Source organism: Nocardiopsis sp. CNR-923 (assembly GCF_001942255.1).
In the GTDB taxonomy this organism is placed as follows: domain Bacteria; phylum Actinomycetota; class Actinomycetes; order Streptosporangiales; family Streptosporangiaceae; genus Nocardiopsis.
In genome coordinates this window covers 1-57287 of sequence record NZ_MKKC01000074.1, presented here as the reverse complement: position 1 = coordinate 57287, position 57287 = coordinate 1, and the positions used below count along the sequence as shown (strand labels likewise).

Here is a 57287-nt window from a genome sequence, read left to right as displayed (position 1 = left end):
GGACGGCCGTGCTCAGCTCAGGGGCCTCGGTGTCCAGGTGTTCGGGCAGGCGGAAGCCCGTGTGCGGGGCGCGCCACCAGCGTTCCCGTGGGGTGCCGAGCTCGGGCGCCTCCTCGATGAAGCCGTGGGCGTGCAACTGGCGCAGGTGGTAGCTCGCCGAAGCGGACGCGATGCCGAAGTGTTCGGAGACGGCCTTGCCGGTCGCGGGGCCGTGGACCTGGAGCAGCGTGAGTATGCGCAGGCGCAGGGGGTGGGCGAGCCCGCGCAGGGAGTGGGCGTCCAGGACCGCGGCGTTCTCGAAGGGGTCGGGGACGGGGGTGTCGTGGGGGGTGTCCATGGTGTGAGGGTAGATGCCCAAGAGTTCTTGGCCAAGAGGTGTTGGCCAAGAGTTCTTGGCCAACACGGGCCCGCACCGGGTGGCCTGGTCGGGCGGCCGACTCGCCGGAGGGGCCGCGGTTCCGTAGGGTGAACACCGCCGTTCCGGCGTTCCTCCAGGTCACAGTGGCATGTGCGCGATCTGCGTGGATATTCCCGGCATTAGGCATATGGCGCCCACATCTCGTATGGTCTGCGGAGTACCCCTCGCCCCACAGGCGCCATTCCGTGAGCGACGTGCGCGGAGGGCCCCCGAACCCCCACCCGCGCGCGGGTTCGCCAGCGGTACCACTCATGGAGCTGACATGACTCGCATCCCCGGATCGCCCTCCGTCCGCACACGGCGCGGCGCGCGCCTCGCCGCGGCCGTCCTGTGCGCGGCGGCGGTCGTGGTCCCCCAGACCGCCCACGCGGACCCCGAGGACCCGGACATCGACGAGCTCAACGCCCGCGCCGAGGACCTGGCGGAGACCTACGACGGCGAACTCCTCCAGTTCGAGGAGATCGAGGAGCGCGCCGAGCGCGCCCAGGAGGACCTGGCCGAGGTCGAGGAGGAGCTGGAGCGGTCCCGGTCCGAAGTGGCGCGCATCGCCGCCGGGCAGTACATGGGCACCGGCTTCGACCCCGCGCTCGACGTCGTGTTCAGCAGCGATCCCGAGGACTTCTTCACGGACGCGGCCATGGTCGAGCAGCTCAGCCGGAGCCAGGCCGGCCAGATCTCCCACCTGGTCGCCCTCCAGGAGGAGCGTGCGGAGATCGCGAGCGAGGCCGGGGAGGAGCTGGCCGAGGCCCAGGAGCTCATCGACGACCTGGAGGGGCAGCGCGAGGAGGTCGAGGCGCTCATCGAGGAGTACGAGGCACAGCAGGTCCCCGAGGCGCCCGCGACACCGGCCACCGGAAGCATCCCCGACAGCGTGCGCGGTTGGGGCTTCGACGGGGCGACCCCGCGCATGGCGGCCATCCGCGACGAGGTGATCCTCAACGTGGGCGTCCCCTACGAGGTCGGATGTGCCCGCGACAGCAGCGACGACCACGGATCGGGGCAGGCCTGCGACTTCATGGTCGCCGTCATCGGCACCCACCCCTCCGGCGGGAACCGGGGCGTGGGCAACCAGATCGCCCAGTACGCGATCGACAACGCCGACCGGCTCGGCGTCAAGTACGTCATCTGGGAACAGCGGATCTGGCACTCGCAGAACCGCCAGTGGGTCGCGATGAACGACCGGGGCAGCGTCACCGAGAACCACTACGACCACGTGCACATCTCGTCGTACTGATAAGCGTGCGTATTGCATCAGATGCACTATTCGCACACCCCGTGAAGCTGTCCATGCAGGTCAAACAGGGGCACCGCCTCCTCCTCTCCTATCGCGTCGCGCCGCATCGACAACGTCCGCTGACCTGCGTTTTCTGCGTTCCACCCCACGCTCCTCACATCAGATGCGAGGAGGTCTTTCGGGTGAAACGGGTGGCTATCGAAGGTGCCGCGCACCTGGTCCTGACCGAGGGCGTGGTGCCGCTACATCCGTCCGAAGCGGTCTACGACGCGATGCTGACCGGGTGGCAGCGCCAGCAGCTCAGCCGTCAGTTGGCCACGACGACGATCACGACCCGACGAGGACTGGTCCGCCGGTCCGCCGGTTCGCCGAGTTCACCGGGACCTTCCCCTGGGAGTGAGGGGCCATCAAAACTCCGGACAGCTTCTCTTGTGAACTGTCAGACGGCGAGACGATAACTCAGATGCTCGTCCTCAACCTCTTGGGGACGCTGTCCGGAAGCTTCGAGGCACCCCACCCGGACGGCCACTGCATCCGGCCACACTCGCCCGCCGACTCCGCGCCCTGGGCATCGACCCCCGTGTCAACCGCAACGGGGCCCTGACGCACCACGCCCGCCAGCTTCCTCCGCCGGTCTTTGGTCGCCTTCTCGGGCTCGCCCCCGGCACAGCGCAGCGTGGGTACAGATCGCCGGCGGCAAACGGGCTCGCTGCCGTCCGCGTTCCGGGTAACCGCCCCTCTGAGCGGTGGGGCCGATCGTCATGACCGGTTGCCTTCATTGATCCAGATCAGGAAGCTTTCGCTCAGGTTGAAGAAGACTCTCCGCCGCTACCCCCGCGGCCGGGTGTGGTCTGGCCGAGCGCCGGGTAGCGGTCTCTACAGGAGCCGTTAGACGAACGCGGTCGCGTCCGGCCGGACGCGCGGCGTCGCGGGAGGGGGAACCCGCCATGGCCGAGCAGGAGGTGGCCGTGGAGACGGCCGGGGTGTCGCTCGGCGGGAACCTGGCCACGCCCGACGCGCCCGCCGGCGCGGTGGTCTTCGCCCACGGAACCGGTAGCTCGCGGCACAGCCCCCGCAACCGCATGGTGGCCTCCGTCCTCCAGGAGAGCGGGTTCGCGACGCTGCTGTTCGACCTGCTGACCGAGGACGAGGAGCGGATCGACCGGATCACCGCCAGGCAGCGCTTCGACATCGACCTGCTGACGGGGCGGCTGTCGGGTGCGGTGACCTGGCTCGGCGGACGCGAGGAGACACGGGAGCTGCCGGTCGGGCTGTTCGGTGCGAGCACGGGGGCCGCCGCCGCGCTGAGGACCGCGGCGGACCACCCTGACCTGGTCGGTTCGGTCGTGTCCCGAGGGGGCCGCCCCGACCTCGCGGGAGCGGCGCTCACCCGCGTGCGCGCGCCGGTCCTGCTGGTGGTCGGGGGCGCTGACCGCCAGGTGCTCGCGCTCAACGAGATCGCCGCCCAGCGGCTCGGCGGCCCGCACGAGGTGTACGTCGTCCCCTACGCCACGCACCTGTTCGAGGAACCCGGGACGCTCGACCAGGTGGCCGTCGCGGCCGCGGACTGGTTCGCGCGCACCTGGTCGCGGACGTCGACGGCGCGCGGGATCGCACGGAGTGAGCCCCGCCCCACGCGCCCGCACGGGAAGCTGAGCGGTCCGAGCGCGCTCGGGGATGCGATAGGGTTTCACCTGTTGGCGGTGCCGGGAACGGCTTCCGGCCAGCGGTACGGGACGTAGCGCAGTTTGGCAGCGCACTTGACTGGGGGTCAAGGGGTCGTGGGTTCAAATCCCGCCGTCCCGACAGATGAGGGGCGTTCACGCAGGTGGGCGCCCCTTTCGCGTTGCCTGTGACGACAGTGTCCGTGGTCTCGCCCGGAGCCATCGGCTGCTACTCTGTGTAATCGCACGTGTTCGATGCGACGATGAGATGACCACATGAACAAAGCACTGGTGACCGCTCTGCTCGCCCTGGGCGCCTTGGGACTTGCCGCGCCCGCCCACGCCGACACCGACTCGAACTTCGGCGAGGGGGTGAACGCGGCCGACGGCTGGGGCTTCGTCCCCGCGGCCGTGTGCCTGCAGGAGGTGGCTCAGGTCCCGGCCCTGGGCGATGGGGTGGGCGGCCATGCGAACCACTGCTCCAACGGCAACGTGGTCGGCCACAGCGGATAGTCGGTGGATCTGTCACCGTCCGCGACGCCGCGGGTCGGGGTCGATGAATCGCCGATGACCTGTCGCGCACCGAAGCCACGCGCAGTCGGCGTCCTTCTGATCCTCCAGACTTTGTACCGGATCGGCGCCTGTGCCCCCACCGCGTTGAGGTGAGGGCGGTGACCGTTCCGCTGTTCCGGTACGTGACCCCGCACCAAGGGCGTGCCCGGCGGGTACGCGCGCTGACCCCCGGGGCGGTCCCGAGCGGCCGCCCCGGACGTCCGGTCGCGCGGACTTGACAATGCGCCGTTGTGAGTGTGTACTCACATACATGAGTGCGACCGAAGCGCCCAGATCCACCGCGGACGCCCGCCGGGCAGCCATCCTCAGGGCGGCGCTGCCCGCGTTCGCCCGTGCCGGCTACCACGCCACGCCCGTGGCGGAGGTCGCCGACGCCGCCGGCATCTCCCAGGCCTACGTGTTCCGACTGTTCCGCAGCAAGCTCGGTCTGTTCACTGCGGCCCTCGAACGCTGCTTCGAGCTCATCGACCGGGCGCTGCGCGAGGGCGCGCAGACGGCCGCCGGTGCGCCGCGCCCCAGGTGCTGGAGGCCATGGGCGACTCCTACGCCGACCTCATCGCCGACCGCGACCTGCTCATGCTCCAGGTCCACGCCCAGAGCGCGAGCGAGGTCCCCGAGATCCGGGAGGCGATGCGCGGCGGGTACGCCCGGATCGTGACCCTCGCCCACGAGCTGTCCGGGGGCACGCGCGACCAGGTGCAGTACTTCATGGCGATGGGCCTGCTGTGCCACCTGATCACCGCTCTGGACCTGGACTCCCTCGACACACCCTGGGCGCGCACCCTGACCACGGGCATGCGCCACGTTCCCAGCACGCCGAGGAGGTGAGAAACGTGAACGAGACCATGATGCGCTGGATCGCGCTGGTTCCCCTGGCCGGCCTGGCCGTCGCCATGTTCGTCGCCTGGAGCTGACCGCGTCCACGACGTGGCTTGCCTTCGGGCGTCCTTTTGGCTCCATCAAGTGAGTGACCGCTCACAAACTATCGAGAAGGAGATCCCTCATGACCGCGACCCGACGCTCGGCCGAGAAGGCCGCCTGGTGGTCCGTCCTCAGCGTCCTGACCCTGTCCGTCGTCGTGATGCTCGGCCTCTGGAACTGACCGCGACACCGGTGCGCGGCACGTCCTGGGGACGGGACCGGACCGCGCCCCGGGCGAGGCGGTGTTCGTGCCCGCCGAGGGCGCGACCGCGGAGGACGACGGCTACCTGCTGACCATCGTGAGCGACCTGCGCAGGCGGCTCTCCGAACTGGTCGTGCTGGACGCCCGGGACCCGACCGGGGAGCCCGTGGCGACCGTGGAGCTGCCGCACCACGTGCCCCTGGGCGTCCACGGGTCGTGGATCCCCGACCAGGACCTGGCGGAGTGAACACCGTGACCGCCCACCACCCGCTCACCGCACACGAGGAGACGACCGCCATGACCGAGAACACCCGCCGCGACGCACTGGAGGTGGTCCTGCCCGGACCCGTGCGCCCGAGGAGCTCACCGTCCGACGCCGTGCGCTGGACCCGCTCCGCCCGGGTGAGGCGCTGGTCCGGATGGAGGCCACCGGGGTGTCCTTCGCCGAACAGCAGATGCGGCGCGGCAAGTACTTCGACCAACCGCCGTTCCCGTTCGTGCCCGGCTACGACCTCGTGGGCACTGTGGAGGCGACCGGCCCGGGCACGGACACGACCCTGGTCGGACGGCGTGTCGCCGCGCTCACCAAGACCGGGGCCTGGGCGGAGCGGGTGGCGCTTCCCGCCGCCGACCTCGTCCCGGTACCCGACGGGGTCGACCCGGCCACGGCCGAGGCGGCGCTGGTCAACGGGCTCACCGCCCACCGCATGCTGCACCGGGTCGCCCGGGTGCGGCGGGGCGACACGATCGTGGTGCTCGGCGCCAACGGCGGGGTCGGTTCCCTGCTCGCCCAGATGGCCCGGCACGCGGGGATCACCGTCATCGGCACGGCCTCGGCCCGCCACATGGACGCGGTCCGCGCGCTGGGGGCGATCCCCGTCGACCGCCGGGCGCCCGACATGTACGCCACGATCCGCGGGCTGGCCCCGAACGGGGCGGCGGCGGTCTTCGACCACGTGGGCGGACCCGGCATCGCCGACTCCTTCCGGCTCCTGGCCCCGGGCGGGAGGCTGGTGTCGTACGGCACCGCGGCCACCCGCGACCTGCCGGGGAACCCGCGCACGCCCGTGCTGGTCCTGGCCGCCCGGCTCCTGCTGTGGAACGCGCTGCCCAACCGCAGACGGGCCCACTTCTTCAACCTGTGGCAGGGGTACCGGTCCCGCGACCGGTACCGGCGCGGCCTGGCCGAGGACCTGGGCACGGTGTTCGACCTCCTGCGCACGGGGGTGATCGCGCCGCCGATCGCCGCGCGGGTCGCGCTGAGCGAGTCGGGCCGGGCACTGGCCCTGGCCGAGTCCGGGACCGTGGTCGGCAAGGTGGTCATCGTGCCCGACGCCGACTGACGGCGGGGGCGCGTCCGGGCGCGGTCACAGCGCCTGGGCGCGCTCCCTCAGGAGCCGGACCGTCTCGGCGGCGGCTCCGTGCGGGAGTGCGTGCGGGCCGGATCGGTCGCCGGGGCCTTCGCCTGTGCCAGCGCCGGCACGCACACCGGGTTCCTCGACGCGACCGCCCTCGAACGCCTGTCCCGGGCGGACACCGGTTCGACCGTGCCCTAGGGTGGGCCGCTGGGAGGGCATTGAACGACATGAGACTCGAACACCGCGGGGGGACGCGCGTCCCGGGAGAGGCGGCCGACGCGTGCTGAGACTGCGGGGTCGGGAGTACGGTCCGGACTCGACGCTGGTCATGGCGATCGTGAACCGGACCCGGGACTCCTTCTACGACAACGGCGCCACCTGGGACGACGCGCCCGCGTTCGAGCGCGTGCGCGCGGCCGTGGCCGAGGGCGCCGACATCGTCGACATCGGCGGGGTCAAGGCCGGGCCCGGCGACGAGGTCGACGCCGGGGAGGAGAGGCGCCGCACGGTGGACTTCGTGGCCGCCGTCCGCGCCGAGTTCCCCGACCTGGTCATCAGCGTCGACACCTGGCGCGCCTCGGTGGGCCGCGCCGTCTGCGAGGCCGGGGCCGACCTGCTCAACGACGCCTGGGGCGGCTACGACCCGGAGCTGGCTGAGGTCGCCGCCGAGTTCGGCGTGGGCCTGGTGTGCACCCACACCGGCGGACTCACCCCCCGGACCGGCCCCCTGCGCCCCGCCTACGACGACGTCGTGCGCGCCGCGGTCGAGGAGACCGTGGCGCTCGCCGAGCGCGCCGTGTCGCTGGGCGTGGACCCGCGGTCGGTGCTGATCGACCCGGCGCACGACTTCAACAAGAACACCTGGCACTCGTTGGAGCTCACGCGCAGGCTCGACGAGATGACCGCCACGGGGTGGCCGGTGCTGGTCGCGCTCTCCAACAAGGACTTCGTCGGCGAGACCCTCGACCTTCCGGTGGGGGAGCGGCTGGTCGGCACCCTCGCCGCCACCGCCGTGTGCGCCTGGCACGGGGCCCGGGTCTACCGGGTCCACGAGGTCGCCCCGACCCGGCAGGTGCTCGACATGGTCTGCGCTGTCCGGGGCGTGCGGCCTCCGGCCCGGACGGTGCGGGGGCTGGCGTGAGGAGGAGCGCGTGATCGTCGTGACCGCGGTGTGCCCGCACCCGCCGCTGCTGCTGAGGGAACTCACGGGCGCCCAGGACCCCGCGGCCGAGCTGCGCGGGGTGTGCGAGTCGGCGGTGGCCGCACTGCTGGCCACCCCGCGGCTGGACGCCGTCGTCGTCGTGGGCGGCGCCGACGCCTCCCGCGACCGGGTGACGGGTCGGGTCCCGGTCCGCGTCTACGGCGGCGGCCGGGCGTTCGCCGAGGGGGGCGCCGAGTCCGCCGAGGACATCGAGGACACCGAACTCCTGCCGCTGAGCCTGGGCGTCGCACGGCGCCTGCTCGACGCGGTCGCGCCCGCGTCCCCGTCGAGACGGCCACCGTCGCCTGGGACGCCGCGCCGGAGGAGGTCGACCGCGTCGCCCGCGCGGTCGCCGGGCGGGCCGAGCGCGTCGGCCTGCTGGTCATGGGCGACGGTGGCGCCCGCTGGGGGGTGTACGCCCCCGGGCACCTGGACACCGCCCCGGTCGACGTCGACGAGGTCGTGCGCCGGGCCCTGGCCGACGGCGACACCGGCGCGCTCACGGACCTGGACGTGGACCAGGCCGCCGCGCAGCGGGTCTCCGGGCGCGCCGCGCTCCAGGTGATGGCCTCGGCCGCGGCGCTCAACGGCGCAGGCGTCGGGTCGGAGCTGCTGTACGCCGACGCCCCCTTCGGCGTCACCTACTTCGTGGCGGTGTGGTCGTGCGCCTCCTTCTGAACGACGTCGCCCCCGGCGTGGCCGAACCCGGCGACACACTGGGCCCCGACGAACTGGACCGGCTCTACGCCTACCCCGACGTGACCGGCGCCCGTGGGTGCGGGCGAACATGGTGGCGACCCTCGACGGCGCCGCCGCGGGCAACGACGGCCGCACCGGCTCCATCAACACCGACGCGACCTCGTCGTCTACACGCTCCTGCGCGACCTGGCCGACGTGATCCTGGTCGGGGCGGGGACCGCCCGGTCCGAGGGATACCGGCGCACCCCCGCCCGTTCGGCGGGTTTCCGGGAGCGGGCCGCCGCCGAGGGACGGCCGGTCTGCCCGGTGACGGCCGTGGTCAGCGGAGCGGCGCAGGTGCCGCCGCTGCTCGCCGCCGACGAACCGGACCACGGTGACGCCCTCCTGGTCACGTGCGCGGGAGCGGGGACGGACGCGCTCGACCGGGCGCGCCGCGTTCTGGGCCCCGACCGGGTGGTCGTGGTCGGCGGCGACACCGTGGACCTGCCCGCCGCCGTCGACGCGCTGCACGCCCGCGGCCTGTCGCGGATCCTGTGCGAGGGCGGCCCCCGCCTGCTCAGGGACGTGGCCGCGGCCGACACGCTCGACGAACTGTGCCTGACCGTGGTCCCGCTCCTGTCGGCGGGCGTGCAACAGCGCGTGACCTCGGGGGCCGGTGTGGACCGGACGCTGGTGCCCCGGCTGGTGGTCGAGCGCGACGGCACCCTGCTGCACCGGTGGATGCGCCCCTAGGACGTGTGCCGTGGATGCCGCCCGTCGCGCTGCGCGGTACGCGTCCGCGGCGCACGCCCCACAGCGGGCTCTCACCCCTCGTGGCGCGCGGCCCGAGCCTCGGCGAGCGCCAAAATCCGCTCCTGGCGGTCCACCACGGCGGGACGTTCGGGGAGCGCGACGGCCTGGGCGGCCCGCCGCCGCCCCTGGCGCGTGGCCAGGGCGACGGCCGCCGAGGGCCGCATGCCCACGGCCGCTCCCTCGTCGGCGAGCGCGCGCCGTACCCGGCGTCGGTAGGAGTGCCGCACCACGGCGTACACGGCCATGGTGCAGCCGAAGATGAGCGCGACCCTCACCAGCACGGCGGCCAGTCCGTGGCCGAACAGCGGTGCGTCGAGCAGCCAGTGCTGGGCGATGGCGAGCAGCACGAGCAGCGCCGCCCCGACCGCGCGCCGCCGGTCGGGGCGCCAACCGGCGACGGCCAGTAGCCCTACGGCGGTACCGGCCACGGCCGACATCGCCCAGTGCGACCCCAGACCCGTGAGGCCGACGCGCACCACGGCCGATGTCGCGACCGACAGGGCCGGGGCGGTGGCGCCGGTCTGGGTGATGGCCTGGAACCCGTAGACGACGTTCTCCGTGACCTCGAACCCGAGCCCGACGAGGGCGCCGAGCACGAAGCCGTCCACGGGGCCGCGCAGCGCGTGCGGGAGGATGACCGCGACCAGGACGATCCCCGCGAGCTTGAGCAGCTCCTCGTTGACCGGCGCGGTCAGCGCCGCACCCCAGACGCCCGTCGCCTCCAGGCCCAGGACGTTGTTCCAGATGCCGCTGAGACCTCCGTTGGCGACGATGCCCGTTCCCGTGGCGGCGGTCAGCCCCCACACGGTGGCGACCGCGCTGGCGGTCGTGTCGGGCGGGCGCACCGGGCGGATCCGGCGCAGGATCCAGAACCCGAACGCGCACGTGGCCACCGCGAAGGCCAGGGCGAGCGCCGACGCCCACGGGAAGACCAGGACGCGCACCCAGAGCTGGAGCACCAGGACGGCGAGGCCCGCCAGGCAGGCCAGCGCGAACACGGCGGCGCCCACCAGCGCGGGCAGCCGGGCTCCGGGCGGGCGCCGACCGGGGAACGCGTGGGTGTGGGCCGTGTGCCCGGCGGGGCGCGGTCGGCCGAGCCCGGCCGCCGCCTCGCGGTGGTCGCGCGGCGCGCGGTTCATGCGGACCCCTTCTCCGTGAACGTTACCGAGCGCAGGACGTCCGCGACCGCGGCCAGGTCCGAAGAGGTGGCGTCCGGCCCGGCCAGAACCATCTCCACGGCGAACACTCCGTCGGGCGAGGGGTAGACGGCGGCCGCCCCCTCCTCGGCGCCGTGCAGGGAACCCGTCAGCCCCGGTGTCCCGTCGTCGGCGGCCACGGGTTCGGGGTCGCCCAGGTGGGCGGCGGGGTCGTCGGTGCGCACGATCCGGCCCAGCCCGTGCCAGAGATCGGCGGCGCTGGGCCGCGTCTCCTCCAAGGGGACGACGGAGCGGACGGTCAGTTCGACCGGGCCCCGGGTGAACAGGTACGTCCGGTCGGCCGCGCTGGCGTCGGGGTGCAGCGCCCACCCGCCCCGGTCGAAGGTCAGCGCCGCCTCGTACCCGCCTTCGGCGCTGATCCGCCTCGTCTGACCTGCGCGGACGTCCTCGGTACCGGGAAGGATCGCGTTCAGCAGCGGCCAGACGGTGACCAGCAGGACGATCACCGCCGTGGCCGCGCCCAACGGGACCCAGGCTCCGCGCGCAGGCCGTGACGGCGCCGCGCCGGGTTTCCGCTCGTCCGTGTCCGCCATGGCGCCCCCTCCGCGTCCGCCGTCCCGTGCCACTCCAGCGAAACATTCGGGTGTGCGCGAGAAGCGGAGGAAATGGGGACTTGTTGCACGTTTGCCCGGATTTCACCTGTCCGGGGGCGGGTCAGACGGTCGGGATCTGTCCACCGTCGACGCGGACTGTCGACCCGGTGACGTAGGCGGCCCGCTCGCTGGCCAGGAAGGCGGCCACCGCGCCGTACTCCTGCGGGTCGCCGTAGCGCCCGACCGGGATCGCGGAGCGAGCGTCCGCCTCGACCCGCGCGACGGTCAGCCCCTCGCGCTCGGCCCGGGCCCGGTCGAGGGCCTCGGTGCGCGCGGTGGACACCCTCCCCGGCACGATGACGTTGGCCGTCACCCCGAACGGCGCGACCTCGCGCGCCACGGTCTTGGACCAGGCGTGCAACGACGAGCGCAGGGTGTTGGAGACGCCGAGGCCCGGGATCGGCGCGATCGCCCCCGACGACGTGCTCGTGATGATTCGGCCCCAGCGGCGTTCGCGCATGCCGCCCACCACGCGTCGGTCAGCTCGATGACCGGCAGGACCATCGCCGCGTACTGGTCCCGCCACAGTCGCGCGTCCTGTCCGAGGGCGGGGGTGGGCGGGGGACCGCCGGTGTTGTTGACCAGGATGTCGACCGGGCCCAGCTCCTCGGCGGCCCGCGCGGCGATCTCACCGGCCCGGCCGTGCTCGGACAGGTCCCAGATCAGCCCGGTGGCCCGGACGCCGTGTGCGGCGCAGGCCGCGACCGTGCCGTCCAGCCGCTCCCGGTCGCGGCCGGTGACGGCCACGTCGACGCCCTCGGCGGCCAGGGCGACGGCCATGGCGCGGCCCAGCCCGGAACTGGCGGCGGTCACCAGCGCGACCTTGCCCGCGATCCCCAGATCCATCTCGTCCTCCCGACGCCCGATCGTGTTCACCGCATCCTGTCAGGCACGGCGACGCGGCCCGCGCGCCGGGTCCCCGCCTGGCGCCCAGCGGGAGCGGGCGACGGCGACCGGCGGGTTGGCGCGGGAGCACTCGGGCTCCACGGCGGAGCGCGGCCCCGCGCGCGGTGGCGACGACCTCCTCCACCGCGAACTCGACCGACCGCTGGGCCCCGTGCGAGTCGTCCGCCTCGGGCAGACCGCCGCGGCGCTGGACCGCCCGCTCTCCCCGGTGGTAGGTGGGCATCGCGACGTCCCTGCGCGGCGGGCGCGGCGCCGGGCGCCGCGCGTGCGCGAACTGTCGAGCGTCGAGAAGAATCCGCAGGTCGGAGCTGCGGGCATCGGGGCCTCGGCGTCCTCGACCCCGGTGGGGGCGGAGATCTCCAGGCGGATGCCGTCGGGGTCGTGGAAGAACGCGCCGCCGGAGGAGACGCCCTCGCCGTGCGGGACCACGCCGTCGTGGGCGAACTCCACGGCCGCGTCCAGGAGCCGCGCCTCGTTGGCACGGACGTCGTCGACCGACTCCACCTGGAAGCCGGAGGAAGTGACTTCGAGGGTTATCAGCGGAGGATGCAAACCCCCCAAAAAGATTCTCACTGGTTATACAGCTTCCTGGTACGATCCGGGCGGTCCCGCGCACGCGGACCGACGACCCACGGAGCGGAGGGACGATGGCCCCGACGGCCAGCAGGCGAAGGCCGCTCGTCGGCGAACCGGTCGCCATGGACCTGCTCAACACGCGCTGGGTGGAGGGCGCGACCCTCCACGACCTGCTCGACGGTGTGCGGGGACTGCGCCAGTGGCTCGGCGAGGCTGGCCTGGACGCGCGGTTCGACGCCGCCCCGGCCACGCTGGAGCGGGCGCTGCTCGCCCGCGACGCGCTGGGCGTCCTGGTGGACGCGCCCGCCGACGCCGGGGCCACCGCGCGGCTCAACGAGGTCCTCGACCACGGCGCCGTGCGCAGGGCGCTGCGCGGGGGCACGCCGACGGTCACCGTTCGGTTCGACGATCCGTCCTGGGGCCCCGCCTGGATCGCGGCCACCGACTACCTCGACCTGCTCGCCTCGCCGGACCGCGTCCGCGGATGCGCCAACCCCGCCTGCGTCCTGCACTTCTTCGACACGTCCAGGAACGGAACGCGCCGTTGGTGCTCCATGGCCGGGTGCGGCAACCGGGCCAAGGCCGCGCGGCACCACGCCCGTACCCGGGCAGCGGAGAGCTCCTGACCCGCCCTCAGACTCGGGGCGGGCCGCGGTCGGCCGGAGGGGGATCGTCGTCCTCGCGCCCGGTCCACCGGTCCGGTTCCGCGGGCTCCTCCCATCCGGTCGGGTGTCGCCGACCGTCCGGTCCCTCGTCCCAGTGGTCCGGAGAGCGCACGTCGCGCCACGCGCGTGCCTCTTCGAGGCTCGGGGCCGCGACCACGGGAAGGATCAGCGCGATCGGGCGGCCAGCGCCACCAGCACGCCGGTCAGCCATCCGAGTGCCGGACACTCCAGGGTCCCGCCCCCCGCTCGGGAGACGGACCCCTCGTGCGCCCGGTCTCCTCCGGGGCGGACTCCGATCGTGTTTCCGGGCCGTGCGCCGCGGGTAGACGGCCTACGTCCCCGGCATGACGTCCAGGGAGGAGGGCGGACCATGGACACACGCCCCCGGGACACGGCCCCGCGCTATCCCGACCCGATGCCGCCGGATCCGTTCCCACCGACGCCCGTGCCGACGCCCCCGCCCGCCCCGGAACCGCCGAGGCCGCCCGGCCCGGTCCCCGACCCGCCGGAGCCCGAGCCCGAGCCGGAACCGGCCTGAGCCCCCGGCTCTTGCCAGGAGCGGCGCGCGCCGAGGGCTCCCCGTACGCCCCGTCTCGGACCGGAGCACGTCCACCCGTGGACGTGGCGTCGTCCACGGAGTCCTCGCACGCGCGGATCAGGCGGAGGCCCGCGTCAGCCGCGCCGACTCCTCCTCGGTCAGCTCCAGACCCACGACCGGGAGCAGGTCCTCCATTTGGGCCAGGTCGCGGGCGCTCGCGATCGCGGACGTCACGCCCGGACGGTCGGCCAGCCACGCCAGGGCGACGGCCGCCGGGGCCACGCCGCGCTCGGCCGCGACCGCGTCCAGGACCGCCAGCACGCGCTCGCCGCGCGGGCCGTCGAGGTAGGCGCGGGCGCGGTCCGCGCGCGGGCTGTCCACGTCGGGACCTCCCTGGCGGTACTTGCCGGTGAGGAAGCCCTTGGCCAGGCCGAAGTACGGCAGCAGGGCCAGGCCGTGCTCGCGCGCGAGGGGGACCAGGTCCGCCTCGATGCCGCGTTCCACGAGGTTGTAGTGCGGCTGCACGCACACCGGGGCGTGCAGGCCGTGGTCCGCGCAGACCTCCAGCCACTCCCGGATCCGTCGGGGCTGTGGTTGGACAGTCCGATGTGCCGGATGACTCCCTCGTCGACCAGGGACGAGAAGGCCTCCGCGCTCTCGGCCAGCGGGGTGGCGGGGTCGTCGAAGTGCGCGTAGTACAGGTCGATGGTCTCCACGCCCAGCCGCTTGAGGGAGGTGTGGGCCGCCGCGCGGACGTTGGCGCCGGACAGGCCGCGGAACTCGGGGTGCTGGCTGACCTTGGTCGCGATGACCAGGTCGTCGCGGCGTCCGCGCGCGTCCAGCCAAGCGCCGATGACGGTCTCCGATTCGCCGCCCCGGTGTCCCTCGGCCCAGGCGGAGTAGGAGTCAGCGGTGTCGACGATGTTCCCTCCGGCCGCCGTGTAGGCGTCCAGGACGCGGAACGAGTCCGTCTCGTCGGAGGTCCACCCGAAGACGTTGCCGCCCAGGCAGAGCCGGGAGACCCGCAGGTCGGAGCGGCCGAGCGGCCGAAGTCTGGTGTCGTGCATGCTCACTGTTCTCGCTGGGGGGTGTGAAGACGTCATCGGTCGAATGTACAGAAGCGTGCATGCTCCGCCTCTCACCGGATGGTGCCCCGCCGAGTGGTGTGACTCTTGCGTCCCCGCCCCAACGGATGCGCGTCGACGGCGTCCTCCAGTCCGACGCGTCGCCGCCTCCAGCGGTGCGTTACCCCGGCCAGCGGGGCCGAGGCCGCGCGGGCCGGAAGTCGCGGTCGGTGCCGCGGTGGCCGCAGGGGTGGGCCCCTCATCGGGTCGTCCTCGTGTGGGACATCCCACCTTCCGTGTCGGGTGGAACGTAATTTCCTACCAAAACGGTGGGATAGCCTCGTTCCAGGCACGCCCACAGGTGTCCGGGCAGCACGGGCGGCCGGACTCCCGCCGACCCCGGATCCCTCCCCGATCCGCCACCCCATGATCACGAAGGAGCGCACCATGCGCATGACCCCGACCGTCATCGCCACCGCCGTCACCCTGGCGCTCTCCGCCTGCGGCGCCCCCAGCGAGCAGGCCGCCAGCGAGGCCGCCGAGGACGGGGCGCTCCGGATCGGTGTCAGCCCCGTGCCGCACGGCGACATCCTCTCCTTCGTCGACGAGAACCTGGCCGAGGAGGCCGGTCTGGACCTGCGGATCGAGGAGATCTCCGACTACAACACCCCCAACGCCGCCCTGGCCGAGGGCGAGCTGGACGCCAACTACTTCCAGCACCGCGCCTTCCTCGCCGAGTGGCGGGAGAACGGCCCCGACGCGGAGTTCGCCTACGTCACCGACGTGCACATCGAGCGGCTCGGTCTGTACTCGCAGGACGTCGAGTCCGTCGACGACCTGCCCGAGGGCGCCGAGATCGCGGTCCCCAACGATCCGGCCAACCTCAACCGCGCCCTGCGCATCCTCCAAGCCGAGGGGCTGGTGACCGTCGACCCGGAGGCCGGCGAGACGGCCACCGAGAACGACATCGCCGACAACCCCCGGGACCTCGTCGTCACCCCGCTGGAGGCCGCCCAGCTCCCGCGTTCGATCGCCGACGTGGACGCCGCGGTCGTCAACGGCAACTACGCGATCGGGGCCGGGCTGACCGAGGACGCCAACATCCTGGCCTGGGAGCCCGAGGGTGGGGACTACGTCGAGACCTACGCCAACGGACTGGTGACCCTGGCGGAGAACGCCGAGGACGAGCGGATCCTCCAGCTGGTCGAGCTCCTGCACGACGAGCGCGTCCTGGCGTACGTGCAGAGCACCTGGGAGGGCGTCGTCCTCCCGGTCGACGCCGACGGCGCGGTCGTGGAGGCCGCGGCCCCGGCCGCCGAGTAACGACCACGGGCGCCCCGCGCCCCACCGTGCCCCCGCGAGGGCGGCGGAGCTCCCCGGCTCCGCCGCCCTCGTCCCGTGTTCTGGGACCATCTCTGGTGTGATGCAGATCACTGTGAGGCGGTCGGTGGGCTCGGCGCGCGGGCGAGGTCGCGCGGCGCGTGGCCCACACTCGGGGTGTCGTCCTCGCCAACCTGCCTGACCTGCGATTTTCTTCGGGGGTGGGGTTGTGCGTGCGAGCTGTCCCGTGCCGTTCGGGCTGGTTGTGACCATCGCGGCCTCTCGGGGCCGGGTTCCACAAAACCTACTTATTAAGTAGAGTTTTATGAGACCTCGACAGCGGCCGGAAAGGGGCCCACATGCGACCGCCCTCGCGCCTGACGGGAGCGCTCGCCGCCTGCGTGGCCATGGCCGCCACCGGCTGCGGCGCGCTCGCGGAGGACGACGGGCCCTCCCTGACACTGGGCTACTTCCCCAACATCACCCACGCCCCGGCCCTGGTCGGGGTGGAGCGGGGAACCCTCGGCGACGCCCTCGGCGAGGGCGTCGCCTTCGACACGCGGGTCTTCAACGCGGGCCCGGACGCGATCAACGCCGTGTTCTCCGGGGAGGTCGACGCCGCCTTCGTCGGCCCCAACCCCGCCGTGAACGGCTGGGCCCAGTCCGAGGGGCAGGCGCTGCACGTCATCGCCGGAGCGGCCTCCGGCGGCGCGGGCCTGGTCACCCGAGAGGACATCGAGGACGTCGACGATCTGCGCGGCGCCACCGTCGCCAGCCCGCAACTCGGCAACACCCAGGACGTGGCGCTGCGTTCGTTCGCGGCCGACCAGGGCTGGGACGTGGACACCGCCGGAGGCGGCGACCTGTCCATCCTCCCTCAGGCGCCCGCGGAGATCGTGGACGCCTTCGACCTCGGCGAGATCGACGGCGCCTGGCTGCCCGAGCCCCACCTGAGCCGCCTGCTCACCCGCGACGACGCCCACCTGCTCGTCGACGAGGCCGACACCTGGACCGAGACCGGCGGCGCCTTCGTCACCGCCCACCTGGTGGTCAGCGCCGAGTTCCTCGACCGCGAACCGGACCTGGTCGAGGACCTCCTGCGCGGCCACCTGGCGACCGTCGACTGGATCAACGCCCACCCCGACGAGGCCCGGCGGTCGGCCAACGACCACCTGGAGGCGATCACCGGCTCCCGGCTGCCGGACGAGATCGCCTCCGCGGCCTTCGACCGGATCACCTTCACCGTCGACCCCGTCGCCCCGTCGCTGTTCACCGGAGCCGAGCGCGCCGAGGCCGCCGGCCTGCTCGAACCCGTCGACCTGACCGGAATCTACGCCCTGGACCCGCTCGACGCCATCCTCGCCGAGGACGGACGCGACCCGGTCTCCGGGCTGGAAGGCTGATGAGGCCCATGACCACCATCACCGACACCCCGACGCGCGTCAGCGCCGTGGAGGTCGACACGATCTCCAAGGTCTTCGGGACGGGCACGGGCGCCGTGACCGCCATCGACGGCATGTCCGTCTCCGTCGGCCAGCACGAGTTCCTGTCCATCGTGGGCGCCTCCGGATGCGGCAAGAGCACCCTGCTCTCCCTGGTGGCCGGGCTGGACCGCCCGACCACCGGGAGCGTGGTCACGGCGGGCCACCGGGTGGCGATGATGTTCCAGGAGGCCGCGCTGTTCCCGTGGCTGACCGTGGGCGCCAACATCGAGGTCCCCATGAAGGTCAACGGAGTGCCCCGCGCCGAGCGCCGCGCGCGCGTCGCCGAACTCCTGGAGCTGGTCCGGCTCACCGGCTTCGCGCGCAGGCGCCCCCACGAACTCTCGGGCGGCATGCGCCAGCGCGTGGCCATGGCCCGCGCTCTGGCCCAGGACGCGACGTCCTGCTCATGGACGAACCGTTCGGCGCCCTGGACGCCATGACCCGGGACATCCTCCACGACGAACTGGAGCGGATCTGGCAGGAGCGGCGGCTCACCGTCCTGTTCGTCACGCACACGTCCGGGAGGCGGTGCGCCTGGGCGACCGGGTCGTCCTGCTCTCCAGCCGCCCCGGCCGGGTGATCGACGAGTTCCCGGTGGAGGGCGAGCGGCCCCGCAGGATCGACTCGGCGCTGATCGCCGGGCAGGCCGCGGTCATCACCGACCGACTCCGCCAGGAGGTCTCGCGCCATGCCTGACAGCGACACCCGGGACCGCCAGGTCCAGGGCCTCGACGCGCTCGAACTCCAGCCGGAGCGCGGCGCGCGCGGCGCGGGCGAGGCGGCCCGGCGGATCTGGTCGTCCGCCTGGCCCAAGCTCGCCGCCGTGGCCGTGGTGCTCGTCGCCTGGCAGGCGGTCGTGTGGTCGGGATGGCGGTCGGAGTGGGTCTTCCCCGGCCCGGACCGGGTGCTGCCCGTGCTGTTCGCGGAGGTCGCCACCGCGGAGTTCTGGGAGGCCGTGGCCGTCACCATGCGGCGCGCCCTGACGGGCTTCGCCCTGGCGCTGATGGTCGGCGTCGTCGTCGGCCTGGCGGTGGCACAGGTACGCGCGCTGCGGGTGGCGATCGGGTCGCTGATCACCGGCCTCCAGACGATGCCGTCCATCGTGTGGTTCCCGTTCGCGATGCTGCTGTACGGCATCAGCGAGTCGGCGATCATGTTCGTGATCGTCCTCGGCGCCGCACCGTCCATCGCGGGCGGACTGGTCTCGGGGATCGACTACGTGTCGCCGTCGCTGCTGCGGGCCGGACAGGCCATGGGGCTGCACGGGGTCCAGCGGTACCGGCTGCTCATCGTGCCCGCGGCGCTGCCGATGTTCGTGGGCGGACTCAAGCAGGGCTGGGCGTTCGCCTGGCGCTCGCTCATGGCCGGTGAGCTGCTCGTCATCATCAACCAGCAGAACTCCATCGGCTGGGCTCTGAGTCAGGCCCGCCAGCTCAACGACGCCGAGCGTCTGCTGAGCTACGTCGTCATCGTGCTGGTCGTCGGCATCCTCATCGATGTGTTCTTCACCTGGGCGGACCGTTCGCTGCGGGGCCGCTGGGGACTGGCCTCGGCCTGAGCGGGCCGCCCGCGCCACCGCACACGGTCGCCGCCGCGAGCCGTGGGCGCGGCGGCGACCGTCGCCGGTGTCCCGTTGTCCGGGCTTGCGGTCACCGGGTGTCCTCGGGCCCCGTCAGGCGGCCTCGGCGCCGGTCTCGGCGCGCAGGCCGATGGACGCGACCCCCGCCAGCAGGGCGCTCTCGTCGTTGAGCGAGGTGTCCCCGGTGGCCCCCGCGGCGCCCAGCAGGGCGCCCCGGGCGTCGCGGACGAACACGCCGCCGGGGACGCTGAGCAGCCGTCCTCGGGCCAGGGACGCGACCGAGGTGAAGAACTCGGGGGAGGACTCCGCACGGGCGGCGATCGCCCGGTTGTTCATTCCGAGCCCGAGCACGCCCCAGCCTTGGCCACGGCGAGATCCGGTCGGAGCAGACCCGAGCCGTCCTGACGGGCCAGGGCGACGAGGACGCCGCCCGGGTCGAGGACGGCGACGGTCAGTGGCTGGAGGCCGTTGTCGGCCGCGTAACGCACGGCTCCGTCGATCAGTCCCTGAGCCTGCTCCAGAGTGATGGCCACCAGGCGCGTTCCCTTCGTTCGGGTCTCCGGGGGAGACGTCGGCGTCGTGCCATCCGGGGAGGGTCGATCTCCGTGCGCTCCCCGGACGCCGGTGCTCGGCCCGCCGCCGCGAGGAGTGTGATGGCCACCACATGAGGCTAGTGTGCGCCCAACCGGTGGTGAATATGCGGAAGCGCCTGATCGACCCCTCGGAAGGCGGGTCGTCTTCGTGGGAAGCTCCAGCGCCGGTGGCCCAGAGCTTTCCACCAGCACCAACAGTCACACCACTGCCACGCTCACGCAGGGGTGGGCGCGTCGACTGCGCCAGGGCCGTCCGCGACGTCGACGCGGTCGTCGACGGCATCGGAGGCGACGACCTGGAGCGCTCGCTGGGCACGCTGCGTCCGGGCGGGACCCGAGTCGGGCTGCCCAACCCTCTCGGCCTGGACCGGATCGCCTCGGCCGCCGCCGTCGGCGTGCGCGGCGCCACGGTCAACGTCGAGCCCGACCACGCCGCTCTGGAGGAGATCGCCGCGCGGGCGGACGCTGGGAGGCCCCGCCCGGCCGTGAGCCGGACCTTCCCCGGGAGGGCGTCGCCAGGGCGCACGAGCAGGGCGAGGACGCACGCACCACCGTCACGACGGTGCTCACCCTCGTCTGACGCCCGTGGGAGGCGAACGCTCCGCGCCCCGCCGCCGGCGCGCGGGGCGGTCGCTCCCCGGGCGCGCTCAGGAGTGCACGAGCGGCGTGTCCACCAGGTGTTCGGCGAGGAACCAGGCCTGGAGTTCGTTGGTGCGGATGACCTCGGAGACCAGCACGTCGTTGGTGCCGTCGTCCCCGTTCTCCTGACACCGGGCGGCCGCGTCGTGGCAGTCCTCCAGGATGGCCTCGTGCGCCTCCAACAGGCGGGACAGCATCGCCGGGACCTCCTCCGCGCCGTCGGGCGGGCGCGGGACGTTGGTGATCTCGGCGACGTGCCTCGGGTCGCCGATGGCCACGCCGCCGAGCGTCTGGACGCGCTCGGCCATGGTGTCCACGAGCGCGGTCTGCTCGCCGGCGTGCTTGTCCATCAGCAGGTGCAGCTGGTAGAAGGTGAGACCGCGCATCAGCCAGTGGTGCTTCTTGTAGAGCGCGTGCAGGATCTGCGTGTCCGCGAGCACCTGGTTGAGCCGCTGGCACGAGTACATGCGCGTGTTGTAGGACATGCCCACCGGGAGCTGGCGGACGGTGCCGTACTCCTGGATCTCGGCCCCCTTCTGGTGCAGCCACGGCTGGCTGCTCCGGGGTTTGGGCGTCGCGCTCTCGCGCTCTCGGGTGGTCACGGCTGGATTCCCCCTCCGGATCGGGTCACGGGGAGCGCACGCGGACGCGCTCCGCCTGCCAGTCTCGGACACGGACCGTCGCCGGAGGAGAAAACACACACCATCCCGAGGCAAGGCTTTCGCGTCGCCGGGACCGGTCAGGGGGCGTCGAACCGGACCGGCAGCGCGAACAGGCCGTGCATGATCGGGCTCGGCCACCAGCGCAGCTCCTCCTCCGGCACGGCCAGCCGCAGTCCGGGCAGCCGGTCCAGGACCGCCTCGACCGCCACGCGCGCCTCCATCCGCGCGAGCCGCGCGCCGACGCAGAAGTGCGCCCCGTGCCCGAAACCCAGGTGCGACTCGCCGCGCTCGGGGTCGAAGCGTCCGGGTCGTCGTAGCGCCCGGGGTCGCGGCCCGCCGACAGCAGCGACACCAGCACGGGTTCGCCCGCCTCCAGTTCGACCCCGGCGATGGCCGTGGCCGCCCGGGGGAAGCGCCAGGTCGCGTTCTGGAGCGGGCTCTCCAGACGCAGCGCCTCCTCCACAGCCGGAGCGATCAGGTCGCGGTCCTCCCGCAGCCGCTCCCACCGCTCCGGGTTCCGCAGCAGGGACAGGAACAGGTTGCCGATCAGCGCGACGGTGGTCTCGTGCCCCGCGACCAGCAGCAGGAAGGCGGTGGAGGTGACCTCGTCACGGGTGAGCCGGCCCTGGCGGTGCGCCTCCACCAGGTCCCCGAGCAGGTCGTCCGCGGGGGTGGCCAGGCGGGCGTCGACCAGACGGCCGAGGTAGGCGTCGAACCAGTCCGTGGTGGCGCCGATCGCCGCGATCTCCTCCGGGGCGGAGGCGTCGATCACCGCGGCGCGGCGGTGGAACTCGGCCCGGTCCTCGGGCGCGACCCCGAGGATGTCGCAGATGATCGCGATCGGCAGCGGGTAGGCCAGGTCCCGCACCAGGTCGGGATCGGGGACGGCGGTGATCCGGTCCACCAGGTCGGCCGCGACGCGCTCGGCGCTGTCCACCAGGGTCCGTACCCGGCGCGGGGTGAAGGCGCCCACGACCGCCCCGCGCAGGCGCGCGTGGTCGTCGCCGTCCGCGTTGACCATGCTGCGCACCAGGCTGGGCCGGTGGTCGAAGGGCAGGCCCATCCCGGACCTGCGCCACACCTCGTCGGCCCGGGCCGGGTCCTTGAGCATGTCGGGGTCGGCCAGGACCGCGCGGGCGTCCTCGTAGCGGGTGACCAGCCACGCCCAGGCCCCGCCGGGCAGCTCGATCCGGTGCACGGGGGAGTGCTCGCGCAACCACCGGTAGGCGGGGTGCGGGTCAGCGTCGAAGGCCGGACCGTGCAGGAGGGGGAATGAGGAGGCGGACATGCCCTGCCTTTCGTGCCGAAGGGGGTCCCAGCGGTCCTACCCGGAGTCCGCGGTCGGCGAACCGTCCTCAACGCGCGATGGCGCAGGCGGTCTCCAGGACGAACCCGGGCCAGGGCCGGTGGGGGTCGTGACCGGTCAGCTCCCGTACCCGGCGCAGCCGGTACCGCAGCGTCTGGGGGTGCACGTGCAGGGCGTCGGCCGCGGTGGTGGCCGCACCGCCGCCGAAGTACGCGCGCAGCGTCTCCAGCAGGTGCGCGTGGCCGTCCGACAGCAGCGGTCCCAGCACCGTGCGCCGGACCGTCTCCGGGGTGGTGGGCCCGCCGTTGAGCAGGGCCAGGACGCACGCGTCCGCCTCTCCGAGCGGCCCGCCGCCGAACGCGTGCGGGGGAGCGGTCTCGACGGCGCCGTCGGCCAGGCGGTAGGCGGCCGACATGTCGGTGAGCGCGCGGGGTCGCAGGACGCAGGCGCGCCAGGGGCGGTCCCCCAGCACCCCGGCCACCCGCGCGGCGGCCCCGGACGGGAGCAGCAGCACCACCCGTCCCGACCGCGTGGTCGCCAGCGCGTCGGGCCGGCCGACCGCCTCGACGAGGTCCATCGCCGCCGACGCCGCGCCGCCCCGGGGCGGATGGTCCTCACCCGCACCGGGGTCGGCCACCACGAGGACACCGGGGTCGGGAGGGGTGAGGCCGAGGGTGCGGGCCCGGTCGCGGATCGCGCCGAGCGAGGCCTGGCGGCCGATCAGCAGGTCGTCGAGGAACGCCCGGCGGGCCCGCTCGACGTCGGCGTCCAGTCGGCGGGCCGCCTCGGTGTGCCCCGCAGCCAGGTGTTCGGAGATCTGGTCGAGGGAGGTCAGCCACAGTTCGCTCAGAGCGAACACGTCCGTCGCCGTCACGCGGTCCCCGGCCCTGTCGGACATGAGGCGGACCGCGGCGGCGGCTCCCACCCGGTGCGCCCGGACCACGGCCCCGATCGAGCGTCCGTCCGCCGCCCGCGCACGGCCGATGGCCCGCAGCCGCTCCAGGTCCTCGGGTGGCAGGCGCACGCGGCCGTCCGCCCACAGTTCCAGCGAGCGCGTCACCAGCCATCCGGCGATCGCCCGGACCTCGGTGAGCTGGGACCCGTGCAGCCCCCGGTAGGCGGGCACCTCCGCGTACACCTCGGCGACGATCCGGTCGACCAGGGCCGTGCGGTCCTTGGACAGCTCCGCGGCCACGCGTGCGCGGTCCTCGCGGCCCATGGGTCCACCTCCCCTCCGGGAGCGACCAGCGTAGCGGCCGGCGGCGGGCCCCGTCGGTAAAAAGCCCGTGCGCGGGCGGGGCGGCTTCGGGCGGTGATCCGCGCGACGTGGCAGTATGCGACTAGGGCGTGTCCGCCGCGCACGTCCCACGGCACGGGGGTGCCGGTGGTGCAGACGAGGACGGGTCGGCCCGACGGGGGGATGAGGCGAGATGACGGTTCCCGACGTTACCCTAGGTAACGGCGTGCGCATGCCGCAGCTGGGCTTCGGTGTGTGGCAGGTGTCCGACGACGCGGTCGTCGACGCCGTGTCGACCGCTCTGGAGGCGGGCTACCGCAGCATCGACACGGCCGCCGCCTACGGCAACGAACGGGGGGTGGGCGAGGCGCTGAGCCGGTCGGAGCTCGACCGCCAGGACGTGTTCGTCACCTCCAAGCTGGCCAACCCCGACCAGGGCTACGACCACACCCTGCGGGCGTTCGACGCGACCCTGGAACGGATGCGCCTGGAGACGCTGGACCTCTACCTCATCCACTGGCCGCTGCCCAGACGGGACATGTACGTGTCGACGTGGAAGGCGCTGGAGCGGCTCTACGCCGACGGCCGGGTCCGCGCCATCGGCGTGTGCAACTTCCAGGCCCCGCACCTGGAACGCGTCGTGGAGGAGGGCGGCATCACGCCCATGGTCAACCAGATCGAACTGCACCCGCTGCTCGTCCAGCGGGCGATGCGCGAGTTCGACGCCAAGCACAACATCGTCACCGAGGCGTGGAGCCCCCTCGGCCAGGGCAAGCTCCTCGACCACCCGACCGTGACGGCGATCGCCGAACAGCTCCATCGCACCCCGGCCCAGGTGCTCCTACGCTGGCACATCCAGCTCGGCAACGTGGTCATCCCCAAGTCGGTGACCCGTGAGCGGATCCGCTCCAACTTCCGGATCTTCGACTTCGAGCTCTCCGAGGCGGACATGGACCGCATCACCGGGCTCGACGCCGGCAGCAGGTTCGGCCCCGACCCCGATGAGTTCGACGGCGAGTAGGGACCCCGCCCCGGACGCGGTCGCCCGGGGGCGTGTTCCGCTGATGCCGCCCGTCGCGCAGCGGGGTACGCGTCCGCGGAACGCGCGCTAGGACCCGCGCAGCTCGCGGCGCCTGCGCGCTCCGGTCAGCACGGCCTCGGGGCCCCTGCGGCGGATGCGGGCCACGTAGACGGCGCCCGCGACGAAGATCGCGGCGAACAGGGCCAGCGCGGCGACGAGGGCGACGGCGGACAGCAGGAAAGTGATCGACATGCGCTCATCGTAGCCGTACGTCCGGCGGTGTCCCCCAGGGGAGCGCCCGTGCCGGACCGGCCGCGGCGGGCGGTACGTGAACGATGGGGGAAAGCCGATGGACCAGACACCGCACCAACTCGTCAATCCGCTGTCCCTGGCCGAGCCCGTGGGGTTCTCCCACGCTCTCGTGGTCGCCCCCGGCCGCACCGTCCACGTGGGCGGGCAGACGGCCCGGCGCCCAGACGGGGGGATCGTCGGCGACACGGTGGTGCAGCAGTTCGACCACGCGCTCGCCAACATGGTCGAGGCCCTGCGCGCGGCCGGGGCCCATCCCGTGCACGTGGTCACCATGTGCGTGTACACCACGGCGGTGTCCGCCTACCGGGTCAACCTGGCGACCCTGGGGTCGGTCTACCGCCGCCACATGGGCCGCTACTACCCGCCGATGGCGGTGGTGGGAGTGACCGAGCTGTTGGAGGCCGAGGCGCTCGTGGAGCTGGTCTGCACCGCCGTGATCCCCGACGCGGGCCGCACCGAGCTCCTGGAGGCGGCCGAGGCGCGCGAACTGGTCGAGGAGGTCGAGGACAGTCTGGTGGCGACCCCCTTCGTCTCAGGGGTGCCCGATCGGGCGTAGGGAGCGTGCCGCGTGTGCCGCGGACGGACAGCCGGCTGCGCGAGGCCCCGGCACGATCCCGCCGCGTTCCGATCAGTCGCGGGGACCCGCCCTCACTCCTTCCTCGGCCTCGCGACAGCAGCACCGGACGCGCCGCTCGCCACGGGCGGCATCCACGGCACGCGCCCCAGGACCGTCGGGGACTACTGGTAGCCCAGGCGCGACAGTTCGACGGCGGCGACCGCGTTCACGTCCCCGTACTCCTCGCGGGAGAGCCGGTCGCGCCACCGACCCGCGCGCCAGTCCCGCCCGTCCATCAGCTCCGTGGCGGACACCCGCGCGCCGGTGAACTCGCGCAGGCGGCGCGCGGTCGCGATCTCCCCGCCCCGGACGTCCTCGTAGCGCACGGTCAGGAGCCGGCCGGCGCCGATCCCTTGGCGCAGCCGCGCGTGCATGCGCACGGCGCCCCGCCACCGCATGGCGCACTTGGCGGCGTCGGAGCCGTTCTGGAAGGTCTCCAGGTCCGACTCCTTCTCCAGCCCGAAGAAGTGGTTGGGGAACTCCTGGTCGATCGACATGAGTCCGGGCTTGAGCCAGGAAAGGGCGCGTTCGTCGTCGAGCATGCCCGCGACCACGTCCCGGCCGTCCCTGATGACCTGGACGAACAGGGCGTCGGGAAAGGCCGCGTACAGAGCCTCCGCGCAGAACAGCAGGTCGGGGCTGGCGTCGCCGTAGCGCTGGGCGTCGGCGCTGTGCTCGCACGGTTCGGCGGAGGCGTTGGCCGGGACGCGCGCGTACGGGCCGGGGCAGCGGGGGCACGTCAGGGGGGTGAGCTGCCAGGCCTCGGCGTAGGCCTCGCGCAGCAGGCTCGCCGTCCCCGAGACCTTCTCCTGGGCCAGGGAGGGGCGTCGGGCGACGGCGTAGACGGCGTTGAGGACGCCGGAGGCTCCGGCGACGACGTGGAACCCCGGGGCGCGGGAGAGGGCGCGGGCGATGCCGGGGACCCCGGAGTGGGGGGCGCCCAGAACGAAGACGGGGCGCCGCACCGTGGTCCGGTTGACCACGAGGATGTAGGACGACTGCTTCATGACTGTGTCGATTTTCGCACCTTTCGCCCGTCTCGTGTGCATCGGCGGGGTATTTAGCCTCCACGTCCCACAGGTTCCCCGAGGCTACGGGGTTCACGCGACCCAAGCGCGCTCCGAGGGCAACTCCGGAGGAAAGAAGCGTCACGTCCGCTGTAACAATGGGGCATGGCCTCTACCACCACGGATCCCGCACCGCTCGCCGACCCCGAGGCTTCGAACGGGTCGCCGACCTGCTCGCCTCGGCGGGGCGCGTCACCGTGCTCACGGGCGCGGGCGTGTCCACCGACTCCGGCATCCCCGACTACCGGGGCCCGAACGGGCTGTGGACCAAGGACCCCGCCGCGGAGGCCATGGCCGACTTCGACACCTACATGGGCGACGCCGACGTGCGCCGACGGGTGTGGCTGCTGCGCCGGGACCACCGCGTCTGGACCGCTGAGCCCAACGCCGCGCACCGGGCCTTCGCCGATCTCGACGCCACCGGACGGCTTCGCGCGCTCGTCACCCAGAACGTCGACGGGCTGCACCAGCGCGCGGGGCTGCCCGCCGACCGGGTGATCGAGGTGCACGGGACCATGCTGTGGGTGGTGTGCGTGTCCTGCGGGCTGCGCACCCCGAGTCCGCGGGTCCTGGCGCGGCTGGCCGAGGAGTCCGACCCCCGGTGCCCGGAGTGCGGCGGCATCCAGAAGTCGGACACGATCTCCTTCGGGCAGCGGCTGAACGCCGACGTCGTCGAGGAGGCGGCCCGGGCCGCCCGGGAGTGCGAGGTGTTCCTGGCGGTGGGCACGTCGCTGACCGTGCACCCCGCCGCCGGTCTGTGCGACGTGGCGATGATGGCACGGGCGAGCCTGGTCGTGGTCAACGCCGAACCGACCCCCTACGACGACTTCGCCAGCGCGGTCCTGCGCGACCCCATCGGCACGGTCATCCCCGCTCTCGTGCGCCGGGTGACGGAGGCCGCCCGGAGTTGACGCCGCTCTCGGGCGCGGGGACCGGCCGGTGGACGTTCCGGTCCGGGCCGTCGCCGCCGCCGCCGCCGGAGGGCGTCTGCCCGACGGCCCGGTTACGCCCGGCGCCCCCGCGCCCGGACTGGTCGTCGGCGAGCCGGGTGCCCCGCTTCGGCTCGCGCCCGCGCCCGGCGGCCTTCTTCCCGGACTTCCCGCCCGCCCGCGGCGCCGCCGCCCGAGACCGTCCGCCGGTCGTCTCCGTCGTGTCGCGGTCCTTCTCGTCGGCGTCCACCGAGGTGCCCCGAATGCCCTCGCGTCCGCCTCCGTGCGCCGGGCCCGCTCGACGAGGCCCAGGACGTCGTCCACCCAGCTCCGGGAGACGTGCCCGCCGAGGGCCTCCAGGACGGCGCTGACCCCGTCCGTGCGCAGGGCGCCGCCGTGCACGACGGACTCCACGTTCGCCAGGTATCCCCGCAGGACGCCGAGCAGGTCCTCCCGGAACTCGGTGTCCGGGGCGAGGAACGCCAGGTCCTCGGTCGCCTGGCGCAGCACCAGGAGTTCGATCCGTCCGAGCGACCGGGTCGACAGAAGACGCTGGTAGGCCTCCAGACGTTCCCGTGGGCCGTAGGTGACCGGTTCCGTCCGCAGCCGCAGGACCTCGTGGAGATGGCTCCACGCCCTGTCGCCCCCCTCATCCAGGAACCAGGTGCCCAGGTCGGTCGAGACGTGGCGCAGGTAGGGCAGCAGCCCGAGCGTGAACCGCGCCGCCGTCCCGTTGACGCGCAACGCCACTGATCGGAGCAGCCGCGACGTGACCGAGTCGAAGGGCGCGGTGATGCCGTAGGGGTCGGTCATGCTGGGCACGAACTCGGGGCGGGCCCTGGCCCGGAGTTCGAAGCCGATGCACTCGCCCACGTCGACGGGCGAGCCGTCCTCCAGGCCGATCACGGTGGTCTCGCCCTCGCCGCGCCACTCCCGAAGGTGACGCACCCGCAGGGTCGACAGGATGCTGAACCACTCCGAGCCGGGCAGGGTCCGCCACGGGGTGGCCCTGCCCTGAAGGGCCTGGTCGGGTTTGGCGGCGTCGGGGAACAGCTCGCGGACGTCCACGGGGTCCTCGCGCACGAGGCACAGCAGGATGACCAGGTTGCTGGTGTAGTTGGCCTCGCGAAGGGCCAGGGGCAGCCGCACCGGCTCGTATCCGGGGTAGGACCGGTTGGGGGCCGGGAACCGGGCCTCCTGGAACAGTTCGACGAGGAGTCTCCCGTACTCCTCGCGCAGCCCCGGATCCTCGGACAGGCGGCGTTCGAGCAGGTCCCCCAGGAAGTCCACGACCCGGTCGCGCCCCCCGTAGCTGGCGAAGGACGACAGGGCGTACAGTTCGCCGTCGTCGGTGCGCACGGCCCGGCCCCTGCGGCGGGAGGCGCGCGACCGCGCGTCGGCCGCCTCGTCCAACGCGGCGAGCACCGCGCGCGCCACGAGGTACTCGCCGAAGGTGGAGTGCAGGAACTCGAACACGCTCGCCGGTCCGTCCGAGGCCCTGGCCCGTGACTCGTGGACGAAGAAGAACCGCCCCAGCACCCGGGCGGCCGGGTCGATCCCCCCGTGCGGGTCGGCGTCCGCCCGGGACACGACCGCGTCCGGCATGAGCACGGCGAGGTCCTGGTCGAGTTCGTCGGCGCTCACGCTCTGCCTGCGGCGGGTGAACATCGCCAGCGCGGCGACCTCAAGGCGCCGCAGTTCGTCCTCCACGGCCTCCTCGAAGGCCTCCGGGTTGAGACCGGGCCGGTGCTTGTGGACCTCACGGTGCGCGAACATCCGTAGCAGCCGTTCGTACAGCTCCGCGTCGGACAGGGCCCGCGAGGCGTGCCGGAGCGCGTTGCCCTCGGCGTCGTAGATGAGCAGCATCAACAGCAGCAGCGGCTGTTCGGCCAGCTCGCGGTAGTCGGTCAGGACGTCGGGGGCGAGCGGTTCCAGACCGGAGCCGGTCAGGGCCTGGGCGTTGGCGCGGTTCCACACCCGCACCATGCGGGCGATCCGGGCGTCGTCGAACGGCTCCAGACGCATCACCATCGTGCCGTCGGGGAAGCGGGCGCGGTCGGCCACCACGGTGCGGCTCGTGACGATCACCGCCACCGGGTGGCCCATCGCGTCCTGCCGCTGCTGGAACTCCTGGACCCGCTCCAGGTAGTCGGAGCGGTCGACACCGGTCGCCTGGAGGAGTTCGTCGAAGCCGTCGAGGATCACGACCGGCAGCGCGCCGTCCGCGGAGTCGGCCAGATCGCGCCAGGAGACCCGGGTGTGCAGGGCGGCGGCCAGACCGTCCTCGATCTGCACGTGGATCGGCGCGTTCGGCTGGACCGAGCGCAGCTCCACGCGCACGGGCAGGAAGTCGGCGGCGGGCAGCCGGGCCGCCAGCATCTCGGTGAACTTGGACTTGCCCGCGCCGGGGTGGCCCAGGATGACCGTGGGCGCCTCGGTGGCGAGCGGGTGGACGAGGTGGGCGGCGATCACCGGCTGGAGGTCGTCGAGGACCGGCAGCCGCCCCCACCACTCCTCGCTGGAGGGGGACCCGGAGCGGTGCGTCTGGGCGGCGCGTCCGCGCGGGGCGATGTAGGCGTCCTCCAGGGCGGGCAGGACGAGGCCGGGAGGAGCGTCGTCGGAGCGGAGCACGGGCTGGCGCAGCACCGCCCGGTACCCGGCGGCCAGCTCGCGGCGCCGCGCGTCCACGTCCCGGTGGGAGCTGATCTCCTCCAACCGCCACCGCAGGTCGCTCAGCCCCGCGCCGAGGGCGCCGCGCGTGAGGTCGTGCTCGTGCAGGTGCGCCCACATCCCGAACTCGGGAATGTCGGCGGCCAGGCGTCGGTAGGACTCCGCGTACCGTTCGGCGGCGCGTTCGGGGACCAGGAGTCGCAGCCCGTCGACCACCTCGTCCGCCTCGAAGGCGTCATCGTCGTCGGCGGCGGTGAGTTCGGTCAGCGCGGTGGTGAAGTCCCTGAGCAGGGAGTCCTGTGAGAAACGGGGAGCCCAGCCGGATCCGGGGGTCAGGGCCGGGGCGGTCCCCGTGTGGGCGAGCACCCGCTCCAGCAGCCCGGCCTGTTCGGCCTTGGTCAGTTTCAGGTCGGCGAGGGTGAAGGGGACGTCCAGCTCCTCCAGCGACTCCTCCACCGCCTCGAAGAACGCCAGGACCACCAGGATCTGGTGGGCGGCCTCGATCCGCTCGGTGCGCGACATCCGGCTGCGTCCCCGGATCTTGTCGCCGATGCCCTCGATGGCCTGGCGGCCCCGGCTCACCAGTTCGCCGCGCAGGCCGAACAGGTCCGGCACCCCCAGGAGCCCCAGGCCGCCGTCGGCCAGTTTCTCCGCCAGGTCGAGGACCTGTGAGTCGTTCTCGCCCAGCACGCGCAGGGCGTCGGCGTAGGTGAGCTGTCGGGCCAAGGGGGCACCGCCTCTCTCGCTGAGGGGGACATGACCGGACCCGGCGCCGTTCCGGGTGCCGGGTCCGCAGGTCAAAGGGGGGTCGAGGGTCGGGCGTATCGTTCTCGGTGACGGTGTGACGTCCTAGGGCAGCTGCCAGTTCACCGGCTCGGCGCCCAGTTCCTGGAGCAGGGCGTTGGTCCGGCTGAAGGGCTTGGAGCCGAAGAAGCCGCTGCGGGCCGACAGCGGGCTCGGGTGCGCGGACTCCACGCACGGCACGCCCGGCATCATCGGGCGCAGGTTGCGCGCGTCCCGGCCCCACAGGACGGCCACCAGAGGCTTGCCGCGCTCGGCCAGCGCCCGGATGGCCTGTTCGGTCACGGCCTCCCAGCCCTTGCCGCGGTGCGAGCCGGCCTTGCCCGGAGCGACCGTCAGCACCCTGTTGAGCAGCAGCACTCCCTGCTCGGTCCACGGGGTGAGGTCGCCGTTGGAGGGCATGGGCGTGCCGATGTCCTCCTGCATCTCCGTGTAGATGTTGCGCAGGCTCGCTGGCAGGCGCACGTCCGGCGCGACGGAGAAGCTCAGCCCCACCGGGTTGCCCGGGGTGGGGTAGGGGTCCTGGCCGACGATGAGCACGCGCACGTCGTCGAACGGCTGCTGGAAGGCGCGCAGGACGTGCTCCCCGGCGGGCAGGTACGTTCGGCCATCCGCGACCTCCTGGCGCAGGAAGTCGCCCATCGCGGCGATCTGCGGGGCGACCGGCTCCAGGGCCTTCGCCCAACCGCTGTCCATGATTTCGTTCAGTTCCCTGCTCGGCATGGCCAGAACACTAGCGGCATACGGCGACAACCACGGCCGCTTCGGACGATCCGGAGTCCGGGGGCGGTCGGCCGCCGGGGGCGGGCCGCCGGGGATCGGCTACTCCGCGCGCCAGCCGCCCTGGCGGTCGGCCAGGTTGAGCGCGGTGGTCACCAGCGGCACGTGGCTGAACGCCTGCGGGAAGTTGCCCACCTGCCGCCCGGTGTGCGGGTCGTACTCCTCGGCGAGCAGCCCCAGGTCGTTGCGTAGCGACAGCAGCCGCTCGAACAACTCCTTGGCCTCGTCCTGGCGTCCGATCGACAGCAGGGCGTTGGCCATCCAGAAGCTGCACGCCAGGAAGGCGCCCTCGTCGCCGGGCAGCTTGTCCGCGGAGGTCTCCAGGTCGGTGCGGTAGCGCAGGACGAATCCGTCGACCATGAGGTCCTTGCGGATCGCCTCGATGGTGCCGATGACGCGCGGGTCGTCGTAGGGCAGGAACCCCACCTCGGGGATGAGCAGCAGCGCCGCGTCCAACTCCTTGCTGCCGTAGTACTGGGTGAAGGTGTTGCGGTGCGGGTCGTAGCCGTACTCGCACACCTCGGCGTGGATGGTGGAGCGCAGGGCGCGCCACCGCTCGATGGGGCCCTCCTTGCCGAACTCCTCGATGCTGCGCACCGCCCGGTCGGCGGCCACCCACGCCATGACCTTGGAGTGCACGAAGTGCTGGCGCGGCCCGCGCACCTCCCACAGCCCCTCGTCGGGTTCGTCCCAGCACCACTCCAGGTAGTTGACCAACGACCGCTGCAGGCCCCACAGGTAGTCGCCGCCGCGGATGTTGGACCGGCGGGCCAGGTGCAGCACGTCCATGACCTCGCCGTACACGTCGAGTTGGTACTGCCCGACCGCCGCGTTGCCGATCCGCACGGGGCGCGACGCCTCGTACCCCGGAAGCCAGTCGGCCTCCCACTCGGTGAGCCGCCGCTCCCCGCGAATCCCGTACATGATCTGCATCAGCTGCGGTTCACCCGCCACGGCCCGGACCAGCCACTCACGCCAGGCGAGCGCCTCGTCCTTGTACCCGGAGCGGATCAGCGCCTCCAACGTGATGGTGGCGTCCCGCAGCCAGCAGTAGCGGTAGTCCCAGTTGCGGACTCCGCCGATCTCCTCGGGCAGGGAGGTCGTGGGGGCGGCCACGATCCCGCCGGTCGGCTGGTAGGTCAGGGCCTTGAGCACGATGAGGGACCGCACGACCGCCTCGCGGTAGGGCCCGTCGTAGGAGCACTGGTCGACCCACTTCTCCCAGAACCGCGCGGTGCGGGACAGGGCCTTCTCCGCGTCCAGGTGGTCGGACTCCTCCACCTGCGAGGGGTGCCAGGTCATGACGAACGGCACGCGCTGGCCGGCGGTCACGGTGAAGGAGGCGTCGTGCGTGAAGTTGTGACCCTGCAGGGCGACGGGGGCGCTCAGCCAGATCGCGTCGGGTCCGGCGACGGCGACCAGCTCGGTTCCGGCGCGGTGCACCCACGGCACGACGTGGCCGTAGTCGAACCGGATCCGCATGGTGGTCTCCATCCGAACGGACCCGCTGATCCCCTCGACGATGCGCACGATGTGGGGTGCTCCGCCACGCGGCGGCATGAAGTCGATGACCCGCACGCTTCCGGTGTCGGTGTCCCATTCCGACTCCAGGATCAGCGTCTCTCCCCGATACCTGCGCCGGGTGGCGTTGGGTTCGCCGTCGGCGGGCCGCAGCGCCCAACTGCCGTTCTGGTCGTCGCCGAGGAGGGCGGCGAAACAGGCGGAGGAGTCGAAGTCCGGCAGGCACGCCCAGTCGATGGAGCCGTCGCGCCCGACCAGAGCGGCGGTCTGCATGTCGCCGATCAGTGCGTAGTCCTCAATCCAGCCGGGCACGCGGCTCACCCCCAACACGTCGTCTTGGTCTGTGCGGTGGGCGCGAGAACCCGTGTGGGGACGGGGTACGCCGCGCCTTCGCGGTCGCGCCCCGTCGGGGGACCCACGGCCCGACCTGGCGCCGGACGTGGTCCGGGGTTGGGAAGGGGCACCGTTCGGGACACCGGCTCACCTCCCCGGACCGTCTGCCGCCACCCGTATACCCGGTTATGTGCCCAGGTGAGGGCAGGCTAAAGAGGCGGACCGGAGGAACCGGTCGACAACCGTTCCCCGTTCTTCACCGCGGTCACCATCTTCCACTCTTCCCGGGGCGCGCGCTACCCGCGATTGCACGTGCATCGGAACAGGCGTGGAGTTATATGGTGAATTGTAGAGTTTCATGTTCGAGAAGTTATGACGCGGTGATCAATCACCACCGCCCGTTCGACGGTGCGGCGGCGGCTGGACCGCCGGCCGTTCGTCCGGTACCCGCATCATCGGCAGGAAGACCTGCGCGAGCGGGCCGATCGCCAGGGCGTAGACGATCGTTCCCACCCCCAGCGTCCCGCCGAGCACGGCGCCGGTGACCACCACGACCGCCTCGATCACCGTGCGGGCGAGCCGTACCGACCACCCGCGTGCGGCCAATCCGGTCATCAGGCCGTCGCGCGGCCCCGGGCCGAGCCGGGCGCCGATGTAGCACCCGGTGGCCACCCCGCACACCAGCACGCCGAGCAGCAGCGTCGCCGCTCGCAGGGCCAACGGCCCGGGGGAGGGGAGCAGCCACAGGAACAGGTCCACGGTCGCTCCGACGACGACCACGTTGCTCAGCGTGCCCAGGCCCGGCCGTTGACGCAAAGGGATCCACAGGAGCATCAGCGCCGCTCCGACGATCACACTCCACGCACCGATCGACAGCCCGGTCCGCAGCGCCAGACCCTGGTGCAGCACGTCCCAGGGCATGGCGCCCAGCTCCGCGCGCACCAGCAGCGCGCCGCTGAGCCCGTACAGGATCAGTCCCAGGTACAGCTGTGCCAGCCGCCGCGCCCGCGGTCGGGGCACGAGTCGGGCCAGCCGGTCCCGAGTCCGCACGGGGGCGGGCGCGGCCGGGGGAACGGGGGCGATCGGACAACGGGGAGCTCCGTTCTCGGTTCGGGACGGGGAAGGCGGCACGTTCGATGGGGCCGTGAACGGTGCCACATCGGTATCGTGGCGAAGGTGGCGCTCATCCTGAAGTGCCAATCGGAACAACTGGCCCGAAACCTGGGCGCGGGAGGACGGCATGGCGAAGCACGGCGGTCGCCGCGGGGCCGATCGCGGCCCGACCGGAGGCGGCAGCCGGCGGATCAACGGCCGCCTCCTGGCCCGCCTCATCGGGGAGGCGCCGGTCGAGCGCCCGTACTACCTGGCCATCGCCCGCGCGGTGAGCGGCTTGATCCTGGACGGCCGCGTCCCCACCAACACGCGCCTGCCCGCCGAGCGCGACCTGGCCGCGTCGCTCGGCGTCAGCCGCAACACGGTCACCGCGGCCTACGCCTGGCTGCGCGACAACCGCTTCCTGGACAGCCGCCAGGGGGCGGGCAGCTGGACCGTCCTGCCCGACACCGGCACCGGGGCGCTGGCGCCGTTCACCCCCGTCGCCGAGCACATCGACCTCGGGGTGGCCGCCCCGCCCGCGGTGGAGGGGCTGCGCGCCGCCTCCTTCCGGGCCGCCGAACAGCTCGCCGCGCACGTGGGCGGCCTGGGCTACTACCCCTACGGCCTGCCCGAACTGCGCCACGCGATCGCCCGCCGCTACGTCGAACGCGGACTGCCCACCACCCCCGAGCAGATCTTCGTGACCAACGGCGCCCAGCAGGGCATCGCGCTGGCCCTGGACCTGCTGCTCCAGCCCGGCGACGGGGTCCTCGTCGAGTCGCCGACCTACCCGCACGCGGTGGACGCCGCCCGCCGGACGGGCGCCCGGATCCGGACGGTCGGGGTGACACCGCAGGGGTGGGACATGGAGTACCTGGCCGACGCCTTCCGCCAGTGGAGGCCGGGGCTGGCCTACCTCGTCCCGGACTTCCAGAACCCCACGGGGGCGCTGATGGACGACGACGAGCGCGCCGCCCTGGTCCGCGAGGCGCGTCGGGCGGGCGCCTACCTGGTCATCGACGAGTCCGTCGCCGAACTGGCCATCGACTCCGGCGACCTGCCCGCTCCGGTGGCCGCCCACGACACCGACGGCCGGGTGCTGACCGTCGGCTCGGTGGCCAAGCTGCTGTGGGGCGGGCTGCGCGTGGGGTGGATCCGCACGACGCCGCCGATGGTGGCCCGGCTGATGTCGGCCCGTCAGCGCTTCGACCTGGCCGGGGCGGTGCTCGACCAGCTCACCGTCACCCACCTGCTGGCGGACGTGATGCGGGTGCGCGCCGAGCGCAGTCGCCAGCTCCGGCGCAACCGGGACGCCCTGCTGCTCGCCCTGCGCGAACGCCTGCCCGACTGGCGGCCCAGCGTTCCCGGGGGCGGACTGGTGCTGTGGGCGACCCTGCCCCACCCGGTGGCGGGCGCGCTCGCCACGGCGGCGACCCGGCACGGGGTGCACCCGGCGGCCGGGCCGGTGTTCGGCGTGGACGGCACCCTGGAGCGGTACGTGCGTCTGGCCTACACCCAGCCGCCGGACGTGCTGGCGGACGCGGTGGACCGGCTCGCCGCGGCCTACGCCGAGACCCTCGCCCATCCGGTCCAACCGCGCGGCCAGCTGTTCGTGTGAGCACCGCGGCGCGGGCGGGCCCGCGCCGGGTCGTCCCCGGGGCGGTCACCGAGGGGATCCGAGGCGGTCACCGTCCGCGCCGGGGAGGGGACCGCGCCCATGGCGGGAGTCGCCGGGCGGCGGGCGTCACCCCTGGGCCTGGGGCACGAACCGGTGGGCGAACCTGATCACCTCGGCCAGCGCCTCGTCGCGGTTGGTCTCGTTGAACAGCTCGTGCCGGGCCTCGGGGAAGACGCGCACGGTCACGTCCGAGCCGGCGAGGGAGTCGACGCCCGACTTGCTCCCGGCGATCGGCACCAGGGAGTCGTCGGAGCCGTGCAGCCACAGCAGCGGCATCGTCCCCACCCGGCCCGCCTGGCGGACCCGGTCGAGTTCGGTGAGCATCGCCCGGATCGTGGGCCGCTTGAACGGGCCGTGCCAGACCAGGTCGTCGGCGGCGTAGGCGGCGCCCACGCCGGGGTCCCGGGACAGCGTGTCGGGGTCGATGGGCACGTCCGGGATCTCCCGCAGTTCGCTGAGCGCCTCCAGGACCTCCCAGCGGCCGAGCACCGGGGAGGACACGACCAGCGCGCGCGGCGCCTCGGGGTGGGTCTGGGCGTACCGGGCGGCGACGAGACCGCCCATCGAGTGGCCGATGAGGACGAGGGGGAGGGAACGGTAGGCGGTGCGCGCCTGGGTGATGACGCGGTGCACGTCCTCCACCACCCCGGAGAAGTCGTCGATGAGCACGCGCTCGCCCGAGGAGCGGCCGTGTCCCCGGTGGTCGGCTCCGTACACCGCGGCGCCCGCCTCGACCAGGTCGGCGGCCACGTGTTCGTAGCGTCCGAGGTGTTCGCCGTAGCCGTGGACCAGCACCGCCAGCCAGGTCGGTTCGCCCTCGGCGGGCGCCCACGCCCGTGCCGCCAGCCTCCCCGATCCGTCGGGTCCGCCGGCAAGGGCCCACTCGCGTGTGGTGATCACGGCGTTTCGCCTCCTCGTCTGCGACGATCTCTGGGAGGGACACCCTACGGGGGGCGCGGTCGCGGCATGTGTGTGCGGGGGCGGATGTCGCGCCCGTGGCGGAGGGGAAACCGGTTCGGCCCCGGTGCGGCCGTGCATCAGCCGCGTAACGATCCGCGCGTCCGTTCGTAGCCCCGTCCCAGGCGGGACGGCAGTCGTTCGTAGACGGGAACGAAATACGTCATATGGTGCGAAGTTATCTACTCCACAAGAAAGGTGATCTTCTACGCTTGCCACTGGGTACCCCTCGGACGGGAGCATCCGCGTACCGCCCGTCCGGCAACGCAGACTGGAGAGGGTGACGCGCGTGCTGGAGGACTCCTACGGGCGAGTGGCGACCGATCTGCGGGTGTCGCTCACCGACCGCTGCAACCTCAGATGCACCTACTGCATGCCGCCGGAGGGCCTGGAATGGCTGCCCAAGCCCGAGCTGCTCACCGACGACGAGGTGCTGCGGCTCATCCGGATCGGCACCACCCGCCTGGGCATCACCGAGGTCCGCTTCACCGGCGGTGAACCCCTGCTCCGCCGCGGCCTGCCCGGTCTGGTCGCCGGGACCACCGCGCTCACCCCCCGCCCGCAGACCGCCCTCACCACCAACGGCATCGGCCTGGCCCGCATGGCCCCCGCCCTGGCCGAGGCGGCCTGGACCGCGTCAACGTCTCCCTCGACACCCTGCGCCACGACCGCTTCGAAAGGCTCGCCCGCAGGCGCCGCCTCCAGGACGTCCTCGACGGCATGTCCGGGGCGGCCGAGGCCGGACTGACCCCCGTCAAGGTCAACGCGGTGCTCATGCGCGGCGTCAACGACGACGAGGCGCCCGACCTGTTGCGGTACTGCGTCGAGCACGGCTACGAGCTGCGGTTCATCGAGCAGATGCCTCTGGACGCCCAACACGGTTGGCGCCGCGACACCATGGTCACCGCCGACGAGATCCTCGCGCGCCTGGAGGCCGACTTCTCCCTGGAGGCCGCCGACGCCGAGACCCGCGGCAGCGCCCCCGCCGAGCTCTTCCACGTGCGCGGCGCCCGCTTCCCCAACGGGGAGCAGGCCACCGTCGGCGTGATCGGCTCCGTCACCCGGCCGTTCTGCGGGGCGTGCGACCGCGTGCGACTGACCGCCGACGGCCAGATCCGCAACTGCCTGTTCGCCCGTGAGGAGTCCGACCTGCGCGTCCTGCTGCGCGGCGGCGCCACCGACGAGGAGATCGCCGAGCGATGGACGGCGGCCGTGGCCGCCAAGCTCCCCGGCCACGGCATCAACGACCCCTCCTTCCTGCAGCCGGCGCGTCCGATGTCGGCGATCGGCGGCTGACCGCCCGGTAGCCGACCGGTCCGAGCGGGCACGACAGTGGAAGGGAAGGGCACGACCGCACCGGACCAGGAAGCCGTGGCCATGCCGAGAACGGACGCCGGTCACCGGACCGCCGCGCACACCGCGGACCTGCGGGTCCAGGCGTGGGCGCCCACCCGCGAGGAGTGCGTCGCGCACGCCGTGGCCGCGGTGGTGGAGAGCGTCGTCGGCGCCGGGCCGCCGCCCGCGACGACCACCGTCGAACGCGACCTGGAGGGCGCGACCGACGCCGACCTCCTCGCCGCCGTGATCGACGAGGCCGTCTACCTCATGGAGACCAGGGGACTGCTCCCGACCGCGACCGAGGCGCGGGCCACGCCCACCGGCCTGCGGGTGCGGTTCGCGATGGCCGACGTCGACGCGGTCGTGCCCGTCGGCGCGGTCCCCAAGGCCGTCTCCCTGCACCAGCTGCGCTGCGAGCGCGGCCCGGAGGGATGGTGGTGCGCCGTGACGGTCGACGTCTGACATCCGTCCGGGAACGGGTCCGACCGCACATCGCGGGCCCTTCGACGCACCCGGGAGCGCGTCATGCGCATCACCGAACAGACCCCGTACCGGTTCCGTCTCGAACGCGAGGGAGGGATGCGGGTACCGGGCATCGTGTTCGCGTCGCGACGGCTGCTGCCCGACCCCGCGGCCGACGAGTCGCTGCACCAGGTCGCGAACGTGGCGACCCTGCCGGGCATCGTCGTCGCCTCCTACGCGATGCCCGACATGCACTGGGGCTACGGCTTCCCCATCGGCGGCGTCGCCGCCACCGACGTGGCCGAGGCGGGGGTGGTCTCGCCCGGAGGGGTGGGGTTCGACATCTCCTGCGGCGTCCGGCTCCTGGCCGCCGACCTGGACCGGGACGCGTTCGCCGCGCGCCGCGGCCCGGTCATGGACGCGCTCGACCACGCCGTCCCGCGCGGTCTCAGACGCGGCTGCGTGTGGCGGATGCCCGACGCCGCCAAGCTCCGCGAGGTCCTGGAAGGCGGGGTGTGCCACGCGGTGGACCGCGGACACGGCGTGCGGCGGGACCTGCTGCGGTGCGAGGACGGCGGCCGGATGGCGGACGCGACCCGGGCGGGATCGGCCACCGGGCGATCGAGCGCGGGCTCGGGCAGGTCGCAGTCTCGGCTCGGGCAACCACTTCCTGGAGGTCCAGGCGGTCGACGAGGTCTACGACGCGCGGGCCGCGGAGGCGTTCGGGCTGCGCGCGGGCCAGGTCTGCGTCATGATCCACACCGGATCGCGCGGGCTCGGGCACCAGGTCTGCTCCGACCAGGTGCGCGCGATGGAGAGGGCGATGGAGCGCCACGGGATCGAGGTGCCCGACCGCCAGCTCGCCTGCGCGCCGGTCGAGTCGAAAGAGGGGCGCGCCTACCTCGGGGCGATGGCGGCGGCCACCAACTTCGCGCGGGTCAACCGGCAGATGCTCGGAGAGGCCGCCCGCCGGGCCTTCGACGCCCGCGCCGGCTGCGGGCTCGACCTCGTCTACGACGTGTCCCACAACCTCGCGACGGTGGAGACCCATGTGGTCGAGGGGCGGCGGCGCCGACTGTGCGTGCACCGCAAGGGCGCCACCCGGGCGTGGCCGCCCGGCCACCCCGACCTGCCGGCCGAACTGGCCGACGTCGGCAGCCCGCACTCATCCCGGGCACGATGGGGACCGCCTCCTACGTCCTGGTGGGTGTCGCGGGCGGAGCGGCGTTCCATTCCACCTGCCACGGCGCGGGCCGGGTGATGAGCCGCCACGAGGCAGTGCGCCGGGTGCGGGGCGGGGCGCTCAGGGACGATCTGGAGGCGCACGGGATCGCGGTGCGCGGCACGTCGTTGAAGGGGCTGGCCGAGGAGGCGCCGTCCGCGTACAAGGACGTCACCGACGTGGTGGACGCCAGCGTCGGGGCGGGGCTGTGTCGCAGGGTGGCCCGGCTCGTGCCGCTGGGCGTCGTCAAGGGGTGAGCCCTGCGCCGCCGGGAGCCCGGTCGCCCGGCGGTTCCGGCTCGGCGCCCCACGGCGGGGGCGCGCCGTCACGGGCGGGTTCGGGAGGCGGCCCGCGCCTCAGCCGGGGTCGGCGGCGTCGCTCAACCACTCACCGGCCTCCAGAGCCTCACGGATGGCGGCGTCGCGGATCTCGCGCACGGACCGCAGTTCCGCGTCGTCGTGCACGTGGTCGGTCCCGGGCAGGTCGGCGGTCGCCTCCGCGAGCAGCTCGCCGTACTCGTCGTTCCTGGCCGCGTTGGCCTCGACCTGAACCCATTCCCGCTGGGCGGTCGCGGCTCGTTCGATCTTGCCGCCGTAGGCTCGATCGCTTCGACCCGGCTGGTCAGGGCCCTGCACGAGGCGTCGACGGCGTCCTGTTGGGGTCTCAGGGAGGCACGGACGACGTCGGACACGGCCTCCTGGGAACGCTCGTGCAGGTCCGCGCGCAGGCGGGACTGCTTGAGCAGGAGCCGGGCCAGTCTCCACTCCTGCTCACGCAGGACCAAGTCCGCGTGCAGCCCGTCGAAGGCGTCCCCGAGCTCCCGGGAAGCGGGTTCGATGCGTTGGCGGGCCCGTCGCACCCGCCGCAGCAGGCCCAGTTCCGCCTCGCGCAGGTCCGAGGGCAGCACGTAGCGGTCGTGGTACAGGCGCGCGGCCTCGGCGGCGTCGATCCCGAAGCCCCCGGTTCCCCTGGCGCCGTCACCGAGGACCGCCGAGAGTGTGATGAGTACGCCCAGCAGGGCGACGACCCCCGTGATCAGCCAGCTCACACCCGCGCTCCCGAGCAGGTCCGCGACGACGAGCGCGGCCACCACGAGCACGATCGACAGCAGACCGATCCAGCATCCTCCCGCTCGGAAGGCCATGATGACGCCGACGAGCGCCAGGAGCGCGGCGATCAACCAGATCAGGGGCATGAGCGCCGTGGTGAGCCACAGCACGGCGCCGCTGAGCAGTCCGGTGAGGACGAGGAGGGCGATGCCGAGGAAGACCCTGCCTCCCGTGGACAGGGGTGCGCGCTCCTTCCGCTCCGCGGCGCCGGAGCCTGGGCGCTCTGGCTGTTCGCGGGCGGAGAGCAGTGCGTCGGGTGCGGCCGACAGGGTCTCGCGAACCTCGTCGGGAAGGCTCGGATCGAACACCGCACGGACCTCGTGCGGGGGGTTTCCGTCATGTTCCTGCGTGGGCAAGGGAGAACCTCGATGATGTCGGGGGCGAAGCGGTCCCGTCACGGTCTCGGCCCCGGCGGGGTCCGGGACCGACGGGGCGCTGGCGGGCGTGGCCGACGGTGGCCTCGCGGGGCGTCCTCCGGTTGGACGGAGCGCGGACCGTTTCGGTTGCCTTCCGTGCTGGTGCTGGTGCTGGTGCTGGTGCTGGTGCGCCGGGCCGACCGGCGCCGGTGGCGCCGCGTGGTCCATCCTGGGAGGGTGGACAGCACACCGACAGGGGGAGTCGACGCGGTCGTCCTCGCCGGCGGCGCCGCCCGGCGCATGGGCGGCGCCGACAAGCCCGGACTGACCGTCGCGGGGCGCACGCTGCTGGAACGGGTCGCCGACGCGGTCCGCGCCCACGACGAGGACGCCCGCGTCATCGTGGTCGGCCCGCCCCGGGAGAGCCCGGCCGCCCTCTACGTCCGGGAGGACCCGCCCGGGGCCGGGCCGTTGCCCGCTCTGCGCGTGGGACTCGCGCGTGTGCGCGCGCCCCGATTCGCGCTGCTCGCCGCCGATCTGCCGCGCCTGACCGCCGCCCACCTGGCCGATCTGGTCGGGGCACTCGACGAGACGGCCTCCGGATCCGTGTACGTGGACGGGGACGGCCGTGAGCAGTGGCTGACGGGGGTGTGGCGCACCGACGTCGTGCGCGCCGCGCTCGCCGACTACCGGGGCCGGTCGCTGCGCCGCCTTCTCGGTCCGCTGGAGCCGCGCCCGGTCGCGCTCGCCGACGGCGGCGCGGAGTTCGACTGCGACACCCCCGAGGACCTCGCCCGCGCCCGCCGCGACCTCGAAAGCGGCGCGACCGGGGTGAGGACGCGGTCGCGGCCCGCTGGGCCGACGATCTGGGCGGCGGCGTCCGCCCGGCCGACGCCGCCCTCCCCGGGCCGGTGAGGTCAGCGCTCCCGGTACTCCTCCATGGCCACGACCTCGCGCAGGAAACCCCGGACGTCGAGGAAGTTCGACAGGTACTGGCGGTGCTCGTCGCAGGCGGTCCACACCTTGCGGCGGTCCGGGGTGTGCAGCGCGGGGTTGTTCCACACCAGCGCCCAGGTGGCGTCCGCGTGGCAGTCACGGCGGGAACAACGGGGCTCCGCGGGCCGATTACCCAATTCTGACCCCCAGGGAATTGTGCGGCCCGAATGGTCAAGCCACGGTCACGATCGGTTGTGGTCGCCGACGCCGGCGCGGACCGATGCTGTCGCAGAGGAGGAAAAGGGCGACGCCGGGTGGCTACGGGGGCAAACCACCCGGCGTCGCTCACGATGTTCCGACGGGGGCTCGAAACATCGCCGCGCGCTTCGACGGGGGACCGAAGCGCTAGAAACCAATGTACACCGAGGCCCCCGGGGGTACGTCAAGAGTGCGTTACGACGTTGTCTCGGGACAGTCCCGCGAATCGGAGGTCCTCAGTCCCAGGTCAGGCATCATTGCGCGGTCCGGTCGCAGGGCGGTTCCCCAGGTCCGGGAACGGCGCCCGCGGCGGGTCGGCCCCGTGCCGGTCGCCGGTGGGCGACACGCCAGGAAAGGGTCAAGAGCGAAGCGGCGGCCGGGCAGGCGCCCGCCCGTGCGCCGGAAGCGTTCGGTGTGGCGTTCGGGGAACGCGGGGAGGCAGGGACAACGGGGGGTCGCGTCCACGCGACCGGACAACGGACAGCGCAGGGGGTCGCTCATGTCCCACAACACGTACCGCGTCACGGAGATCGTCGGAACCTCGCCGCAGGGGGTCGACCAGGCCATCCGCAACGGCATCGACCGGGCGGCGAACACACTCCGGGGCCTCGACTGGTTCGAGGTCACCGAGATCCGCGGACACATCGAGGACGGCGTCGTCGCGCACTACCAGGTCGGGATGAAGGTCGGGTTCCGCCTGGACGACTGAGCCGAGCGCCCCGCCGGGGTCCCGGGCCCGGCGCCCGGGGCTCCTCGGCGCGCCCGGTCGGCGCCCACCGCGCGGCGGTCCCGCGCCGCGCTCAGCCCGTTTCGGAGGGTTCCTCCCCCCGTTGCACGTCGACGTGGACGTGGTCCAGGTGCCGCAGGATCTCGTTGTCGGAGCCGGTCTCGTAGGCGCGCCAGCCCAGTGACGGGTAGGAGGTGCTCCAGATGCGGTCGTCGAAGATGATCACGGCCACGTCGTAGTCCGGCGCGTGCGCGATCAGCCAGTGCGCCATGACCCATCCCGCGCGCCGGTTGTCCTCGCCGACGGGCCGGTAGAAGACGTCGATCGCCCGGCCCTCGTAGTGCGCGGAGTCGTCTCCGTGCCCGGTGTCGAACCCGCCGGGGCGGTACCCGCCCAGGCTCAGCCCGGTGAAGACGCCCTCCATGCCGATTCTGAGGTCCTCGGCTCGCGAGGTGAGGCCCGACGGTTCCAGCCCCTCCTGGACCTCCAGGGCCGGTTCGTTGGTGGAACGGCAGGTCAGCGAGGGGCTGGTGAATCCCCCCGCCCCTCCGCCAACACCGTCATCACGGGCTCGGGGATGTCACTGGTGTCCGGCGCCTCGACCGGGGCGTCCTCCCCCTGGGCGGCGACCGCCGCCGCGGTGGTCGCGCGACGGGCCTGGTCCCGGTCCAGCGAGAACCGTTCCTCGCCCGCCCACGCGGAGCACTCCGGTCCCCAGGGCGAGGAGACGCCCTGACCGCCCGTCCGCTCCAGCACCCACCGCGCGGTCATGACGGCCACGACGCTGAACGCCACCAGGACCGCCACGGCCAGGATCAGTCCGTTGCGGCGGCCGGTCCCCCGCGTCGCACCCGCCATCCCGCACCCCTCCACGCTCGGGCCGGGCCCGGCTCCGGACCCGGCGCGGACACACCAATAGTCGGTGAACCGCGAAGGCGTCCGGAGCATTTCCCCCGTTGCCGACTCATTCCGTGAACTGTGCCGTCCCCTGGCACGGGCCGGAGCGGCGATGGGGCGGCGTGACCGTCGCCCGCCTGCGCCGTTACGCGGGGAAGCGGGCGCGGCGGCCGAACGCGCACGGCCCCGTCTGACCGGAACCGGCCAGAGGGGGCCGTGCGTCGCGCCTCGGCCGGCGAGGCTCAGGGGCAGAGGGCGTCGAGGTCGCTGGGGTCGGTCCCGACCTGGCGGCCGGGGTCGGCGGGGGAGGGCTCGTTCAACCCCGTGTACTCCTGCCACTCGGTCTGGTCGCCCTCCGGCGCGGCCTCCTCCATGAGGGCGTCCTCACCCGAGGGGGAGGGAGAAGGGGAGGGTTGGGCGGGCAGTGCGTCGCCCCCGGCGCCCCGTCCGCCGATGGCGTCCGCGACCAGGGCGCGCACGGCCTCCCAGTCCGGGTTGGCCGTGTTCACCTGCGGCGGGGACAGCTGGAGGGTGCTCATCGTCCCGGCGCCCGCGAGCACGTCGCCAGTTCGATGAACGCGGGGACCTTCGCCTGGGGGATGTCCGTGCTCAGCGTGCGCTCGGTCGCCCCCGCCAACCGCCGGTAGCTGGTGAGGATGGTCCCGGGGTCGATCTGCTCGGCCACGTACTTGATCAGGCAGCCCTGGCGGCCCATCCGTCCGTAGTCGTCGGAGCCGACCCGTGAACGCCCGTACCACAGCGCCTCGTGGCCGTCGAGGCGGCGCAGCCCCGGTTCCAGGACGCCTCCGTGCACGCCGTAGGGGATGGGCTCCTCGATGAGGACCTCGATGCCGCCTACCGCGTCGATCAGGTCGCGGAATCCCATCATGTCGACCATCGCGAAGTACCTGATGTCCAGGCCGATGTTGTACCCGATCACGGTCTTGAGGGTGTCGGCGGACGGGTCGGCCACGGTCGGGTTCATCGCCAGGACGTCGGGCTCCTCGGTGACCGTCTGGTAGACCTCGTTGAGCAGGTCGTCGAAGCCGTACGGCGCGGGGTAGCGCTCGGCCAGCACGCTGTCCGGCGGGAACTGGACGTTCTCCAGGTTGCGGGGCAGCCCGATGAGCACGGTGTCACCGGTCTCGGTGTCCACGCTGGCGACCATCATCGAGTCGGTGCGCGCGCCGTACCGGTTCTGCGCGGCGTCGGCGCCCAGGAGCAGGACGTTGATCCGCTCCGCGCCGTTCCACGGGTCGGCGGCGTCGTGCGGTTCGTCGCCGGGCTGGGGAGCCCCGAAGACCGCGGACAGCGTCCGCTGCGTGGTGTACCCGCCGTGCAGGGCCAGGGCCGAGGGCAGCGCGACCGTCAGGCACAGGACGGCGACGACGGCGCCGCCGAGCAGGCGGCGTCCGACCGGGGCGTCCACGGGGCGGGTGATGGCCCAGGAGTGCACGATGACGGCCAGCCACAGCACCGTCACGACGAACACCGCGACCATGGCCCCGGTGAGCCAGCGGTTCTGCACGGCCAGGCTCGCCAGGACGGCCACGGCACTCGTGTCGTGGAGGCCGATCCACACCGCCCAGCCCGCGATGCCGGCGAGGCCGAGCAGGTACGCCCCAAGGATCACCGTGCCCGCTCGCCGGAGTCCCATCCGCAGGTGGGCGACGCCCGGCAGGGGCAGCGACGCGACGGTCCACAGCAGCGCACGCCCCGTGCTCGGCCGCGCGGGCGCCTGGTCCCGCTGGTCTTCTTCGGCTGCCACCGGCGATTCCTCTCCAGCCGGGGGGCGGCGGCGCCACCCCCGTTCGGTCGCGCCCGCCACGGTTTCGGGCGGAGGGCGCGCTCGCGCGCCCGGGGGTCGACCCGGACGCCTCCGTCACGTAGACGATCCCAGGACGCGTTCCGGTTCCGGTCGTGTTCGCGCCCTTGGACCAGTTGTACGGGCACTTTCCGCCGCCGTGAGGGGGTGCCCCTCGCACGCACGGTTCGTACCCGTCAGTTCAGTGTGGCGCTTTGCCGGACTTGTGTGCGCGGCGGTCGCCTCATTAGGGATGTTCTATACAAGTCTGTTATGTGGCGGGGAGGTCGTCGCTGGGGGGTTGGGTAGCGCTTTTGGGCCGATAGAAGGGGTGAAACAGCCGATTTCTTTCGTGATCAGTAGTGAACCGGCGCGACAGCTGCGATGATCTGGCCGCAGGAGGGGGCGCCGTCTGGGGGAAGGGCGGCGTCATGGGAATGAAAGGCACCATCGTGCTCGATGCGGTTGACGCGGCGCTCATGCGTGCGCTGCAGGGGGACGGCAGAGCGACGTTCCAAGCACTGGCCGACGGGGTCGGCCTGTCCCGGACGGCCGTGCGCGCCCGAGTCCGTCAGCTCGTGCAGTCAGGGGCGATCAGGATCGTGGGCGTTCTACACGCCGGGGTCGTGGGCATGGAGGTCCTGGGCCACGTGTCCTTCAGGGTCAGCGGCCCGGTGGGTCCGCTGATGGAGGCCCTGGACGAGCGCGAGGCCGTGACCTTCGCCGCGCACTCGGCGGGGCGCTTCCCCGCCGTCGCGCAGGTGCGGGTGGCCGACGACGGCGCGCTGACCAAGGAGTTGGCCGAGTTGCGCGCTCTGCCGGGAGTGGAGGGGGCGGAGGTCTTCCGCGCCAACGCCGTGTTCAAGGACGCGCACAGCAGCGTGCGGGAGCTGAGGGACGTGGAGCTGGACGCCCTGGACTGGCGGCTGGTGCGCCAGCTGCTCCGGGACGGCCGGGCCTCCTACGCGGACCTGGCGCGCCAGGTCGGGCTGTCCCAGGCGGCGGCCCGGTCCCGCGTGGTGCGGCTGCTCAGCTCGGGCGTCGTGCACGTCACGGCGATCGTGGAGCCCTCGGCGGTGGGCGCCAACGAACGGCTCGGCTTCGGCCTGCGGTGCCGCGGGGACGCCGAGACGGTCGGCGCGGCGCTGGCCAACATGCCCCGGGTGTCCTTCCTGGCCAGCGGTTTCGGACGCTACGACGTCGTGGGGACGCTCACCGCCCCCGACCGCCACCACCTGGTGGAGTGCCTGGAGGCGGTCCGCGTCGCTCCGGGGGTCGCCCACGTGGAGACGTGGGACCACCTGTCGGTGCGCAAGGAGCGCCGCGGCGGCGAGCGGCCGGTGGGGTGGATGGCGATCTGAGGCTCGGCCGTGCCCGGCGCGTGCGGTCCCCGGGGCGTTGCCCCGGGTCCGCGCGCCAGGCGCGAGCCTGAATGTAACCGCCGGTAACATTTTCACGTGTTTCCGGGACGTATGTCTTGCGTCACGCCTAAGTTACCCGTGAGTATAGAGACGGGTCGGCCCGAGCCGACCGCACCGGGCGCGGGTGTAGTGGGAGGCTGACGTGGCGCTTGCGAGGACGTTGACGGCGGCGGGCACGGCGGCGCTGGCCAGGAACGGCGCACGGCCGTTCGGTACCCACCTGTTCTCTGTCTGGCCGGGGGCCGCGTTCGCCGCGACCGCGTTCCCGGTCCGCTGCGTCCCGGGGGACAACCTGGCCATCCACGTGGCCGTGGCCCAGGCGCGACGGGGTCGGCGCTGGTCGTGGACGTGGCGGGCGAGCCGGAGTACGGGTACGTCGACGAGATCATCGCCGTCGCCGCCCGCACGCGCGGTGTCGTCGGCATCGTCCTGGACGGCTGCGTGCGCGACATCGCCGCCATCGCCCACAGCGAGCTGCCCGTCTTCGGCGCGGGGGTCGCCGTGCGCGAGGCCGGGCACGAGGCCGGCGGCGCGGTCGGCCAGCAGATCAGCATGTCGGCCGCCGGCGGTCCGGGCCCCCTGCCGGTGCGGCGGGGCGACTGGATCGTCGCCGACGACGACGGCGTCGTGTGCCTGCCGCGCGGCCAGGTGAGCACGATCATCGCCGACACCGTCAGCGGCATCACGCGCGACCGCGCGCTCGTGGAGGCCGTGCACGCGGGCGAGAGCACCCTGGACCTGCTCGGGCTGGACCCCTCCCGGGTCGCGGGTTGGGACGGCGCGCCCGACCGCGGCGCGCGGCGCGGGTCCGGGCACGCGCGGTCCCGGACGACCCGCCGGGACCAGGCCGTGCGCGGCGCGGAGGGCCGTTCGGGGGCGCGGCCGGGCGTCGTGGCGCCGCGACGGGTCGCGGGCGACGTCTACGGCGGGGAGTAGCGGACTGGCGGCATCGGGCGAGGGCCCGGGTCCGGTCGGCGAGGGAGCGAACCGACCCGGGCCGTGACCCCGTACGGCGGACACGATGGGAGAACGCCCTGGGGACCTCGTGAGCGGCGACCGCCGCGGTCTCACTCCTCGGTGAGGGAGAGCAGCTCGTCGATGTAGCAGGTCGCCTCGCGGGCGGCCGCGGTCGCGTCGGCGGCGCGCACGGCCTCGACCAGTTTGGAGTGGTCGATGCCCTCGGACGCCGACGACGACTGCCCCGTCGCCTCGTCGTTCTGTTCGTAGGCGGTGTGCGCGATGCTCGCGTAGACCACCTGGGCGATGTCGTCGTACAGGTCGATGAGCAGGGTGTTGTGCGTGGCGTTCACCACAGCCCGGTGCAGTGCGAAGTCCGACTCGACGAACACGCTCATGTCGCGCGCCCGCCAGGCCTCCTCTCGCAGGTTCATCGCGCGGTCGATGTCGGCCATGTCCTCGTCGGTGTGGCGCAGCGCGGCCAGGCGCGCGGCCTCGACCTCCAGTGCGCGGCGGACCTCCAGGTTCTCACGCAGCCGGGAGCGCTCCAGGCGTCGGCGCAGGGCCCCGCCCAGTTCACTGGAGGCGCGCACGAAGGTCCCGGCGCCTGGCGAATCTCCAGCAGACCCGCGTGGGCGAGGGCGCGGACGGCCTCGCGGACGGTGTTGCGGCCGACCTCAAGCAGGTCGGAGAGCTCGGACTCGGTGGGGATGCGGTCGCCGACGCCCCATTCACCCGAGTCGATCTGCGCTCGTAACTGACTGATGACCTGGTCCACCAGACCGGTCCGGCGGGTCGAGGCGAGGGGCACGCGTTACCTCCTAGGGGCGGGTCGCCGGATGACAGGGCGAGTGTGCGTGTTCGGATCGGTTACGCGGGAGCTTAGACCAGTTGCGCCGAGGAATCGTCGGCGATCGGCAATGCGTTATCCTCATGAAGTACATTGGGTCATCCTATGAATCTGTGAGCCAGTTCGCATGAGCGCCGCACCAGCTCCCCCGACCACCTCGACGAGCGGTCACCCGACACGGGAGACCGCTCCTTCACGTCCCCGGTGGGCGTTTCCCCTGCTGGTCGCGGTGGGTATCGGGCTGGCCGCGCTCAACCTGCGCACCGCGATCACCAGCGTCGGCCCCGTGCTCGACGAGGTCACGGCGGGCCTGGGCATGACCGCCGTGGGCGCGGGCGCGCTCACCACTCTGCCCGTGCTGTGCTTCGCCCTGTTCGGCGGACTCACCCCGACCCTCGCCCGCCGCCTGGGCGACCACCACCTCATGGTCTACGCGCTGGTGGCGCTCGTGGTCGGCCTCACCGCCCGGGCCGCCGTCGGCGAGCCCTGGCTGTTCCTCGCGCTGAGCGTCGTCGCGTTGGCCGGCGGCGCGATCGGCAACGTCATCCTTCCCGCTCTGGTCAAGCACCACTTCCCCGACCGGGTCGGCCTGATGACGACGGTCTACACCACCGCGCTGGCGGCGGGGACCGCCATCGCCGCAGCCGCCACCGTGCCGCTGGAGCGGGCCACGGGGGACTGGCGGATCGCCCTGGGCTCCTTCGCCGCGTTCGGCGTCCTCGCCCTCCTGCCGTGGCTGCTGGTCCTGCGCGGAGGCCAGCACGGCGGACGCAAGGGCCGGGTCCTGGGGGTGCGGGACGTCCTGGGCACCGCCATCGGCTGGCAGAGCGTGCTGTACTTCGGGACGCAGTCCTCGATCGCCTACATCCTGTTCGGCTGGTACGCGCAGATGCTCCGCGACCAGGGCATGGACGCCCAGACCGCCGGACTGGCCCTGTCCTACCTGACCACCCTGGGCATCCCGATGTCCCTGGTCCTGCCCACGCTGCTCACCCGCGCGCGCGACCAGCGCCCCTTCGTCGGCGTCTTCGCCGCCGCCTACGTCATCGGGATCGGCGGCATGTGGTTCGCCCCCATGCCCGGGGTGTGGGTCTGGACGACCTTCATCGGTGTGGGCATGGGCAGCTTCGTCTACGCCCTGACCGTCTTCGCGCTGCGCACCCGCACGGGCGAGGGCACCGCCGCGATGTCGGCGTCCAGCCAGAGCCTGGGTTACCTCATGGCGGGGGCCGGCCCCTTCCTCTTCGGGCTGCTGCACGAGGTGTCGGGCGGCTGGCGCGCTCCGCTGCTCCTGGTGCTCGGCCTGGTAGCGGTGAACGCGGTCGTGGGCCTGCTGCTGGGCCGTCCCCGCTACCTGGAGGACGCCATCGCCGCGCGCCGGCGCGGCTGAGACGGGCGCACCGGTTTCCCGGAAGGACCACCCGGGAATCCGCTCCCCCTGGTCCGACCGGTAGGAACACCCACGTCGCCGCTCCCGGGCGGCTCGGGCACGCCGAGCCGATCGTGTCCGAGCCCGACCGGCGGCCGGGCGCGCGGCGGGGTGTGTGTCCGCGGCACGCGCTAGACGGGGAGCCAGCCGACGCGGCCGATGAGGTGCACCGAGCCGACGAAGGCCACCACGTCGATGACCGTGTGCGCCACGACCAGCGGCATCACCCGCCCGTAGCGGTGGTAGAACCAGCCGAAGACCGCGCCCATCACCAGGTTGCCGAAGAACATGCCCACGCCCTGGTAGAGGTGGTAGAAGGCGCGCAGGACCGAACTGAGCAGGATCGCCCGCCACGGCGACCAGCCGAGTTGGCCCAGCCGGTGCAGCAGGTACCCGACCACGATCACCTCCTCCAGCACGCCGTTCTTGGCTGCCTGGAGCACCAGGACCAGGCTGTCCCACCAGTTGCCGTCGAGGGTGCTCGGGTCGATGGTGACCGTCAGGCCGAGCCGCCAGGACACCACGTACACCACCAGCCCGCCCGATCCGATCAGGGCGGCGAGCGCGACGCCGCGCAGCAGGTCCAATCCCGGGCGGCGGACGTCGAAGCCCACCGTGCGGGCGCTCTCGCCGGTGCGGTGCAGGAGGTGGACGACCAGCAGCACGGGCGCGAGCGCGAACACCACGGCGTAGAGCTGGTAGGTCAGGTCCAGCCAGGGCCGCTGGTCGCGCGCGGACGCACCAGGGTCGCGGTCTGCTCGGCCAGGGACTCCGGCGCGGTCAGCACGCCGACGAAGGAGATGGTCGCCGACACCGCGGCCGCGCCCAGGGACAGGGCCAGGACGCACACGACCTCCCAACGCAGCAGGCGCGGGGAGGGGAGGGCGGCGTCGGCGGTGGCTCCGGGCGCGTCCTTCGAGGTCAGTGCGGCGGGTTCGCGGGTCTCGTCAGTCACGGTGTCGACTCTATGGCGTGTGTCGCGGCCGCCGCCGAAGAGAAGGCCGTCGGCCACGCGCGTGTGACACGGACCGCGCGCGGCCGACGGCCGGGGTGGACGGTCGTCCCGCCCCGCCCCAGCCACGAAGCGGGGAGGGAGACGTCGGGGAACGAAGACCAGCGTCAGTGAGCCGCTGAGAACTGGTCTTCCTCGGTGGAGCCGGTGAGAGCCGTGGTGCTGGCCTCGGGAGCGATGGTCGTGCTGATCGAGTCGAAGTAGCCGGTGCCGACCTCGCGCTGGTGGCGGGTGGCGGTGTAGCCCTGCGCCTCGGCGGCGAACTCCGCCTCCTGGAGCTCGACGTACGACGTCATCCCGTTCTGGGCGTAGCCCTTGGCCAGGTTGAACATCGAGTAGTTCAGCGAGTGGAAACCCGCCAGCGTGATGAACTGGAACTTGTAGCCCATGTGGCCCAGCTCGCGCTGGAACTTCGCGATGGTCGCGTCGTCCAGGTGGCGCTTCCAGTTGAAGGACGGCGAGCAGTTGTAGGCGAGCATCTGGTCCGGGTACTCGGCCTTGATCCGCTCGGCGAACTGGCGGGCGACCTCCAGGTCGGGGGTCGCGGTCTCCATCCACAGCAGGTCGGAGTGCGGGGCGTAGGCCAGACCGCGGGCCACGCAGGCCTCGACGCCGTTGCGGAAGCGGTAGAAGCCCTCGGCGGTGCGCTCGCCCGTGATGAAGGGGCGGTCGCGGTCGTCGATGTCGCTGGTGATCAGGGTCGCGGCCTGGGCGTCGGTTCGGGCGATCACCAGGCTCGGGACGCCGGCGACGTCGGCGGCCAGACGGGCGGAGTTCAGGGTCTTGACGTGCTGGCTCGTCGGGATGAGGACCTTGCCGCCCAGGTGGCCGCACTTCTTCTCGGAGGCCAGCTGGTCCTCCCAGTGCACACCGGACGCGCCGGCGGCGATCATGGCCTTCATCAGCTCGTAGGCGTTGAGGACGCCGCCGAAGCCCGCCTCGGCGTCCGCGACGATCGGGGCCAGCCACTCGGGGGCGCTGTCGTCGCCCTCGGCCCAGGTGATCTGGTCGGCGCGCAGGAGCGCGTTGTTGATCCGCCGGACGACGGCCGGGACGGAGTTGGCCGGGTAGAGGCTCTGGTCGGGGTAGGTGTGGCCCGACAGGTTGGCGTCGGCCGCGACCTGCCAGCCGGAGAGGTAGATGGCCTTCAGACCGGCGCGGACCTGCTGGACCGCCTGGTTGCCGGTGAGGGCGCCGAGGCTGTTGACGTAGTCCTCGGTGTGCAGCAGGTCCCACAGGCGTTCGGCGCCACGGCGGGCCAGGGTGTGCTCCTCGGTGACCGAGCCGCGCAGCTTGACCACGTCGTCGGCGGAGTAGGTGCGCTCGATACCGGCCCACCGGGGGTTGGTCTCCCAGTCGCGCTGGAGTGCGGCGCTGGCTTCCTGACGTCGAGCGCTCGTGCCCATGTTCGATCCCGCCTTACGTGTAGTCCCCAAGTGTTCGCACCGGTCGAGGGAGGTCCGGTCCAGGGCCGGGGGTGAGCCCTGGGCGGTAAGTTCCCCGCCGGTAACTATGATTCTTGAGCAAGATCAACGGGTTTTCCACCTGGATCCGTGCGAAGAAGCTTGATTCTTTCCGTACTATGAACGCATGGCGTACTTTGGTGCTGAAGAAATACCGTCTTTGACAGGTGACCTAGATCTCGTCACGTTCGGCCAGCGACTCCGTCATCTTCGCCGCGCGCGTGGAATGACCCTCTCCGACCTGGGGGAACGCGTCGGCCGTGCCCCCTCGCAGCTCTCGCTGCTGGAGAACGGCAAGCGCGAGCCCAAGCTCTCGCTCCTGACCTCCCTGGCCTCCGCCCTCAACGTGTCGGTCGAGGAACTCCTGTCCAGGCAGCCCCCGAGCCGCCGCGCGCAGTTGGAGATCGCGGTCGAGGAGGCCCAGCGCGACTCCCTCTACCAGGGGCTCAACCTTCCGCACCTGAAGGTGGGCAAGCGGGTCCCCAACGACGTGCTCGAACACATCGTGGGCCTGTACGACGAACTCAAGCGCCGCAGCGCCAAGCCGACCGCCACCCCCGAGGAGGCGCGCCGGGCCAACGCCGACCTGCGTCGCCAGATGCGCGAGCGCGGCAACTACTTCGAGCACATCGAGAAGGCGGCCGCCGAGACCCTCGCCGCCGTGAACTACACCGCGGGCGCCCTCTCCCAGGGGCAGATCCTGGCGATCGCCACCCACCACGGCTTCACCCTCAGGTACGTGCAGGACCTGCCCCGCTCGGTGCGCTCCCTCACCGACCACGTCAACCGGCGCATCTACCTCAAGCGCGAGACGACCCTGGGCATGCACAGCCCCCGGACGATCCTGCTCCAGACTCTGGGCCACGTGATCCTGGGCCACCGGCAGCCGACGGACTTCGGCGACTTCCTGCGCCAGCGCGTCGAGGCCAACTACTTCGCGGCCGCGGTGCTCATCCCCGAGTCCACCGCCGTCTCCTACCTGCAGGGGGCCAAGGAGGCCCGCGACCTGTCGGTGGAGGACCTGCGCGACGTCTACTCCGTCTCCTACGAGATGGCCGCGCACCGGTTCACCAACCTGGCCCACCGGCACCTGGACCTGGTCTGCCACTTCATCCGCAACGACGAGACCGGCATCATCTACAAGGCCTACGAGAACGACGGCCTGGTCTTTCCCACCGACGACACCGGCGCGATCGAGGGTCAGCGCATGTGCCGCCAGTGGTCGGGGCGGCAGGTCTTCGCCTCGCCGGACCGTTACTCGATCTACTACCAGTACACCGACAAGCCCAACGGCACGCACTGGTGCGTGGCACACGTCGACCCCAGCCGGGAGCGCAACTTCGCGATCACCCTCGGCGTGCCCTACAAGGAGTCGCGCTGGTTCCGGGGCCGCGAGACCACCAACCGCACCCAGTCCAACTGCCCCACGGGGGAGTGCTGCGTCCGGCCGCCCGCCGACCTGGCCGCCCGTTGGGAGGGCAACGTCTGGCCCTCGGCGCGCGCCCACTCCCACGTGCTGTCCGCCCTGCCCTCGGGGACGTTCCCGGGCGTGGACGAGCACGACGTCTACACCTTCCTGGAGAAGCACGGCCGGGACTGAGCGGCCGGGACGACGTGCCGGGTCGCGCGCGGGGTGCGCGTCGGCCCCGCGCGCGGGGCCGACGCTCGGGCGGTCCGCCGTTCGCCGGGCCCGCCCGCGCACCGCGGGGGCGGGGGCATTGTGTCCGACCGAGCCTGACTGTTACCGTTGGTAACATATAACGGCCTACCCTCCCCCCGGGAGGGACCACAGAAGGATGTAAGCGCATGAGTGAGGCCACCGCGCCCGCCTTCAGCCTGGAACTGAGCCAGGACGTCCGCGACGTCCGGGACTGGACGCACGGGTTCGCCGCCGACGTCATCCGCCCCGCCGCCGCCGAGTGGGACGAGCGGGAGGAGACGCCCTGGCCGATCCTCCAGGAGGCCGCCAAGATCGGCCTGTACTCCCTCGACTTCTTCGCGAACCAGTGGCTGGAGCCGAGCGGCCTGGGCGTCCCCGTCGCTTTCGAGGAGATCTACTGGGGTGACCCGGGCATCGGCCTGGCCGTCACCGGCACCGGCCTGGCCGCGGTGTCCGTGGCCGCCAACGGCACCCAGGAACAGGTCCTGGAGTGGACGCCGCAGATGTTCGGCACGGCCGACGACGTCAAGCTCGCCGCCTTCTGCTCCTCGGAGCCCGACGCGGGCAGCGACGTGGCGGCGATCCGCACGCGGGCGGTCTACGACCAGGCCAAGGACGAGTGGGTGCTCAACGGGACCAAGACGTGGGCCACCAACGGCGGCATCGCGGACATCCACGTGGTCGTCGCGTCGGTGGAGCCCGGGTTCGGCTCCCGCGGACAGGCCACGTTCATCGTGCCGCCGGGGACGCCGGGGCTGAGCCAGGGGCAGAAGTTCGCCAAGCACGGCATCCGGGCCTCGCACACGGCCGAGGTCGTCCTGGAGGACGTGCGGGTCCCGGGTGCGTGCCTGCTCGGGGGCAAGGAGAAGCTCGACGAGCGGCTCGCCCGCGCCCGTGAGGGAAAGCACTCCAAGGGGCAGGCCGCGATGAAGACCTTCGAGGCCTCACGTCCGACGGTCGGGGCCATGGCGGTCGGTTGCGCCCGAGCCGCCTACGAGTACGCGCTGGAGTACGCGACGCGGCGCGAGCAGTTCGGGCGTCCGATCGGCGACAACCAGGGCGTGGCCTTCCTGCTGGCCGACATGGCCACCCGGATCGACGCCGCTCGCCTGCTGGTGTGGCGCGCCGCGTGGATGGCCCGCAACGACAAGGACTTCGACCACGCGCAGGGTTCCATGAGCAAGCTCTACGCCAGTGAGACGGCCACCTTCGTCACCCAGAACGCCGTGCGCATCCTGGGCGGGAACGGCTACACCCGCGAGTACCCGGTGGAGCGCTGGCACCGCGACGCGACCATCTTCACCATCTTCGAGGGCGCGAGCGAGATCCAGAAGCTCATCATCGGCCGCGCGATCACGGGTCTGCCGGTCCGCTGACGCCGTGCCGCGGGAACCCCCGGGGGAATTGAGCCCCGGGGGTTCCCGGTGTTCCCCGGCCGAATCCCCTGCCCCGCGCGAACTTTCCCTTGGTGAACAGCGGGGGATTCGCAAGGTTTTCCGTTCCCTGTTCGGTATGGCTTTCCTACACCTTTGCCGTCAGCACGGCGTGCCCTTCTTCTGGCCCGATCCGTGCCGCTCCTGATTCGACGAATTCCCATGCCATTGTGTTATTCCGCCAATACTGTCGGTGGTGTAACAGATGCCTTGCGTGTTCGACCGGTGTGCGCTGAGGTGGAGGCTGCCATCAGAAGGCGCTGGTCCGCGCCCGTGGCATCCCCGGTGCGACGGGGCGCCACGGATATCCCGCTGAGGCCAAGAGGCGGTTGGGATGGGTGCGGACCAATGGATCGGGTGCGGATATTCCGCCCCGTTGCCGAAAGGGGTAATCCACATGCAGATGACCATCAAGCGCGTCCTCATCGCTGGTTTCGTTGCTCCGGCCGTGGCTCTCACCGCGCCGTCTGTCGCGTTGGCCGACTATGACTACCACCCCCCGAAGAAGAAGCACTCGATCTCGATCAAGGACAACATCAAGAAGCACGGGGTCATCGAGGTCGACAACGTGGTGAAGAGCACCAACGTCAACGTCAACGAACTCACCAACGTGCAGGGCCAGCAGCAGGAGCAGGAGGTGGAGCAGGAGCAGGGCCAGGAGCAGGACCAGGACCAGGAGCAGGACCAGGAGCAGGAGCAGGCCGTGGAGCAGGAGCAGGGCCAGGAGCAGGA

The 57287-nt window shown here is 72.7% G+C and carries 39 protein-coding genes, 1 tRNA gene and 19 pseudogenes (1 of these 59 running past the window's edge); 34 read left to right on the top strand and 25 right to left on the bottom strand.

Annotated elements, in window-relative coordinates:
• Positions 1–337: the 5' portion of a helix-turn-helix domain-containing protein gene (locus BJF83_RS10175; protein ID WP_075926094.1), read on the bottom strand. The gene continues 287 nt to the left of window position 1, outside the view; 337 of the gene's 624 nt are visible here — the first part of the coding sequence; the start codon lies at positions 335–337; its stop codon lies off the left edge, out of view.
• A 343-nt stretch (positions 338–680) separates the two neighbouring features.
• On the opposite strand from BJF83_RS10175, the gene BJF83_RS10170 reads away from it, so the two are divergent.
• The 12 genes and pseudogenes from BJF83_RS10170 (at position 681) to BJF83_RS10125 (ending at position 9002) form a co-directional block, all read left to right on the top strand.
• A complete protein-coding gene (locus BJF83_RS10170) occupies positions 681–1652 on the top strand; it encodes a hypothetical protein (protein ID WP_075926084.1) in 972 nt (323 codons plus the stop codon).
• A 947-nt stretch (positions 1653–2599) separates the two neighbouring features.
• A complete protein-coding gene (locus BJF83_RS10165) occupies positions 2600–3394 on the top strand; it encodes an alpha/beta fold hydrolase (protein ID WP_083678477.1) in 795 nt (264 codons plus the stop codon).
• A tRNA-Pro gene (locus tag BJF83_RS10160) sits at positions 3385–3458 on the top strand. The genes BJF83_RS10165 and BJF83_RS10160 overlap by 10 nt, the downstream gene beginning before the upstream one ends.
• A 134-nt stretch (positions 3459–3592) precedes the next feature.
• Complete coding sequence (locus BJF83_RS10155) at positions 3593–3829, top strand: hypothetical protein (protein ID WP_075926083.1); 237 nt, start codon at positions 3593–3595, stop codon at positions 3827–3829.
• A gap of 280 nt (positions 3830–4109) precedes the next feature.
• Positions 4110–4271: pseudogene (locus tag BJF83_RS28890) on the top strand (TetR family transcriptional regulator); the annotation flags it as partial.
• A 149-nt stretch (positions 4272–4420) separates the two neighbouring features.
• Positions 4421–4717 (top strand): hypothetical protein, encoded by a 297-nt coding sequence (locus BJF83_RS28885; RefSeq protein ID WP_262391453.1) that lies wholly within the window; start codon positions 4421–4423, stop codon positions 4715–4717.
• A 284-nt stretch (positions 4718–5001) separates the two neighbouring features.
• A pseudogene (locus BJF83_RS10145) lies at positions 5002–5259 on the top strand (carotenoid oxygenase family protein); the annotation flags it as partial.
• 172 nt (positions 5260–5431) lie between these two features.
• The gene (locus tag BJF83_RS10140; protein ID WP_262391450.1) at positions 5432–6355 is read left to right on the top strand and encodes a medium chain dehydrogenase/reductase family protein; all 924 of its coding nucleotides are present in this window, start codon (positions 5432–5434) and stop codon (positions 6353–6355) included.
• 78 nt (positions 6356–6433) lie between these two features.
• On the top strand, positions 6434–6568 hold the full coding sequence (locus BJF83_RS26685; protein ID WP_262391449.1) for a hypothetical protein: 135 nt from the start codon (positions 6434–6436) through the stop codon (positions 6566–6568).
• Between the two features lie 82 nt (positions 6569–6650).
• Positions 6651–7511 carry a dihydropteroate synthase gene (gene folP / locus BJF83_RS10135; RefSeq protein WP_075926081.1) on the top strand — a complete coding sequence of 287 codons (861 nt, stop codon included), beginning with the start codon at positions 6651–6653 and terminating at the stop codon, positions 7509–7511.
• A gap of 10 nt (positions 7512–7521) precedes the next feature.
• Complete coding sequence (locus tag BJF83_RS10130) at positions 7522–8136, top strand: hypothetical protein (RefSeq protein WP_262391448.1); 615 nt, start codon at positions 7522–7524, stop codon at positions 8134–8136.
• A 329-nt stretch (positions 8137–8465) separates the two neighbouring features.
• The gene (locus BJF83_RS10125) at positions 8466–9002 is read left to right on the top strand and encodes a dihydrofolate reductase family protein (protein WP_316042242.1); all 537 of its coding nucleotides are present in this window, start codon (positions 8466–8468) and stop codon (positions 9000–9002) included.
• A 71-nt stretch (positions 9003–9073) separates the two neighbouring features.
• On the opposite strand, the gene BJF83_RS10120 is transcribed toward BJF83_RS10125, so the two are convergent.
• From BJF83_RS10120 to BJF83_RS28880, 4 genes and pseudogenes are all read right to left on the bottom strand, one after another.
• Entirely contained in the window at positions 9074–10201 is a 1128-nt protein-coding gene (locus BJF83_RS10120; RefSeq protein WP_075926080.1) for a PrsW family intramembrane metalloprotease, read from the bottom strand.
• On the bottom strand, positions 10198–10812 hold the full coding sequence (locus tag BJF83_RS10115) for a hypothetical protein (RefSeq protein WP_075926079.1): 615 nt from the start codon (positions 10810–10812) through the stop codon (positions 10198–10200). The genes BJF83_RS10120 and BJF83_RS10115 overlap by 4 nt, the downstream gene beginning before the upstream one ends.
• Positions 10813–10933: 121 nt before the next feature.
• Positions 10934–11718, bottom strand: a pseudogene (locus tag BJF83_RS10110) (SDR family oxidoreductase).
• 39 nt (positions 11719–11757) lie between these two features.
• Positions 11758–12282 (bottom strand): VOC family protein, encoded by a 525-nt coding sequence (locus BJF83_RS28880; RefSeq protein WP_262391447.1) that lies wholly within the window; start codon positions 12280–12282, stop codon positions 11758–11760.
• A gap of 143 nt (positions 12283–12425) precedes the next feature.
• Between BJF83_RS28880 and BJF83_RS10100 the strand changes: the two genes are divergently transcribed.
• Positions 12426–12980 (top strand): CGNR zinc finger domain-containing protein, encoded by a 555-nt coding sequence (locus tag BJF83_RS10100; protein WP_075926078.1) that lies wholly within the window; start codon positions 12426–12428, stop codon positions 12978–12980.
• Positions 12981–12987: 7 nt separating this feature from the next.
• Here BJF83_RS10100 and BJF83_RS27435 read toward each other — a convergent pair whose 3' ends face one another.
• Together BJF83_RS27435 and BJF83_RS10090 are read right to left on the bottom strand one after the other, a co-directional pair.
• Positions 12988–13230: a hypothetical protein gene (locus tag BJF83_RS27435; RefSeq protein ID WP_158070351.1), complete on the bottom strand. Its 243-nt coding sequence runs from the start codon at positions 13228–13230 to the stop codon at positions 12988–12990.
• 444 nt (positions 13231–13674) lie between these two features.
• A pseudogene (locus BJF83_RS10090) lies at positions 13675–14624 on the bottom strand (aldo/keto reductase).
• A gap of 444 nt (positions 14625–15068) precedes the next feature.
• Between BJF83_RS10090 and BJF83_RS10085 the strand changes: the two are divergent.
• From BJF83_RS10085 to BJF83_RS10070, 4 genes and pseudogenes are all read left to right on the top strand, one after another.
• Positions 15069–15944 (top strand): MetQ/NlpA family ABC transporter substrate-binding protein, encoded by an 876-nt coding sequence (locus BJF83_RS10085; protein WP_075926076.1) that lies wholly within the window; start codon positions 15069–15071, stop codon positions 15942–15944.
• A 356-nt stretch (positions 15945–16300) separates the two neighbouring features.
• Complete coding sequence (locus BJF83_RS10080) at positions 16301–17344, top strand: ABC transporter substrate-binding protein (protein WP_075926075.1); 1044 nt, start codon at positions 16301–16303, stop codon at positions 17342–17344.
• 8 nt (positions 17345–17352) lie between these two features.
• Positions 17353–18121 (top strand): annotated as a pseudogene (locus BJF83_RS10075) (ABC transporter ATP-binding protein).
• A complete protein-coding gene (locus BJF83_RS10070; protein ID WP_075926074.1) occupies positions 18114–18983 on the top strand; it encodes an ABC transporter permease in 870 nt (289 codons plus the stop codon). The pseudogene BJF83_RS10075 and the gene BJF83_RS10070 overlap by 8 nt, the downstream one beginning before the upstream one ends.
• Positions 18984–19097: 114 nt before the next feature.
• On the opposite strand, the pseudogene BJF83_RS28875 reads toward BJF83_RS10070, so the two are convergent.
• Positions 19098–19492, bottom strand: a pseudogene (locus BJF83_RS28875) (heme-binding protein).
• Positions 19493–19668: 176 nt separating this feature from the next.
• On the opposite strand from BJF83_RS28875, the pseudogene BJF83_RS31005 reads away from it, so the two are divergent.
• Positions 19669–20040: pseudogene (locus BJF83_RS31005) on the top strand (hypothetical protein); the annotation flags it as partial.
• Positions 20041–20244: 204 nt separating this feature from the next.
• On the opposite strand, the gene BJF83_RS10055 reads toward BJF83_RS31005, so the two are convergent.
• The 3 genes and pseudogenes from BJF83_RS10055 to BJF83_RS10045 form a co-directional block, all read right to left on the bottom strand.
• Positions 20245–20838: a Dps family protein gene (locus tag BJF83_RS10055; RefSeq protein WP_075926073.1), complete on the bottom strand. Its 594-nt coding sequence runs from the start codon at positions 20836–20838 to the stop codon at positions 20245–20247.
• 137 nt (positions 20839–20975) lie between these two features.
• Positions 20976–21919: pseudogene (locus BJF83_RS10050) on the bottom strand (cytochrome P450).
• A gap of 334 nt (positions 21920–22253) precedes the next feature.
• Positions 22254–23423 carry a CdaR family transcriptional regulator gene (locus BJF83_RS10045; RefSeq protein ID WP_075926072.1) on the bottom strand — a complete coding sequence of 390 codons (1170 nt, stop codon included), beginning with the start codon at positions 23421–23423 and terminating at the stop codon, positions 22254–22256.
• Between the two features lie 211 nt (positions 23424–23634).
• Here BJF83_RS10045 and BJF83_RS10040 point away from each other — a divergent pair, with 211 nt between their 5' ends.
• Positions 23635–24462, top strand: a complete 828-nt coding sequence (locus BJF83_RS10040) for an aldo/keto reductase (protein ID WP_075926071.1) — start codon at positions 23635–23637, stop codon at positions 24460–24462.
• 87 nt (positions 24463–24549) lie between these two features.
• Here BJF83_RS10040 and BJF83_RS27860 read toward each other — a convergent pair whose 3' ends face one another.
• Positions 24550–24714 carry a hypothetical protein gene (locus tag BJF83_RS27860; RefSeq protein WP_187347123.1) on the bottom strand — a complete coding sequence of 55 codons (165 nt, stop codon included), beginning with the start codon at positions 24712–24714 and terminating at the stop codon, positions 24550–24552.
• Between the two features lie 97 nt (positions 24715–24811).
• On the opposite strand from BJF83_RS27860, the gene BJF83_RS10035 reads away from it, so the two are divergent.
• Positions 24812–25330, top strand: a complete 519-nt coding sequence (locus tag BJF83_RS10035) for a RidA family protein (RefSeq protein ID WP_075926070.1) — start codon at positions 24812–24814, stop codon at positions 25328–25330.
• A 182-nt stretch (positions 25331–25512) separates the two neighbouring features.
• Here the strand turns inward: BJF83_RS10035 and BJF83_RS10030 are convergent, their stop codons facing one another.
• Complete coding sequence (locus BJF83_RS10030; protein WP_075926069.1) at positions 25513–26397, bottom strand: sulfotransferase; 885 nt, start codon at positions 26395–26397, stop codon at positions 25513–25515.
• 165 nt (positions 26398–26562) lie between these two features.
• Between BJF83_RS10030 and BJF83_RS10025 the strand changes: the two are divergent.
• A pseudogene (locus tag BJF83_RS10025) lies at positions 26563–27368 on the top strand (NAD-dependent deacetylase).
• A gap of 2847 nt (positions 27369–30215) precedes the next feature.
• Here the strand turns inward: BJF83_RS10025 and BJF83_RS31000 are convergent.
• The 4 genes and pseudogenes from BJF83_RS31000 to BJF83_RS10010 form a co-directional block, all read right to left on the bottom strand.
• A pseudogene (locus tag BJF83_RS31000) lies at positions 30216–30746 on the bottom strand (hypothetical protein); the annotation flags it as partial.
• A gap of 159 nt (positions 30747–30905) precedes the next feature.
• Positions 30906–31580, bottom strand: coding sequence for a uracil-DNA glycosylase (locus BJF83_RS10020; protein ID WP_075926068.1), 675 nt, complete (start codon positions 31578–31580; stop codon positions 30906–30908).
• Between the two features lie 99 nt (positions 31581–31679).
• Positions 31680–33485: a glycoside hydrolase family 15 protein gene (locus BJF83_RS10015; RefSeq protein ID WP_262391452.1), complete on the bottom strand. Its 1806-nt coding sequence runs from the start codon at positions 33483–33485 to the stop codon at positions 31680–31682.
• Between the two features lie 390 nt (positions 33486–33875).
• Positions 33876–34541 (bottom strand): YitT family protein, encoded by a 666-nt coding sequence (locus BJF83_RS10010; protein ID WP_075926067.1) that lies wholly within the window; start codon positions 34539–34541, stop codon positions 33876–33878.
• A gap of 190 nt (positions 34542–34731) precedes the next feature.
• Here BJF83_RS10010 and BJF83_RS10005 point away from each other — a divergent pair, with 190 nt between their 5' ends.
• Complete coding sequence (locus tag BJF83_RS10005) at positions 34732–36204, top strand: PLP-dependent aminotransferase family protein (RefSeq protein WP_075926066.1); 1473 nt, start codon at positions 34732–34734, stop codon at positions 36202–36204.
• A gap of 126 nt (positions 36205–36330) precedes the next feature.
• On the opposite strand, the gene BJF83_RS10000 is transcribed toward BJF83_RS10005, so the two are convergent.
• Positions 36331–37164 carry an alpha/beta hydrolase gene (locus BJF83_RS10000; RefSeq protein WP_075926065.1) on the bottom strand — a complete coding sequence of 278 codons (834 nt, stop codon included), beginning with the start codon at positions 37162–37164 and terminating at the stop codon, positions 36331–36333.
• 346 nt (positions 37165–37510) lie between these two features.
• Between BJF83_RS10000 and moaA the strand changes: the two are divergent.
• The 4 genes and pseudogenes from moaA to BJF83_RS30465 all read left to right on the top strand — a co-directional run bounded on the left by moaA (position 37511) and on the right by BJF83_RS30465 (position 40500).
• Positions 37511–38517, top strand: a pseudogene (gene moaA, locus BJF83_RS09995) (GTP 3',8-cyclase MoaA).
• An 81-nt stretch (positions 38518–38598) separates the two neighbouring features.
• Complete coding sequence (locus tag BJF83_RS09990; protein WP_075926091.1) at positions 38599–39021, top strand: archease; 423 nt, start codon at positions 38599–38601, stop codon at positions 39019–39021.
• Between the two features lie 63 nt (positions 39022–39084).
• A pseudogene (locus tag BJF83_RS30470) lies at positions 39085–39615 on the top strand (RtcB family protein); the annotation flags it as partial.
• A 76-nt stretch (positions 39616–39691) separates the two neighbouring features.
• Positions 39692–40500 (top strand): annotated as a pseudogene (locus tag BJF83_RS30465) (RtcB family protein).
• A 122-nt stretch (positions 40501–40622) separates the two neighbouring features.
• On the opposite strand, the gene BJF83_RS09980 reads toward BJF83_RS30465, so the two are convergent.
• Complete coding sequence (locus BJF83_RS09980; protein WP_075926064.1) at positions 40623–41660, bottom strand: hypothetical protein; 1038 nt, start codon at positions 41658–41660, stop codon at positions 40623–40625.
• 348 nt (positions 41661–42008) lie between these two features.
• Between BJF83_RS09980 and BJF83_RS09975 the strand changes: the two are divergent.
• Positions 42009–42524: pseudogene (locus BJF83_RS09975) on the top strand (molybdenum cofactor guanylyltransferase); the annotation flags it as partial.
• A gap of 101 nt (positions 42525–42625) precedes the next feature.
• Here BJF83_RS09975 and BJF83_RS09970 read toward each other — a convergent pair.
• Positions 42626–42841, bottom strand: a complete 216-nt coding sequence (locus BJF83_RS09970) for a hypothetical protein (RefSeq protein WP_075926063.1) — start codon at positions 42839–42841, stop codon at positions 42626–42628.
• A gap of 560 nt (positions 42842–43401) precedes the next feature.
• On the opposite strand from BJF83_RS09970, the gene BJF83_RS09965 reads away from it, so the two are divergent.
• On the top strand, positions 43402–43611 hold the full coding sequence (locus tag BJF83_RS09965; RefSeq protein WP_075926062.1) for a dodecin: 210 nt from the start codon (positions 43402–43404) through the stop codon (positions 43609–43611).
• Positions 43612–43702: 91 nt separating this feature from the next.
• Here the strand turns inward: BJF83_RS09965 and BJF83_RS09960 are convergent.
• A pseudogene (locus BJF83_RS09960) lies at positions 43703–44487 on the bottom strand (hypothetical protein).
• A gap of 281 nt (positions 44488–44768) precedes the next feature.
• A pseudogene (locus tag BJF83_RS09955) lies at positions 44769–46294 on the bottom strand (LCP family protein).
• A gap of 488 nt (positions 46295–46782) precedes the next feature.
• Between BJF83_RS09955 and BJF83_RS09950 the strand changes: the two are divergent.
• Positions 46783–47691 carry an Lrp/AsnC family transcriptional regulator gene (locus BJF83_RS09950; protein WP_075926090.1) on the top strand — a complete coding sequence of 303 codons (909 nt, stop codon included), beginning with the start codon at positions 46783–46785 and terminating at the stop codon, positions 47689–47691.
• A 202-nt stretch (positions 47692–47893) separates the two neighbouring features.
• Positions 47894–48687 (top strand): annotated as a pseudogene (locus tag BJF83_RS09945) (RraA family protein).
• Positions 48688–48818: 131 nt separating this feature from the next.
• Here the strand turns inward: BJF83_RS09945 and BJF83_RS09940 are convergent.
• Positions 48819–49519: pseudogene (locus BJF83_RS09940) on the bottom strand (FadR/GntR family transcriptional regulator).
• 166 nt (positions 49520–49685) lie between these two features.
• Here BJF83_RS09940 and BJF83_RS09935 point away from each other — a divergent pair.
• A complete protein-coding gene (locus tag BJF83_RS09935; RefSeq protein ID WP_075926061.1) occupies positions 49686–50948 on the top strand; it encodes an MFS transporter in 1263 nt (420 codons plus the stop codon).
• 170 nt (positions 50949–51118) lie between these two features.
• On the opposite strand, the pseudogene BJF83_RS09930 reads toward BJF83_RS09935, so the two are convergent.
• Positions 51119–51942, bottom strand: a pseudogene (locus BJF83_RS09930) (CPBP family intramembrane glutamic endopeptidase).
• 164 nt (positions 51943–52106) lie between these two features.
• Positions 52107–53405, bottom strand: coding sequence for an isocitrate lyase (gene aceA, locus BJF83_RS09925; RefSeq protein ID WP_075926060.1), 1299 nt, complete (start codon positions 53403–53405; stop codon positions 52107–52109).
• 217 nt (positions 53406–53622) lie between these two features.
• Here aceA and BJF83_RS09920 point away from each other — a divergent pair, with 217 nt between their 5' ends.
• From BJF83_RS09920 to BJF83_RS27855, 3 genes are all read left to right on the top strand, one after another.
• Positions 53623–55062 (top strand): XRE family transcriptional regulator, encoded by a 1440-nt coding sequence (locus BJF83_RS09920; RefSeq protein WP_075926059.1) that lies wholly within the window; start codon positions 53623–53625, stop codon positions 55060–55062.
• A 206-nt stretch (positions 55063–55268) separates the two neighbouring features.
• The gene (locus BJF83_RS09915; RefSeq protein ID WP_075926058.1) at positions 55269–56498 is read left to right on the top strand and encodes an acyl-CoA dehydrogenase family protein; all 1230 of its coding nucleotides are present in this window, start codon (positions 55269–55271) and stop codon (positions 56496–56498) included.
• Positions 56499–56952: 454 nt separating this feature from the next.
• Positions 56953–57287 (top strand): hypothetical protein (locus tag BJF83_RS27855; RefSeq protein ID WP_187347122.1); only part of this gene is annotated, 335 nt, incomplete at its 3' end.

What these genes read in the sequence shown, in the direction of transcription:
- BJF83_RS27435 (WP_158070351.1), bottom strand. Translation starts at nt 13,230, where the DNA reads ATGGCTGACCGGCGTGCTGGTGGCGCTGGCCGCCCGATCGCGCTGATC.
- BJF83_RS10115 (WP_075926079.1), bottom strand. Translation starts at nt 10,812, where the DNA reads ATGGCGGACACGGACGAGCGGAAACCCGGCGCGGCGCCGTCACGGCCT.
- BJF83_RS10045 (WP_075926072.1), bottom strand. Translation starts at nt 23,423, where the DNA reads ATGGGCCGCGAGGACCGCGCACGCGTGGCCGCGGAGCTGTCCAAGGAC.
- BJF83_RS10085 (WP_075926076.1), top strand. Translation starts at nt 15,069, where the DNA reads ATGCGCATGACCCCGACCGTCATCGCCACCGCCGTCACCCTGGCGCTC.
- BJF83_RS10030 (WP_075926069.1), bottom strand. Translation starts at nt 26,397, where the DNA reads ATGAAGCAGTCGTCCTACATCCTCGTGGTCAACCGGACCACGGTGCGG.
- BJF83_RS10040 (WP_075926071.1), top strand. Translation starts at nt 23,635, where the DNA reads ATGACGGTTCCCGACGTTACCCTAGGTAACGGCGTGCGCATGCCGCAG.
- BJF83_RS10035 (WP_075926070.1), top strand. Translation starts at nt 24,812, where the DNA reads ATGGACCAGACACCGCACCAACTCGTCAATCCGCTGTCCCTGGCCGAG.
- BJF83_RS10005 (WP_075926066.1), top strand. Translation starts at nt 34,732, where the DNA reads ATGGCGAAGCACGGCGGTCGCCGCGGGGCCGATCGCGGCCCGACCGGA.
- BJF83_RS27860 (WP_187347123.1), bottom strand. Translation starts at nt 24,714, where the DNA reads ATGTCGATCACTTTCCTGCTGTCCGCCGTCGCCCTCGTCGCCGCGCTG.
- BJF83_RS28885 (WP_262391453.1), top strand. Translation starts at nt 4,421, where the DNA reads ATGGGCGACTCCTACGCCGACCTCATCGCCGACCGCGACCTGCTCATG.
- BJF83_RS10155 (WP_075926083.1), top strand. Translation starts at nt 3,593, where the DNA reads ATGAACAAAGCACTGGTGACCGCTCTGCTCGCCCTGGGCGCCTTGGGA.
- BJF83_RS10170 (WP_075926084.1), top strand. Translation starts at nt 681, where the DNA reads ATGACTCGCATCCCCGGATCGCCCTCCGTCCGCACACGGCGCGGCGCG.
- BJF83_RS09915 (WP_075926058.1), top strand. Translation starts at nt 55,269, where the DNA reads ATGAGTGAGGCCACCGCGCCCGCCTTCAGCCTGGAACTGAGCCAGGAC.
- BJF83_RS09935 (WP_075926061.1), top strand. Translation starts at nt 49,686, where the DNA reads ATGAGCGCCGCACCAGCTCCCCCGACCACCTCGACGAGCGGTCACCCG.
- BJF83_RS10140 (WP_262391450.1), top strand. Translation starts at nt 5,432, where the DNA reads ATGGAGGCCACCGGGGTGTCCTTCGCCGAACAGCAGATGCGGCGCGGC.
- aceA (WP_075926060.1), bottom strand. Translation starts at nt 53,405, where the DNA reads ATGGGCACGAGCGCTCGACGTCAGGAAGCCAGCGCCGCACTCCAGCGC.
- BJF83_RS10165 (WP_083678477.1), top strand. Translation starts at nt 2,600, where the DNA reads ATGGCCGAGCAGGAGGTGGCCGTGGAGACGGCCGGGGTGTCGCTCGGC.
- BJF83_RS09990 (WP_075926091.1), top strand. Translation starts at nt 38,599, where the DNA reads ATGCCGAGAACGGACGCCGGTCACCGGACCGCCGCGCACACCGCGGAC.
- BJF83_RS10020 (WP_075926068.1), bottom strand. Translation starts at nt 31,580, where the DNA reads ATGCCGAGCAGGGAACTGAACGAAATCATGGACAGCGGTTGGGCGAAG.
- BJF83_RS10120 (WP_075926080.1), bottom strand. Translation starts at nt 10,201, where the DNA reads ATGAACCGCGCGCCGCGCGACCACCGCGAGGCGGCGGCCGGGCTCGGC.
- BJF83_RS10080 (WP_075926075.1), top strand. Translation starts at nt 16,301, where the DNA reads ATGCGACCGCCCTCGCGCCTGACGGGAGCGCTCGCCGCCTGCGTGGCC.
- BJF83_RS09965 (WP_075926062.1), top strand. Translation starts at nt 43,402, where the DNA reads ATGTCCCACAACACGTACCGCGTCACGGAGATCGTCGGAACCTCGCCG.
- BJF83_RS10100 (WP_075926078.1), top strand. Translation starts at nt 12,426, where the DNA reads ATGGCCCCGACGGCCAGCAGGCGAAGGCCGCTCGTCGGCGAACCGGTC.
- BJF83_RS10070 (WP_075926074.1), top strand. Translation starts at nt 18,114, where the DNA reads ATGCCTGACAGCGACACCCGGGACCGCCAGGTCCAGGGCCTCGACGCG.